The organism is Coriobacteriia bacterium (assembly GCA_003149935.1).
Classification (GTDB): Bacteria; Actinomycetota; Coriobacteriia; order Coriobacteriales; family QAMH01; genus QAMH01.
On the sequence record QAMH01000010.1, the window covers coordinates 115,344 to 173,014 of the forward strand.

A 57,671-nucleotide genomic window follows, 5' to 3' on the forward strand; every position below is an offset into this window, starting at 1 on the left:
AAACCTATCGCGTTGAGCCATCTCATCCCTCACTTGTTCGGCGCACCCTCCCCTGGCGCGATAACTTGACATGGTATCACGGCAGGCCCTCCGCGACTCTCACCGTAACGCTTCGGTGGCATCATTGGAGGCAGGTACACCACCTTCGCGTATAATCTCCGGAGATATTCGCACGGCAAGCCGTCTGCGCGGCATCATGATGTAAGAGGAGCTCATGGTTTACGACAACGTGCTCGAGGCGATGGGACACACGCCTCTCATCCGTCTGCGGCATATTCCCGACGAGAACTGCGCGCAGATTCTCGTGAAGTTCGAAGCACTCAACGTCGGCGGCTCAATCAAGACGCGTACGGCGTACAACATGATTCTCCAGGCCGAGCGGCGCGGCGAAATCGCGCCCGGCAAGACCACCATCATCGAGCCGACGAGCGGCAACCAGGGCATCGGCTTGGCTCTCGTGGGCGCGGTGCGCGGCTACGACGTGCGCATCATCATGCCCGATTCGGTCTCGGTCGAGCGTCGCAAGATCTGTGAGGCCTACGGCGCGCAGATCGAGCTCGTGCACGATGACGGCGACATCGGCAAAGCCATCGAAACCTGCGCAGAGCTCGCCCGCGAGCAGGCGGCGGCAGATCCCAACGCCTTCATGCCCGACCAGTTCTCGAACGTCGACAACGTCGCCATCCAACGCACGCAGACGGCCGTGGAGATTCTCGAGGATGTCAACGAGTCCGGCATCGTCATCGACGGCTTCGCCTGCGGCTTTGGCACCGGCGGCTCCATCTCGGGCATTGGTAGCGCGCTCAAGCAGGCGAATCCCGATACCATCGTCTGGGCAGCCGAGCCTGAAAACGCCGCGATGCTGGCCGGCGGCAACATCGGCACGCATCTGCAAATGGGCATCGGCGACGGCGTCATCCCCGCCATCCTCGACCGCAGCGTCATCGATGCGACCTGCGTAGTGAGCGATGACGAGGCAATCATGATGGCCCAGCGTCTCGCACGCGAGGAGGGGCTGCTCTGCGGCATCTCGAGTGGGACGAATGTCGTCGCGGCGATGTTGCTCGGCTACGAACTCGGCCCGGATGCGACTGTCCTGACCGTACTTACCGACACCGGCGAGCGCTACTTCTCGACCCCGCTGTTTGGGGAGTAGAGAGGCGGCGGGGATTTACCTAGTTCTTGTAGGATATTTCCGCCGAGGCAAGCACCGCGCTGGCCCCTACCAGCGACAACACAGCATACGCATGTAGACCGGCCTGCTATAGTCATTTCGCACTCCCGATACCGACTTGATGGGGCACGTCTATGCGCGTTAATCCACGAAGAGATCTCCTAACACTCCTTGGCACCCTTGCCCTCGCTGCGGCACTACTGGCGATGCCGGGTTGCGCAACGCCAGAGGACACTTCGCACAACGCTGACATCCCCATCGCCAGTGACGGCGTCCCGGCCGTCAAGCTCGACGGCATCCCCGCCGAAAAGTACGTCGATGCAACTGGCTCCGATGACGCGAGCTCATCCACGACAGCCATCACCGACAAGCTTGTGGTGCGCTTCATCGACGTCGGCCAGGGAGATTGCGCTCTCATATCCTGCGGTGGAAAGACCCTGTTGATTGACGGCGGATCCTCGAATGCCTCCTCGAAGCTGTACGCGATCCTCAAGCGGCTTGGCATCACGCATCTCGACTATGTCATCGTGACTCATCCCGATGCAGACCACTGCGGTGGTATCGCCGGTGCGCTTAATTACGCACGCTGCGGAACCTTCTATTGTTCCGTCTCCGAACACGACACGAAAACCTTCAACAGCATCCTCAAGTACCTGGGTGATACACCCATCACGATTCCAAATCTCGGCGATACTTTCGACCTTGGACAAGCTCGCGTGGAATTCGTCGGGCCTGTCAAAAGGACGCTCGACACGAATGACGATTCGCTCGTGTGCAAGATCGTCCTCGGGAACAAGAGCTTCCTATTCACCGGTGACGCAGGCGAGACGAGCGAGTTCTTCATGACGAATGGACCAGCAGATATAGATGTCGATGTGCTGAAGGTCGGGCATCATGGGTCGAATACCTCGTCGAGCAGCTTGTTTCTGAACAAGGTAACTCCCGAATATGCAGTTATCTCCGTGGGTAGTAACAGTTACGGACATCCGGACAACGAGACGCTACGGAGGCTCGGGGGCACGGGTGCCGAGGTGCTGCGCACCGACAAGCTGGGCACAATCACCATGACGACTGACGGCGATAGCATCAGCCTGGAAACGACAAAGGGTATCATCGAGAAATAGGGCGCGAGCGGAGGCATATCATGGGCAAAAGCGGGAAATCCTTTTTCAAGATGCATAAAAAGGCGGGCATTGCGTTAGTTGTCATTCTTCTGCTCATATGCTGCGGGGCATGCTCTACTCCGAATACGCAATCGAATGCTCCTTCCGCCAGCACGAGCAGCATCTCGAAGCAAACCGTCACCTCAAAGCTTTCCTTCACCGTTAATGCCGGCACTTGGGACACCGCAGCGGACGGCAACCTCGTCGTCAAGATTGAGGGTACCGACAGTACAGGCAAGAGCGTAAGCGAGCAGTACAAGGCCGTACCGGGCACGAAGTACGATACCGACCTCAAACCGGGCACGTACGTGATTGCCCTTGCCTCGGCAAATCCCGCAAAGGGCAATCGTCTTTTCACGGCCAGTCCAGTCGATGCGAACTTCAGTGGCGAATCCGATGTCAACGCCGTGCTCAACGTCCAGCTTGACCAGGCAGCCATGGACGCCGCCGAAGCTCAAAGAAAGGCGGCCGAGAAAGCCGCCAAGCAAGAGGCCGAGGAAAAAGCCGCTGCAGAAGCGGCGGCAAAGGCAGCCTCGCAGCCCAACGCAAACTCCGGCGTGACGGCGCAGGGAGGCACTGAACGTGGTCAGAGCGTATACATCGCATCAAGTGGCAAAGGAAAGAAGTACCACTCTAATCCCAACTGCAGCAACATGAAGGGGACGACCGCACTCTCCGTGAGCGAGGCGCAGAGCCGAGGATACTCGCCCTGCAAGAAGTGCTATTAGAGAGATGCCCGGTCGTGCCTTAGGGAATCATTCTCGTAAGGTCGCGGGCGCCATACAAAAAGCGACGGACCTCCATGACGTTGCCGTCAACCACATAAAACACCATGTAATTGCCAACACCAAACCAATAGTACGGTAACGGCCTGTTGCGTGTTGTCTTGTAAACTGGAGCGGACATCGGATTTCCCAAATGCTGCAGAATGGCTTGCTCCGTTTCATCGATAAGACGCCGTGCGGCTTCGGGTGCATGCAGCACATCCTTGATATACGTCACGGCACCATTTAAATCGTCCCAGAAGATCGGAAGATATCGAAGCTCGTAGCCCTCATGCCGTTCTGACATCTTCGAGTCCCCTTCTGATGGAGCCGAACACCTCGTCGTGCGTATAGCGTTGATGAGTGGACGCAGCCTGAAGGTCGGCCGCATCAAGGGCAGTCTCGATTCCACCATTGAGATACTCGAACTGCTCGATGCTCATGACGACCATGGAGCCATAGCCATTCTTGGTCAAGAAGACAGGGCCGTTCTTGGTAACGTCATTTTCAACATCGGAATAGCGATTGCGCAAATCAGAAACAGGGCGAATATTCATGACGCACCTCCATAGTCAAATATTATCATTATTTTATCATGTCATGGGAAGATGCATTATGGAGATGGACTATCCTCTCATCGCCACATACTCCGCCGGAGTGATGGCCGACACCACGTCGTTTGCAAGCAAGCCTTTACCTTTCGTGATGATGTAATCCACCTTGGCGTTTTGAGCCGTAGCCAAAAGCAGGTTGTCTTCGTAATCCGGATTCTTCGAACGCAGCGCACTCGCCTCCAGGTGCTCGGCAAAGCCAAGGTTCAGCACGATGCTCATTCCCTGAATTTGCGAGAGGCATGCCCACGATATCTCGTTCACGGCAAGCGCCGACTCTTCGGTGACCTTCTCCCCCGCCGCCCGCGTCCACCCCTTTAGAGAAACGCCGATAAGGAAAAACACGTCTTTGAGTATGCCTGGAGTGGTGAATGCCAGAAGAATAAGGTGGTGAGATTTCTCGACTCCGCTCACTGCGTTCGCTTCGCTCGAAACGACAGGGGAAGCCGTACGCCTGCGCTCGAAATGACAGAAGAGCACCACACGTCTCCGGTCGGAATGACGGAGCTGCCCGCTCACTCCTCCATCAGCCCTGCAATCTCCTCGGGGCTGTACTGGTACTTGCTGTTGCAGAACGCGCAGACCATCTCCACGTCCTCGCCCTCGTCGACCATGTCCTGCAGCTCGTCGGCACTCACGAGCGAAAGTAGCTTGAGCGTGCGCTCGCGCGTACAATCGCAGCGAAACTCCACCGGGCCGTCCTCGAGAATCTGCAAGTCCATGTCACCGAGCAAGCGCTCGAGTATGCTCTCGGGCGTCTCGCCCTCCGTGAGCATCGTCGTCATCGAGGGCAGAGCCGCGACGCGCTCCTCGAGCAGCGCAGCCGTCTCGTCGGTCGCTCCGTCCATAAGCTGAACGATGAAGCCGCCCGCCTCGCGCACGGAGCTGTCCTCGTTGAGCAGCACGCCCAGCGAAACCGCCGAGGGAATCTGGTCGCTTGACGTGAGGTAATACGCGATGTCATCGGCAATCTCGCCGGATTGGATTTCGACGACACCGCTGTAAGGCTCGCGCATCGCCAGGTCATAAATGATCCGCAGCGTGCCCTTGCCCACGACCTCGCCCACGCGGAGCTTCTCGCCCACCTTGGAGGGAAGCGAGGCCTGTGGATTGCCCACATACCCCTTGACGCTTCCGTCCGATTTGGCCGTCACGGTGATATTGCCCAGCGATCCATCGCCATTGAAGACGATGGAGAGCGCATCCTTGTCGCCCTTCATCATCGTGCCCATCATGACGGCGGCTGTGAGCGTGCGGCCCAAGGCGGCCGTGGCCGTGCGCGACAGCTCGTGCATGCGTCGCGCGTCCTCCACGAGCCCACGCGAGTACACGGCAAAGGCGCGGATGGTCCCGTCGGCGGCGGTGGCACGCACCACGTGGTCGCGCTTCATGTTGATAACGTTCATGTCCAGTTCCAATCTATGAGGTCGAGAGGCTCGCCATCCAGGCGTGCTTCGACGAGTTCGTCATTTGCGTCGTAAACGAGCTTGAGCGAGAAGAAGGGCTGCTCGGGGTCGGCGATGAGCTTGAGGAAGACCTCGTCGCCCTTCCAATGCGGTAGGTCCAGGAGCTCGTCTTTGGGCACCCATTCTAATATGCCCTCGTTACAGCTCCGTACCGTGCCCGTCCAGCCCGTGATTGTGAAAAGATGCATGTATTCCGTCACCCAGCGACCGGACACGAAGGTGACGATGCCGCGGTAGCGCCACGCATGCGGCGTCAGACCGGTCTCTTCGCGCACCTCGCGCATCATGCATTCCTCGGGGCTTTCGTCGGCCTCGAACTTGCCACCGATGCCGATCCACTTGCCCTTGTTTACGTCATGCTCCTTCTTCACGCGATGCAGCATGAGGTAGGCGTTTCCGTCGTCTATGTAACACAGCGTGGTCTGAACGCTCATAACTACTCTCTCCTACTCTGGCCCTGGGAATGAGACAGATGTACCTGTCCCGTTTGTCTCATTTTCCTGCCAGGTCTGGCATTCCTCCTGTCATATCGAGCGAAGCGGAACGAAGTGAGCGAAGTCGAGAGATCTCGGCATGGATTTCTCCACTCCGGCGCTACGCGCCTCCGGTCGAAATGACAAAAGGGGCGTCATCGCGCCTCCGGTCGATATGACAGGTGGGCAGCCGTCAGGCACCTCCGGTCGAAATGACAGGATAATGCAACCCCATCTCGCACAGTATAGAATGAGCAGGTGCACACGACACACGAAAGGCGGACCATCATGGCAGCATCCATCGCCCGCAAGACGGGGAAGGTCATCGGCATCATCGTCGCGATACTCGTCGTCTTCATCCTCGCATTGGTCGCCTTCCTCACCGTCACGGAATACAATCCGCCCGTCATGCAGGAGGTCGAGATTCACGGCACGGCCCGAGAAACGCTCGAGTCCGGACAAAGCGTCAGCGTCGTCACCTGGAATGCGGGCTATGGTGGTCTCTCCGAGCAGGCCGATTTCTTCATGGACGGCGGCAATGGCGTGCGCACCATCTCGCATGATGGCGTCCTGGCAAACCTCGCCGGCATCGAAGACGAACTCGCCGCCCTCGATCCCGACGTCATCTTCCTCCAGGAAGTTGATCAGGACTCCGAGCGCACCTACGGCATCAACGAGCGTGCCCGGCTTGCCACGGCGTTTGCCCCCGAATACGCATCAGCCTATGCCCTCAACTTCGACGTGGCCTACGTTCCCTATCCCCTGCCGCCCATCGGCGCCGTCGAAAGCGGCATCATGACGCTCTCGCGCATGCAGCCGACCAGCGCCGAGCGCGTGCAGCTCCCCTGTCCGTTCTCCTGGCCCGTGCGCCTCGGCAACCTCAAGCGCTGCCTGCTCGTCGAGCGCATCCCCATCACAGACAGTGACGCCGAGCTCGTACTCGTAAACCTGCATCTCGAGGCCTACGACGATGGCGAGGGCAAGGCGGCGCAGACGGCGCAGCTCGCCCAGCTGTTGCAGGAGGAGCGCGCGAAGGGCAACTACGTCATCGCCGGCGGCGACTTCAACCAGAGCTTCTCGAACGTGGACACGAGTATGTACCCGTTGCAAGGCGATGATCTGTGGCAATGCGGCTACATCGACGTGAGTTCGCTGGGTGACGGCTTCACCGCGGCCATGGACAACACGACACCCACCTGCCGCTCGCTCGACCGGCCCTACGACGGGTCAGCCAACTTCCAGTTCTACATGATCGATGGGTTCATCGTCTCGGATAACGTCCGCATCGACGCGCTCACGACCATCGATGCCGGCTTCGAGTTCACCGACCACAATCCCGTGCTGTTGAATGCGACGCTGCTGTAAGGGCGAGATTTCTCCACTACGGCGCTACGCGCCTCCGCTCGAAATGACAGGGGCCCCTATTCCGCTCGAAATGACAGGGGGCGCCTTCACTCGCAAAAAGCAGGACGAATGGCCTGTTCATTTATCCCCGCCTGGCACATCAGCATATCCGCAATCGACAATAAGGACTCGCTGCGCCGAAAACATACGTTTGGGGCACGTTTCGAGGTGACGGCTGGCGAAGAAACGCGTTTGGGGAGCGCGGAATGCCCCAAGTCGAACAAAATCAGCCCGATATTGTCGAAAACATACGTTTGTGGCCGGTGCGAGGTGCCCCAAACGAAAAACATCGCCACTCACGCTTGCAGAATGTGCCCCAGACGCAAAACATCGCCACTCACGCCTGCAGAATGTGCCCCAAACGCAAAACGCTGCCAGGGCCTCTCAGGCACGGGGCCTTGTACCTGGCCTTCTCGCGCACGACCCGGCCTTTCCGCGCGCGACCTGCCCTTTACGCGAGCACGCGAAGGGCCTGGTGCTCGCAGCTGATGTCGAAATGCGTCGCGTGCAAGGGCTCGCCGTCAATCTGGCAAGGCGGCTCCTCGTCAAAGTCGATGATCGCATGATGAGCGCGCAAAAACTCCATGGGCTTCATACCCACGTGCTTGCCGTTTTTGGCTCGCATGAAAATGTATATCGCACGAGCGACGCCTGCAGGCGGATGCGATATGCAGATGTCGAGCGTGCCGTCGTCGAGCGTCGCCTCGGGGCAAATCTTGAAGCCACCGCCGTAATATGGGCCGATCTGCACGGCAAAGGTGATGCTTTGCCCCTCGACCTGCTTGCCATCGAAGTCGGCGCGATAGTGACGGTCGACAAGATTGTGGCGCAGCTGGTCGATACCGCTCGAAACATACACGCCCGCATCCGACCTGCCGGTCTCGGCGCGCCGCTTGACCGTATCGAGCGCGATGGCTGCATCCAACCCAAAGGAAAGCGTCTCGGCGAAATAGATATCGTTGCAGAGTCCCACATCCACGAGCCGTGGGCTGGCATGCAACACCGCCTGCGTGCACTTCCGCACGTCGAGGGGCAGCCCGAGCGCGCGTGCATAATCGTTGCCTGTGCCGGCGGCGATGATGCCAAATGCGGGGCGTTCCTCGGCAGGGATGCTCATGAGCGCGTTCACGACGAGGTGCGCAAGGCCATCACCGCCAATCGCGATGACCGCACGGATGCCGCCCGATTTCTCGACAACGTCGCGCGTTTGCTCGGGCGAGCTGAGAAAGGCCGCATCGACCTCGGCATCCGCAAAGGTCGCGCTTGTCTTCCCGCGGGCAATGGCCGCTTCCATCTCGCCCATGGCACGACGTGCAGCCTGCGTTCCCGTGCCATTGCCGGCAGCCGGGTTTGCGACAACCAATATGGACGCAGACCTCTCGCTCATCGTCGCTCCTCGTCTACTTGATGCTCAAGCCGAGCTCATAGGCCTTCTGCAGGCCGGGGTTTCCCTCGATGGCACCCTTTTCGTACACGTTATTGATGATGACTTCGCCAAGGTTTTCCTGCTTGCAGTAGTTAGCCGCCACACGATAGCTGTTGACCGCAGGTTCGCAGGTAGTCTCGTCCTTGTCCTCGAAGCACAGCAGCAACGCGGTCTGCGTAATGCCAAAGGGCTTGCCAATTCCGCAGAACATGCGGTCCTGGAAGGCACGCAGCTGCGCAGGGAAGTTGTAGAAATACATGGGTGTCGCGTACACGATCACATCCGCCTCGTGCAGCAGCGGGTAGAACTTCTGCATGTCGTCTTTCTGCACGCACTCCCCGTCGTGCGAAAAACAGTACTCGCAGGCCATGCAACCCGAGATCTTCGCATGCCCAACGCTAATGCGCGTGACCTCATTGCCCGCCTCGAGCGCACCGCGTTCGAACCAATCGGCAAGTATGCTCGAGTTCCCGCCTTCGCGCGGGCTCGCATGAACAAGCAGGATATTCTTCGACATGATGGCTCCCCGTCCTTATCATCGCCTCGACAACATACGCTGGCGTAATTATACGTCTAAAACGATAAAGCGAGACAGGAAGCGCGGGGGCTAATCGCCCTTTTCCCGCCACCAAACTGTAATCTGTTTCTTTAATGAAACATTTCATCCACAAGATTGCAGATATAATGCATAGAGTTTCTCATGTATGCCCGAATCATGCATGATTTGTCCCCGGAGGGAAGAGGAGAGTTTAACGTGAAAATGAAGAAGAAGGGGCTTGTCTCCATCGTAGGCGTTCTCGCCTTGGCCATGGCACTTTCGTTTGCCCTGGTTGGATGCGGCGGCTCCGGCAACTCGAGCGCTAGCTCCAGCGCAGACAACGGCGGCAGCCTGCGTTTCGTGACCGGCGGCGAGTCGGGCACCTACTACGCCTTCGGCTCCGTCATCGCCCAGCATGCGACCAACAACACCGATGTTAGCGTCACGGCTGCCTCGAGCGGCGGCTCGCAGGCTAACATCCAGGAGCTCGAGGACGGCACTGCCGAGCTCGGCTTCGCCCAGTCCGACGTCATGGCATACGCCTATGACGGCACCAACCTGTTCGAGGGCAAGCCCGTCACCACCTTCTCCACGCTCGGCGCCCTGTATCAGGAGCAGGTCCAGATCGTGACTTGCGATCCCAGCATCACCTCTGTTGCAGACCTCGCAGGCAAGAACGTCTCCATCGGTGCTGCAGGCTCGGGTGTGTACTTCAATGCCATCGACATCCTGGGCGCCTACGGCCTCAGCGAGAGTGACATCAACCCGACCTATCAGAGCTTCGGCGATTCTGCTGACGCCCTCAAGGACGGCAAGATTGATGCTGCCTTCATCGTCGCCGGCGCTCCCACCACCGCCATCACCGACCTGTCCACCACCAAGACCGCGTACCTGATCTCCCTTGACCAGGCACACATTCAGCAGCTGATCGCCGAGAACAACTTCTACTCCGAGGCCGTCATTCCTGCTGGCACCTACGCTGGTCAGACCAATGATGTCGTCACCGTCGGTGTTGACGCCGTCATCATCGTCGACAACGCTGTCTCCGAGGAGGATGTCTACGCCCTCACGGCTGACATCTTCGACAACGCTCCCGACCTCATCGAGAATCACGCCAAGTATGCCGAGATTAGCCTCGAGAAGGGCGCGTCCGTTGCCAGCGTTCCGTATCATCCCGGTGCCGCGAAGTACTTTGCAGAGAAGAACATCACTGTTCCCACGAAGTAGTTTTGAGGTGATGATCTTCTAGATCATCAAGCGTTTTGAGTTAGGTCGAAGCCATGACGCGAGGGGTGCACCTGCCTTCCATCATGGCTTCGGCGCGTTTTGAGGGGAAACTATGGTCGATAGGGTCAAGAGAAGGATACAGAGGAAGAAAACCGGCGTGCCGCCCACTGCGCAGCAAGACGTCGATGTTCGCGAGACCGTCGTAGATCTCGAACCCCATCCCGACGCCCCAGACCAGACCAAAACCGGCAGTTTCAAGGCCATTGAGGACTCCGACCTCATCGGCGAGGAAATCGAGACCGGCATCGCGACCGAAGAGGGCGCGGACATCATCATGGACAAGGACACGGCCCCCGTCGAGAGCGACGAGGCCGAGCAGATTCTGCGCAAGTTCGACCGCGAGTCAAACACGCGCATCTGGGAAGGTGTCCCCAAGATTATCGTCAGGGCCATCATGGCCATCTTCTCGGTCTATTGCATCGGCATGACCTTGTTCAGCACGGCGCTTCCCGAGGTTAGGCTTACGCTCTTCCTCGGCTGCATCGTCGTCATCGGCTTTCTCGTATACCCCGCCAACAAGAAGAAGGTTCGCACCAACTACATCCCCTGGTATGACATCTTGCTCATGATCATCGGAGCGGCCTGCTTCTTTTACTTCGCGTTCAACGCGTTGCCCATCATCAAACTCGGCACGCGCATCGACGAAGTCATGGTCATCATCGGCATCGTGGGCGTTCTCATCGTCGCCGAGCTTTGCCGCCGCAGTGTCGGCCTTCCCATCATCTTCGTGGTAGGCGCGTTGCTCATCTACGCGTTCTACTTCTTTGTCGTTGATCGCGGCATGGACCTCATGCTCGCCTTGCGCACCGTCGTCTATCGCATGTTCTACACGACAAACGGCATCATCGGCACGCCCATCAACGTTTGCTACACCTACATCGTGCTCTTCATCATCTTCGGTGCCTTCCTCGAGCGCACGGGCATCGCGGGCTTCTTCATCTCGTTCGCCAATCGTCTCGCTGGCTGGTCGAGCGGTGGCGCCGCCAAGGTCGCCGTCATCTCGAGTGCCCTGTGCGGCATGGTGAGCGGCTCGTCCGTCGGCAATACCGTCACGACGGGTTCCGTCACCATCCCCATGATGAAGAAGACCGGCTATCGGCCCGAGTTTGCCGGTGCCGTCGAGGCGGCATCGTCGACAGGCGGTCAGATCATGCCCCCCATCATGGGCGCTGCCGCATTCCTCATGGCCGAGTACATGGGCATTCCCTACATCGAGGTTGCCGCCAAGGCCATCATCCCCGCCCTGCTCTACTTCACGGGCATCTTCCTTGCCGTGCATCTCGAGGCCAAGAAGCTCCAGCTCAAGGGCATTCCGCGCAAGGAGCTTCCCAAGTGGAGCTACCTCGCCAAGAACTGCTACCTCGTCATCCCGCTCGTGCTGCTCGTCTGGCTCGTCGCCTCGGGCGCACGCACCATGGCCGTCTCGGCCGCCATCTCGATTGTCGGCGCCTTCGTCATCGGCTTCATCAACTTCTTCGTGACCGGCGTCAAGGAGCGTTCCGAGGACCAGACCGTTGGCAGCGTCTTCGTCGACTCGCTCAAGGTGGCACTGGCCACAGGCTACGACGCGCTCATCGCCGGCGCTCGCAGCTGCGTCTCCGTGGCCGTCGCCTGCGCAATGGCCGGTCTCATCGCTGGCTGCATCACCGTCACGGGCCTCGCAGGCACGCTCATCAACGCCATCGTCAATTTCGCCGGTGACGCGACCATGGTTGGCCTCGTGCTCACCATGCTGTGCTGCATCATCCTCGGCATGGGCGTCCCCACCACGGCAAACTACTGCATCATGGCCTCCACCTGCGCCCCGATTCTCATCCAACTCGGAATCCCGGCCGTGGCTGCGCACTTCTTCGTCTTCTACTTCGGCATCGTGGCCGACATCACGCCGCCTGTCGCGCTGGCGGCATATGCGGGCAGCGCCATCGCCAAGTCAAATCCGATGAAGACGGCTTTCACGGCAAGCAAGATCGCCATCGCAGCCTTCATCGTTCCCTACATCTTCGCGTTCAATCCCATCATGTTGCTTGATGGGATGAGCAATTGGTGGGAGATCATCATCCCCATCATCACGTCGCTTGTGGGCCTCTTCGGCATTGCCGCCGGCCTCAATGGCAACCTGTTCGAGCGAATACCCATGCTCCTGCGCATCGTCCTTATCGCCGGCGGCCTCGCGCTCATGATTCCCGAGTCGATCACGGATATCATCGGCATCGCGATCATCGTCGTCGTCTTCGTCATCCAATACGGAGTGGCCCGAAAAAATCGGGTTGATAAGCCCAAGGAAACTGATGCATAGGAACGGTATCATTACAGCCCCCGGAAAAACCGGGGGCTTGTTGTAAACGCGCACAAAGACGACGAGGATACATGACAGCAGACGCAAACAACCCGAAACTCGACGAGGACAAGGTCATCCGCAAGCTCTCGCTTGTGGGTATCGTCGGCAACGTCTTTCTATCGGCGTTCAAGTTCTTCGCGGGCATCATTGGCAATTCGAGCGCCATGGTTTCCGACGCCGTCCACTCGCTCTCTGACGTCTTCGCGACCTTCATCGCCTTCCTCGGCGTCAAGTTCGGGCGACGCGCCGCAGACGCATCGCACCCCTACGGGCACGAGCGCATCGAGAGCCTTGCCGCCATTGCGCTCGGCCTCATTCTGCTGGTGACGGGTATTGGCATCGGCTGGGTCGGCCTCGAGAAGATCATCGCGGGCAACTACGAAAGCCTGCCCATCCCCGGCATGATTGCCCTCATCGCCGCCATCGTCTCCATCGCCGTCAAGGAAGGCATGTTCTGGTACACGCGTCACTGGGCGCGCGCCATTCGCTCATCGGCCTTCGAGGCAGACGCCTGGCATCATCGCTCCGATGCGATGAGCTCGGTCGGTGCGCTCATTGGCGTCGGCGGGTCAATGCTCGGCTACCCCGTACTCGATCCCATCGCCAGCGTCGTCATCTGCCTGTTCATCCTCAAGCAGGGCATCTCGATCATCTACGACGCCCTGAAGAAGATGATCGACACCTCATGCGGTCCGCAATTCGAGAAAGAGATCCGCGGGCTCGTCGATAGTGAAGACCAGGTAGAGCGCATCGACGTGCTGCGCACGCGCATGTTCGGTGACAAGGTATACGTCGACATGGAGATTGCAATAGACGGATCGATGCAGCTAACGGATGCCCATGCCATCGCCGAGCGCGTCCACGACGATATCGAGCATGCCTTCCCCGAGGTCAAGCACGTCATGATTCACGTCAATCCCGCGTAGGAAAAGGTTACGACCATGCCGTACATGACAGATTACCTCGCAGAGCAGTTCGCCCCGTTCGAGAGAATGCCCTTCTGCACGCTCGACGCTACCGTGCTCTCGCAAATCGCCATGATCCACGCCAAGGACGTCATGCCACTGCTTCCCGATGACGTGAACCAGAGGGGACTGCACGCATTGCTCAAACCTCGTACGCGCGGTGTCATCTTCTCGCAGATGCTCCAGGCCGAACACTATCCGGTCATGTTCTCCAACCTGCTCGATCCGGCGAAGGCTGCGGGCGCGTTGCTCGGCATAGCGGCCAGTCCGCGCTTTCGCGACATGACGGCACTCAACTACCACGCCGTCTTCGACACGATGCGGCAAACCCAGTTTGGCGCCATGACCTTCGTCTACAAGGACATGTTCACCTGCGTGTCTTTCCGTGGAACCGACACCTCGACCATCGGATGGCGCGAGGACTTCAACATGGCCTTCACGATGCCCGTCCCCGCGCAGGATCTCGCGGTGGAGTACCTCGAGACCGTCGCCAACCAGACGCACCTGCCCGAAAAACTCTATGTCATCGGCCATTCCAAGGGCGGCAATCTTGCCGAATACGCGGCACTTCGCTGCTCGACCGACGTACAGGAGCGCATCGAATGCGTCTACAACCTCGATGGTCCCGGATTCAAGGCGGGCACCTTCACGCAAGCGGATTACGCCCCACTAGCAGGCAAACTCACGAAGGTCGTCCCCGAGGAATCGCTCGTCGGCATCATGCTCGAATCCGAAGCGCCCGTCCACGTGGCGAAAAGCAATGCCAGCGGGCTCGACCAGCACAGCGCGTTTACCTGGCAGGTCAACGACGAGCTGACCGACTTCGTCTACCTGCCCTCCCTGCCCAAGGCAACGCAGGTCACGGCCAAGACGTTGCATGCGTGGCTATCTGACTATGACGACGAACAGCGCGAGCAGATCGTGGACGCGTTCTTCAAGGCCGTCCAGGCCTCGGGTGCGGAAAACCCCGTCGAGATACTCAACGGGGGATCGAAGGGACTTTCGCTTCTGCTCGAGGCATCGCGCAAGGTCGACCGCGCCGACCGCACGGTCCTGCTCACGGCCGTGCGCTCCTTCGTCAAGGCGCTCTCGCAATACGCGGATGGTACGCTCGGCTTTGCCGCGAGCGCGATGAGCAATATCGCCGATAAGCTCGCGCCAGAGAAGTAGCGGCCTCTCAGCGCGCGCCCTTACGCCTCGTCTACTTGACTTGCCCCACGGCCGAAGAGCTCGTTCCAATCACTCGCGGCGAGGATCGTACCGCCGAGGATGACGACGCAGCACACGATCGACGCAATCGTGGGCACCGTACCCTGCAAGACGAACGCGAACAGCACCGCCCATGCCGAATAGCTGATGTTGAGCGCCATGGACTTGGCAGCCCCCAGCGGCGAGCTGATGGACTTGTAGTAGAAGAGGTACGAGGTCGTGCCCGCCAGAGCAGCTAGGGCGACAACGCCCGTGGCCAGCGACGGGATGGCACCTGCCGTGAACGCCCAGGCGCCAAACGCGGGAAGCACGATGATGGCATAGACGAGCGCGCTCGTGGTCTCGCGAATCTGAAGCGCCGTCTCGTTGTCGACGGCGTCATCGCGCATGCCCCAGCCGCACAGCACCGCCTCGCTTCCCCATCCGAGCACGCAGGCAGCAGCGCCCACGAGGCCGAGCACGGGATCGCCCGCCGTCTCGGCATCGGTCAAGGACAGCACGCCCATGGCCACGATGCCGCCGAGTGCGCAGGCAAACGCCACAAGCTGCCGTGCGCTCATGCGCTCCTTCAGGATGATGAAGGCCAGGATCGCGCCCACTGCCGGATAGAAGGCCGAGATGATGGCCGTATAGCCCGCGCCGATGTTGTTGATCGCGATCACGTAGCCCGTCATGCCGATGGGTCCGCCCAGAAGCGCGCCGAGGATGACCACCTTGCCGCTGCGTGTGCGCAACGCCGCCCAGGTGTCCTTGAGACGACCTCGCACGCCCATGTAGAGCGCGAGCCATATCGCGCAGAAGATGTCATGCAGGGCCGAAGACGCAATCGCGGCAAACGCAAACGCCTCGAGCGTGCCGATATACGGCGACATGGTGAGCGCGATGCCGAGGATGACCGTGTCGAGTCCCCAGAGCACACCGCTCGTCAAGCCGTACTTCACCTTGTTGAACGCACCCATTCTATTTCCTCCTCGTGCCCTACCGGAGCGCTAGACGCGCTCCCCCCTCTCGTACCAGGGCAAAACCATGTTCAGATACCTTTTCGCGTACCGGTAGTAGATGTAGAGCCACTCGCCCACGACATCGCCTTCGGCCTCCTTCATGAGCGACCAGACGTACCAGCACCAGCCGGCAAACGCCACATACGCGAAGTTGTGGCGCAACTCCTCGAAGCTGGGCGCGCGGCCGAAGTAATACGCCAACGCCTGCTCTGCCTCCTCGACCGAGAGCTCGCAGCATACAGTGTACGTGCCAAAGTCACTCGCGTAATCCGACATGCCCGCATACTCCCAGTCGATGAGCGACATCTCGTCATCGGCGCCAACCAGGAAGTTCAGGTAGAAGAAGTCGTTGTGGCACAGGCAGCTATACGTCTCGTCGGCCTCGACGAACTCATGCAGGCGCTGCATGCACTCCGCCATCTCGGCAAAGCCCGGAACGTCGATGACGCCCTCACGCGCACGCAGCAGCTCCTCGTAGCGCTTGGACTCGGCATAGAAGTCGAATTGCCGCTCGAGCGTCGCGCCCGACTCGTGCAGGGAGCGTGCCATCTGCATCGCGCGCTTGGTCTGGGCGGCGTCATGCGGGTCGAGCTGGGTGCAGTCGGCCACGAAGTGCGATATCTTCCACCCCGTCTGGGGGTCACCGGTAATGAAGGTGTTATCAAGACCCAGCTCGTGGGCGATGTGAAGGCCAGCGAGCTCGGCGTGCCGGTCGATGAGGTTCTCGGTTCCCACACCGGGATGCCGGTACACGTACTCGGCGTCGCCCACGCGCACATGGCACGAGAGGTTCGTGAGGCCTTGCTTGAGCGGATACACGTCGCAGATGTCCGTCTTCTTGCAGCCAAGTGCCGACACGATGTTGTCGAAGGCGAGCGAATCGACGTTCTCGATGAAATGCGGATCGAATTCGCGCAAATCGTCAAGCGCATCGAATTCGTGAATCATCTCGGCGGGATAGGGCCGCGCGACCATGTACAGCTCGTCGATGTGGTCGATGAACAGGTTCTCCCACAGCTTATCCGTCGTGGCGGGTAAGTCCCATTCATCGCGGATGATCTGGGCCATGCGCTGCGAGAACGGCTCGTCGAAGAACACATGCCCGAGCATGATCTGCGAATCCGCACCGCCAATGGTCACGCCCACGATGCGATTCCTGGCACCCAGATGCACGCACCACTCGTCGGTTGCATCCTGCGCGTACTGCGTCGCGTAATAGGCGCCGTAGACATGCGATTCGAAGGGATTGTCGACGAAGTAGTTATCCGACGAACAGACATAAGTGCGTCCGAGCTTGTCGAGCACCGCCATGAGAGACGAGTGGTTGTTTCGCTTCGCGTAGTGTTCGTTCACGACGATGCGCACGTCGAAGAGCTCTTCCAGGTAGAAGAAGTACTCCTTCTTGTAGCCCACGACGACGGTGATGTCGTCGATACCGGCCTCCTTGAGCTGGCGAATCTGGCGCTCGATGAGCACCTCGTCGCGCACGCGGAGCAGCCCCTTGGGCTTCTCGTAAGAGATGGGCGCGAAGCGCGTCGAGAGCCCCGCAGCCAGAATGACCGCGTTGTCGACACGATACGGCTCGAGTGCCGCGATGCCTTGCTCCGTCACTTGCAAGCCCTCGGAAGCCGTCTTGTCGAGATCGCCACGCTCGATCAGCTGACGTGCCGCGGCATTCACCGTTCCCACAGAAAGCCCCGTGCACTCGGCAATCGAACGCTGGGAACCAAGCGGCTTCCGCGTGAGGCTCTGCAAGACGGAGAACTGGTTACGCGTCAGATCTCCTGCGCTCTTCTCATCTGTTGCCACCATACGTCCTCTCAGATTTCGCATGGGCATTTCGCCCGGATAAGGCAATGGTATCAGAGTTATGTTCAATTTCATACTATATATTGATTTATTGAACACTTCTGGCAGAGGAATGGTTTGGTGTACATCGTATTTCACAAAATGTGAAGCATTGTATATTCGTAACACCATTTATCCATGATAGTGTGCCGAATACGGAATTCGTAACACTGCTACATCCGCATTGCTCTATCGTTAGCATCCACAACTTGGACAGAGAGGAGTCCTTCTGTGAAAGCCAAACGCCTGCTCATCGCCCTGTGCACCTGCATCGCGCTGCTGCTTGCCTTTGCCGGCTGCTCATCTGCAGCGTTTTCAGATTCTGATTCGACCCGCATCGTAACCGATGCTTATGGTCGTAACGTAACCATACCAGCTGATGTCCAGACCTGCGCCACCGTCGGTAGCGCCGCGCGTTTCGTCGCCTATGCCGGAGGCACCGACAAGCTCGTCGCCGTGACGGAGATGGATAAGCCGGCAACCCTGGCCCGTCCCTATACCGTGGCCTGGGAGCAAGTCCTGGCAGAGCTTCCCACGACTTCCAACGGCAATCATCTCATGGAGACAAGCGTAGATGGCGAAGCGCTACTTGAGCTCAAGCCCGATGTCATCATCTCGAGCCGCTCTGCCCAGGAATGCGACGAGCTGCAAAGCCAGCTCAACATCCCCGTCATCGGCATCAGCTATCAGGATCAAATGTTCACGGAGAACGTCTTCGAATCCATCCAAGTCGTCGGCGATGTCCTCGGCACCACCGAGCACGCGCAACAGGTCATCGACAAGATGAACGGCTGGCAGGCCGACCTCGATAGCCGCACCGCGAACATCCCCGATGCGGACAAGCCGAGCTGCTATGCCGGCGCCGTGAACTACAAGGGCGCCAAGAGCTTCGGCGGCACCTATGCCCAGTATCCGCCGTTCGTCGCCGCGCACATCGACAACGTTGCCGATGGGACGGTCGAATCCGGCTCCGTCGAGATCACGCTCGAGCAGCTTGGCGAGTGGAACCCGGATTTCATGTTCCTCAACGCCGGCAACATGGAGCTTATGAAGAAGGACTATGCTGATAACCAGGCGTTCTTCGACAATCTCACGGCCTTCCAGACGGACAATCTCTACACCCAGCCCTCCTACAACATGAACGGTACCAATATCGAGATTGCTATCTGCGATGCCTACTTCGATGCGGCCACCGTCTATCCCGATGCCTTCGCAGACGTCGACCTCGAGAACATGTACCGCGAGATCCTCGACACCATGCTCGGCACGAATTGCTATGACCAGCTGACGGCCGCCGGTCTCAGATTCGGCAAGATCAGCTTCTAGCTTATCCGCACGTAACCGAGACGAGGCGAAGATGAATCCCGAAGACCTGAAGATGGCACATGCCGCGCAGGCACCATCCTCATATCGCGAGCAATATCGCGGATACACAAGGTACAAGCGCCTTGTCATCGTGACGCTCGTCGTCATCCTTCTCGTGCTCGTCTTCGTCTCGATCATGCTCGGAACGGCGAGTCTCTCCCCTCTCGACGTGCTGGCCGCACTCTTCGGACAGGGCGACGAACACGCCCTCATCGTCGTGTGGAACCTGCGCATGCCGAGAATACTCACCGCCATCGTTGGTGGCATAGCCCTTGCCCTCGCAGGCTGCGCGTTTCAGAGCGTGCTGCGCAACCCCCTCGCTTCCGCGAGCACGCTTGGTATCTCCCAGGGAGCGGCTTTTGGCGCCTCCATCGCCATCATCGTCCTGGGTGTCGGATCGTCAAGCGTGGCCTATGAGGGCCTGGGGGCCAGCAACCCCTATCTCACCGTCGTCTGCGCCTTCCTCGGCGCCATGGCCTCGACCATCGCCATCCTCGCGCTCTCGCGCTTTCGCGACATGACGCCCGAGAGCATCGTGCTTGCCGGCGTGGCCCTTTCGGCGCTGTTCACGGGCGCGACAGCCCTCATCCAGTACTTCGCCGAGGATACGCAGGTTGCCGCCGTCGTCTTCTGGACTTTCGGTGACCTCGGACGCGCCTCGTATCGCGAAATCGCCATCATGGCCGTCATCGCCGCGGCCAGCTTCGTCTTTTTCTATTGCAACCGTTGGAATTTCAACGCAATGGAGTCGGGTGAGGGCACGGCCCATGGCCTGGGACTCAACGTACGGCGCACACGTTTACTCGGCATGATAGTCGGTGCCTTTGCCGCATCATCGGTCATCGCGTTTTGCGGCACCATCAACTTCATCGGCCTCGTCGCCCCGCACATTATGCGACGCTTCATCGGCAGCGATTACCGCTATCTGCTCGTCGCCTCGGCGCTTGCCGGCGCAGGCATCCTGTTGCTTTCCGACATCATCGCACGCATGGCACTCGTCGGCGTCGTGTTGCCCATCAGCGCCATCACCTCCTTCGTGGGCGCGCCCCTCTTCCTGTACCTGCTCATGAGGGGAGCGCACCGATGAGCATGGATACGCACATAGCCCGCGGCACCGTCCTCGAAGCCAACGAAATCGCCTTCGCATACCCTGGCTCCGGCCAGACCCTCGAGAAGGTGAGCGCACAGATACTACCCGGGTCGTTTCTCGCCATACTTGGCGTCAACGGCTGTGGCAAGACAACGCTGCTCTCCTGTCTCGACGACATCATTCGCCCACAACGTGGCACCGTCACGCTGGCTGGTGAGGATATCGCCAGCTACACCCGCGAAGAGCGCGCGCGCAAGATCGCACTCGTCGCCCAGCACTCCCATGCGCATGGCGTCACCGTCTACGATGCGCTTTTGCTCGGCAGGAAGCCCCACATCAAGGCCGCGCCTAGCGAAGAGGACTTCACCATCGTCGACCGCGTCATCGACGAGCTAGGCCTCGGGCCGCTCGCCCTGCGCTACCTGGACGAGCTCTCGGGCGGCGAGCACCAGAAGGTCGTCATCGGACGCGCGCTCGTGCAGGAAACCGATGTCCTGCTGCTCGACGAGCCGACAAACAACCTCGACATGGCAAATCAGGTCGAGGTCATGCACCTTGTCAGAAACGCCGCCCACGAGCACGACATCGCATGCGCGGCCGTCATGCACGACATAAACCTCGCCCTGCGCTACTGCGACCGTTTCTGCCTGCTCAAGGATGGCAAGGTGCTCGCAAGTGGAGGTCCCGAGGTGATGACCAAGGAGACGATCGAGGACGTCTACGACGTGCCCGTCGAGCTAGTCGCCCACGGCGACGGCTTCCTCGTCGTGCCACTGGATAAGGGGATGATGTCATGAGCATCGGCAAGATCGGCGTCTACTTCGACGAGCGCGCCGCGAACTGGAACGAACAGGCCGAGCCAGCCGGAACCAAGCACCTCATGATTGCCCAACTCGCTGGCGTCCACGAAGGTTCGCGCGTGCTCGATGTCGGCTGCGGCACGGGCATCATGGAACGCGCCTATCTCGAGCTGGGGGCATCGTCCATCGTGGCCCTCGACCTTTCGGAGAAGATGCTCGACTGCGCCCGCGACACCTTTGCGGCCGTTCCCGAAGAACGCCTGCGCTTCGAATGCCGCGACATCCTCGACTACACGAGCGACGGGCTCTTCGACACGGTGGTCATCTACAACGCCTATCCGCATATCCTCGACAAGGAAGCGCTCGTCGAAGCGACCGCATCCCTGCTCGTGCCCGGTGGAAGATTCCTCGTCGCGCACGGCATGAGCCGCGCCACACTCAACGCACATCACGCCAACGTGCCACATGACGTCACGAGCGACCTGCTTCCCGCCCGCGAGGCGCTGCGTATCTGGCAAGGCGCGTTCGATATCGACATGGTCGCCGACACGCCATTCACGTACTTCTTCGGCGGTTCGAGACAATAATTACTTCACCGGCGCAGGACGGGCATCCGCACGGGCTTGCTCTCACACCCGGCCCGTGATGGGGGCGATGCTGCTGCGGAACTCGCACGCATAGTTCGCGTGCTCAAACAGTCCTCGCAAGATCGCATCGCCCCCATCGCGGGTCTGTTCGAGATGCCCGTTCGGATGTCCGTCCTGCGCTACCTCCTCCAGCGCAACAGCACGACGACGGCAACGGCCGCCAGGGCGACCGAGAGCAGCATGGGAAACACCCACGAATCGCTCATGGGCAGCAGGTTGGTGTTCATACCGTAGAAGCTGAATACCACGGTCGGAATCGATAGCAGAAGCGTGATGGTGGTGAGCACGCCCATGGAGGCATTGACGTTGTTGCTGACGACTCCCGAGAAGGCATCCATCGCCCTGGTGATGACATCGGTGTAAATCGAGCACATCTCGGATGCCTGCCGATACTCGACGATCACGTCATTGAGCAGCTCTTCGTCCTCCTCGAAAAGCTTCACGAACTGCCCGTTCTTGATGGCCTGAAGCGTGGGAGCGGAACTCTTGAGGGACGTCGACATGTAGAGCAGCGACTTCTCGATACCCAGCATGCTCATAAGCCCCTCGTTGTTCTGCTTCTTTCGCATCTTGCGTTCGAGGGCCATGGTCTGCTTCTCGAGCACGCGCAGGGCATCGATGTAGCTTTGCGACACCTCGAGAAGAACATCGAGCAGAAAACGCGTGCGCTTGCCCGTGGCGATGGGTAATTTCCTGTCATTCTTGAGCTTTTCCACGATGGAGCACGGGGCATTGGTCAAAGTGACCACGACACTCGGATTCTCGATGAGGAGAATGGAGATGGGCTGGGTATCGAACTGCTCGAGATTCGGATTCGCCTTGTCATCCAAATCCTCGGCAGCGGGATAGTCGACGACGACAAGCGCCTGGCTGGCATCCTCGTTCTTGTCGATACGCGAAATCTCGTCGCGGTCGAGCATGGCATCGATGAAATCGCCATCTATGCCCAGGTTATCGGCGAGCCATTTAACCTCCTGGCTGCTGGGAACGCACGCATTGACCCAGCAACCGGACTCGACCGCATCAAGGCGCCTGAGCGTGCCATCATCTGTCTTCAGTATCTCGATCATGACACGCTCCCTTCCCTCGATCTTGCCTTACAGGTTCTGGTTCTCAAGACCAAGGTCGTCGATCCACTGACGCACCTCATCACTATTCACATCGGACGGGAAGCGCATGCCGCCCATCCACTCCCCGCCCTTGGCAAGGTCTGCGAGGTTCTGGGCGCTGTCGCCGATATCGGACGAGGCCGAGGTACAAAACGGAATGACGGTCTTGCCGGTGAAGTCATTGGCCTTGACAAAACTGGCAACGGGATAGGCCGCCTGACCCCACCAGATGGGATAGCCGATAATGACCGTCTCGTAGGAATCCCAGTTATCGGGCGTGTCCTGAAGAAGGGCGACATCTTGGAGGGCAGGGTCGGAGTGCTCCTTGGAAACGCGGCTGTTCTCGTCGGTCCAGGCGAGGTCCTCGGTGGAATACGGCTGCTCGGGCATGATGGCAGAGACGTCCATGTCGTTTTCGTTCACGATGACCTCGGCGACCTTGGCCGTGTTGCCCGTGGCCGAGTAATAGACGACGAGCGTCTTGTTTGCCTCATCCGATGACGCGGCACTCGATGATGCCGTGCCGCTCGATGCGCCCTGGCCGCATGCGGTGATGCAAAGCGCCGCGCTCGCCATGAGCAGCGCGCCGAGCGCGAGAACGAGCGCTTTCCTCATTGGCTTCATTGGGACTTCTCCTTCTTGTCAGTGGCGACGGCCTCCTTGACGGCGACCTTGTCGACGATGCCTCCATCAATCGGCTCGTCATCAATCTCGTCAACTACGACGGCTTCATCGGATGCGACAGCATGCGATGCATCGAACGTTTGGGCGCTCGTCGTCGAGACGGGTTTGTCTATCCTGCCGACGAACCAAGTCCCCACGAGAAAAACGGCCAGCGCAACGCCGAGAGGCAACAGCATACTCGCCCACTCGAAGAAGTTGGGGATATAGCCCTGCGCAATCTCGAAGGCATTACCCGTATGATCGTAGAGACCTGTTGAGGCAGGTAGCGGCCAGCTCGGTGAGGGCTCGTTGGAAAGCGGCACATAGAGCGTGGGGCTGGCAAATGCCGGATATAGCAGCATGAGGCGATGGAAGAACATGCCGACGACAACCAGTACGCCGCCGATGAGCATGTTCTTGGTGGGATCGTTCTTGCCTCGAAGCAGCACGAAGACCGCCGCCAGGGGCAAGCCGAGCTCAAGCGCGTAGAACAGCCAAACGCTGCCCAGCGCCGCGAGCGCCCCACCATCTGCCGCGCTTCCGCCGAAGCAGACGATCAGCAGCTCGATAACGGCAAGCGCCAGGTGAATGATGATCGCCACCGCGAGCAGGAAGCTCAGGTCGTGCAATGCCTCGGGTTTGAACTCGTCATGTCTGAGCGCGCAGATGATGACCGCGACGGCAAGGCCGCATACGACGGCGACCACGATGAAATCGATGGGCATGATGAAGCTATGCCACCAGATGCGTGCCTCCATGAGCGCGAAGAGCAGGCCCTCGACAAGCTGCAGCGCAAACGCACTGATGAGACCCAAGACCATCCAGAACTTGAGCAGCTTGCTCTGTCGTGCGACGGCAATGAGGTTGATGATGGCGATAACGATGAACACCGTGAGGGCGATCATGTCCCAGGTAAGCGGAGACGTAGGATTGGGCCCCATGAGCATCGCCATGATGTGCGCCGGATGTCCCAGGTCGATGAGAATCGCCACGCCTGCGCCGATGGCGCCGGCAAGGGCCACGACCTGCGCGGTCTTGACATAGGGCATGAGATCATGCCGGTTGCCGAGGACGATGTAGCAGGCAACAAACTGGCTACCTGCACCAAAGCCGACAAGGAAGGCGAAAACCGCGATCATGAGGCCCCAGGCGAAGGTATTGCTCATGCCCGAGCCAACGAGAAGGCCCATGGTGAGCTGGCAAATCCATGCCGCGCAACCGACCGCGATGAAGACGACGGTCAGAATGATGGGCCATTTCTTTGCGTGTTGAACGTTCTGTGTCATGGCTACTCCCCCTCTCCGCGCTTGGAAGGCAGGTAATACACCTTGGGCTTGGTGCCATGTGACTCGCCGAGCACGAGCCATTCGCGCCCGGACATGTACTGCGAAATCTCGGAATCCGCATCCTCGATGTCACCGAAGATGCGTGCGTTTGCCGGGCAGCCCGTGCAGCACGCAGGAGTGCCGCCTTGGTTGGTGTACTGAACGCAGAACGTGCATTTCTCGACCACGCCTTCGGGCCGTACTGGCGTGTAGACGAGATGCCCGTCCTGGCGATAATCCTCCGGATACCCCCAGCGATATTCGCCGTCAATGCCCTCGACGCCATCGGGCTTGCTCCAGTTGAACTGGCGCACCTCGTAGGGACATGCCGTGATGCAGTAGCGGCAGCCGATGCACTTCTCGTAGTCGACCAGCACGGTACCCGTGTCGTCGGTGTAGGTGGCGCCCGTCGGGCACACCTGCTGGCAGGGAGCGTTTTCGCAGTGCTGGCAGCTGATAGGCAGAAACTCCATACGAGGCATGCCATCCACGATCACCGAGGTACCGTACTCGGGAGCACCCGGTGCAAAGACGCGGTTCCACCAGATGCCGCGGGGTTCTGCGTTGTGATCCTTGCAGATGACCGCGCAAGTCCTGCATCCAATGCAGCGGTCAAGGTCTATGGCCATTGCGTATCTCATTGCATGACCTCCTTACGCGCACCGCCCTTTTGCAACAGACGGACATTGCATGCGCATTCGTTCCACGCCATGTTGGGCGACCACACGCCCGAAAGGTAATACACCTCGTTGGTGGGATTAATCCACGGATAGATGAGCGAGTTGTAGCTGTCGCCATCCATGTACTCGCTCCACCAACCCTGATCGAAAATGGCCTGTCCGGGATACATGCCCGGGTCGAGCACGAGGCCGCCTTGGCACTTGCCACGACTGTTGTAGGCCTCGACCAAATCGCCTGCCTCCAGGCCACGCTCCTTGGCATCATCGGGATTCATGAAGATCTTGGGCATGCTGTTTTGCAGTTCGAGCATGAAGGGGTTGTTCACGTACGTGGAGTGCACGCGATAGGTGCTGTTTCGCGTGATGAAGGCGAGCGGATACTTGGTGCGCGCCTCTGGGTCATCCTTGTATTCCGTGTCCTCGAAGGCGGGCTTATAGCAGGGGAGCTGCTCCCCGAGCTCGAGGAACTCATCCTCGTCACGGTAGAACTGGATGCGCCCGGACCTGACAAACGGTGCCGTCACGTCAATCGCATTGGGAAGCGACTGGCTCGGGAATGGCGTCCCCTCGTGAATCTGGCTCCAGAAGGGAATGCGCTTCTCGCCTGGATTGGCGTGCCAGAGCTTGCCCGGTCCCTCACGCAGTTGCTCGGCCGTGAGCTGGTTGACGTACGGGCCGCCGTTAGCCAGAAGCGTGCGTAGCACCTCGTCAGCCACTTGCTCGGATTGCGACTCGTCGAAGACGGGCCACTGGTCCGCATACGAGGGGTCGATGTGCGTGGCGAGCTCCTTGCAAATCCAGATTTCGGGGCGTGCTTCGCCCGGTGGATCGACCATCTGCTGCTGGAGCTGCACCCAGGGATGCAGTGGCGTCGTGGTGAGCTCGAGCTTCTCGTACCAGCTCGGAGCCGGCAGGGCCACATCGCTCATGTCGACGGTGGTCGTGCGCTGGAAGTCGAGGGTCACGAGGCATTCGAGCTCGCCGCTCTCCTTGGCGCTGCGCAGCCAGTTGGCAACGTTATGCTGGTCCATCGGGTTGCCCCAGCCCACGACGAGGGCCTTGAGGCCATTGGGCGGGAAGGCGTTTGGCTGCATCGTCTCCGTACGGCCGGTAACAGCGTACTGGAATGACATCGAGTGCTTGTTCATGCGCGGCGGGTTGAACCACGACGCGGGGATGAAGCGCGTCTTGTACTGGCCCACATAGGTCGAGATGCCGCCGCCGAGCTGGCCGATGTTGCCCGTGAGCGCCGCGATGAGCGCGAGCGAACGACCCTTGAGATCGCCGTGATACCACTGCGTGCCCGCGCCACCGAAGATGATGTGCATGGGCTTGATGGTCGCGCACTCCTTCGCGATGCGCTCGATGGTCTCGACGGGAATGCTCGTGGTATCACTCGCCCACTGCGCCGTCTTGCCCACGAGGCTCTCGCGCAGCAACCTGAAACCGCTCTTGGCATGCGCGGTGGTGCCGTCTTTGAGGCGCACGTCACCCGTGTACTCGAGCGTGCAGCCCTCCATGCCACCGAGGCGCTCGGGGTTGACCGCGAAGGGCCTGCCATTGGCGTCGACGGCCACGTACGTGGTGCGATAGGCCGGAGATGGCAGGGCCGAGAGCCCCGCCACGTTGGCAGCCTCGATGCGCTTTCCAGTAGTGGTGTCAACGAGCAGGGGCATATCGGTGAAGTTCTTGCAGAAGGCCTCGTCATAGAGGCCATCGTCGATGATGATCTTGGCGACCGCCAGCGCAAAGGCCGCATCCGTATCGGGCTTGAGGCGCACCCATTCGGTCGACTTCTCGGAGGTCGCCGAGTAGTTGGGATCGAAGTTGACCACCTTGCCGCCGTTCTCACGCGAGATGTTGAGAAAGTGCGCATCGGGAAGGCGTGTGACCATGACATTCGAGCCAAAAATCATCGTGTACTTGGAATCTTCCCAGCAGTACGACTCGAGCTCCTCGCTCTGCACGCCAAAGGTCTCGGGCCAGAACATGGGGAGGTCACCGTTCATCTCGTAGCAGCCGATGGCCGACCACCCCATCATGTTGGAAAGACGAATGATCGAACCCTTTTGGATATGACCAGTGCCCTGCACCTGCCAAATCACGCCCACGGACTCCGGCCCGTACTTGTCCATGACGTCACGCAACTTGGTCGCAGCCACGTCGAGTGCCGTGTCCCAGTCGGTCTCCTCCATCTTACCTGTCTCATCGTTCTTGACGAGCGGCTTGGTGAGCCGATGCGGCCCGTATAGCATGGTATTGATGGACAGTCCCTTGAGGCAACCGCGCGGGTTGTACTCCTCGAAGGGGTAATCGGATGCCTGCGAGATCATCTTGATCTGTCCCTCGTGCACGAAGCCCTTGAGACCACAGGCCCCCGTGCAGTTGGGCGAGCAGGTGGTCCTCACCCATTCGCCAGCTGGATCGACGTTTTCGGCCAGCGCCTTGGCCGCGGGAAGTGCTCCCGTGCCCAGGCACGCGGCTGCCGTCGCAGCTGCCGTGCCAGCCACAAATGACCGGCGGCTTACGTTCCTCTCTCTCATGCGTCCCTCCTCACTCGACCGCATGGGTCAATCTGATAGCGCATCGCCAGACTAGACGAGCACCTTCTCGCTTTCGGTAATTTCACGCAGTTTGCAATCCATCTCCTGCTCGCGCTCGGCGACACTGCGTAGGTCGCGCTCCTCGTCAAAGGCGCTACGCACCACGCGGCCGTCGCGCTCGAACTTCTTGAGATCGGATGTTGCCTGGCCCAAATCATCGCGATGACGCTCGGAAGCGCGCTCATCGCCCGGGTCGGTCCAGATGCGCTCGGCGACAGGCGCCCAGCGCTGTGCCATGGGACGTGTCTTGGCAGTGAGCTCGTAGACCGTCTCCTCCTGGACAAGGTCAGTCGAATGCGCACCCGAATCCTCCACGAGCTTCTCGATGCACTCAGGATTCTCCAGCATCGGGCAGGGGCGCAGATGATTGTCGTTGAAGGGCTGACCATGGTAGTAACCCATGAACAACGGCGAGCGCAGGGCGTCAAGCAAGCTCACGTCGTGGATGTTGACATTCGAGTAGTGAATGAACACGCAAGGCTCCACATCGCCGTTGGCGTTGATGTGGAGATAGCGGCGACCACCGGCAATGCAGCCGCCCACAAACTCGCCATCGTTCTGGAAATCGAGGGTTAGCAGTGGCTTCTCGTGCCGCATCGCATGGTTGAAGTCATAGAGCATCTCGCGTTGCTGAGGGCTCGGCATAAGCTCGGCCGGGGAATCCCTACCCACGGGCATGTAGGTGAAAATCCAGGCGAAGAACACGCCCTTGTCGATAAGCCAATCGTAGTACTCCTCGGTGCAGACCGCATCGGCGTTCTGGCTCGTATAGCAAATGGAGACGCCAAAGGGAATGCCGCGTGCCTTGAGCAGGTCCATGGCCTTGTCGATCTTCTGGTAGGTGCCCTCGCCACGACGCGCGTCGGTGGTCTCTTCGCTGCCCTCGGCCGAGATGATCGGAATGAAGTTCTTCACGCGGGCGACTTCCTCGACGAAATCCCGATCAATCAGCGTGGCGTTGGTGAAGCAGAGGAAGGCGGAGTCAGGATGAGCGTCGCAGAGCCTGATGAGGTCTGCCTTGCGTACGAGAGGCTCGCCGCCCGTATAGATGAAGACGTGCGTACCAAGCTCGTTGGCCTGATTGATGATGGAGTCGATGTCTTCGTAGCTCAGGTTGAGTTTGTGGCCGTACTCGGCTGCCCAGCACCCCGTGCAATGCAGGTTGCAGGCGCTCGTTGGATCAAGCAAGACGGCCCAGGGCACGTTGCACTGGTACTTCTCACGCGACTTCTCCTGCTTGTCCCAGGCGATGAGATTCGCCTCGGTCAGGAAGCACTTGAGCATGCCCGTGGCGACCTCGGGGTCAAGCTCGCCGATACGACACAAGAGCTGATACCAGTTGTTGCGCTCCTCGATGGCCTTGGCAAACGCTTTACGCTGTGAGGGAAACAGCGCGTCCGGAAGCATTTTGTCGATTTTCGTCATCATGCTCTCGATACGCGGAACGGGGTCTTCCATGAAGTAGTCGATGGCCTTGTTGGCCGCCGTCCTCTTTGCGAATTCCATTGGTCTCATGACGCTCCTCCTACTGTATTACCTGCAGCACGCTGCATTCCTCGATAACGTTCTCTACGTATTCAGGGCTCAGACCCTGTGATATGGCAAAGGGAGCGAAGGATAGACGCATGACGTATTCCGGCGTCACGATGCGGCCTTCGAGCGATGCGATGGAAAGCAGGCCGTAGGCACCGTTGAGGGCGACGACGAGGCAATCGCCCAGATATTGCTTGTCGATGGCATCGGGCCAATGCGCGACGATCCAGTCACGCTCGCGCATGACCACACCCTCGATGAACGTGCGGAAGCCGAGAAGATCCTGGATGAGCGGAGAGCCCTTCTCTTCCGCGACGAGCCTGTCGAGGTGAACAAAGCCCATCATGCACAGCAGCTGGATGGCGCTCGTATGCGAAGGACAGAGCTTCTGCGCGGTCTCGCGCACCCAGGCAAAATGCTCGTCAAGGTAGAGGACGAGGAACATCTCCTTGTGCGGGTAGTAATGTTGCACGACCGACTTGCTCGTATCGCATGCATCGGCTATGTCCTGATAGGACGTGGCGGCATAGCCCTTCTCGCCAAACAGCTTCAAGGCCGCAGCGTAAAGGCGCAGACGCTCCTCGTCCTTCCTTGGTGCTGCCATGGTTCCTCCCCAATACATGCGGATATGCGGGGAAATCCCTTTATTCCGATACGCGTATATTCTATACGCGTATAATTTACTCCACTGAGACCAGAAGTCAACAGCATACTTTTTAAAATATTGAAAGTTTTTTTGCGTGAACGGAACTATTTTTCTGGTGAACGCTGCTCAGCCGCATCATTCGGGGTGCCAGCGGATGCTGCAGCATGGCGAGCGGCAAGCTGCCTATGCGCCTCGGCGAGAAGCCCGTGTCCGTAATAGCCATAATCTCGATTGCCCACGAGAGCGCAGATAACACCAATGGTCAGAAAAGGAGCTATGCCCCAGCCGAAAACCTCGCAACCGAGGAAAAAGCCGGCGATGGGACAGCGTGACATGCCCACATAAAAGGTGATGACACCCAGCGCGCCTGCGAAGGCGGCATCGATGCCGATGAGCTGACCGACCGAGCAGCCCGTCAAACCGCCAATGGCAAGCGTGGGCATAATCTCGCCACCTTTGAGGCCGAAGGCAAGCGCCATGAAGACAAGGCCCGCCTTGATGGCGAAATCGTACGTGCCGATCGAGCCCGCGAGCGCGTGCTTGAGCAAGTTCATGCCCGAGCCTTCGAAGTCATAGAGGCCAAAGGCATAGACGAGGCAGACGATGACGAGGCTCGAGACGATGACCGTGACATAGGGCTTGTTGAAATGCGCCTTGAGGAGCTTGCGCGTAAAGCGCAGCGCACGACCAAAGACACCGCCAAGAATGCCACAGACTATGCCAACGATGCCGGTGTAGAGCGCGAGCTCGGGGGTCATGTCCAAGACGGTAACGTGGGGGATGATGTCACCAATGCCAAAGGGATATGCGATGGAGGCGGCAATGAAGGCAGAGACGATCATCGCGATGAATCGCGGGAGGCTCAGATTCCTGAAGCGCGTGAGCTCGAGCACCATGAACACGGCGCCCAGCGGTGCGAAGAACAGGGCCGAAAACGTCGCACTCATGCCCATGAGCGCCGCGTATCCGTATAGCTCCCTGTCCTGCTTGTCGACGAAGCAGTTCTTGAGCTTGAACGCCCGCCCGAGCGTCTCGCTCACCGATGCACCCGCCTGAAAGGCACTCGATTCCTTGCCGACAGCACCGCCGCCGAGAATCGTGAGGCAGGTGCCCACGATGATGCCCGGCGCGAGCGTGGGCGAGACCACGTCGTTATTGCGCATCTGCTCGACGAGCGTATCCGTCGAGTAGTCGTAGGGCAGCTTGAAGACCTTGTAGAGGGCAAGCGACAGGACGCCCAATAGCGGCAGGAAGAAGAGCGTCCAGGCAAAGGTCTGGTTGACGTGATAGGCGAAGTTGACGCAGAGGCACAAGACGATGGACGTGAAGGCCGACACGACGCCGACGCAGGCGATGAAGACGATATGCTTCAGAAGCTCCATCTTGTCGATCCTGTGCAGCATGCCGCCCACCTCCTTCGTGCACCTTTCATGATACGCCCGTACGGGTTATTTTTCGCGCAGACTATTCGCACTTTCTCATAAAGTTGGCCGCTTCCTTACATCTGCGTAAGATTGACGCTCATCTCGGTTTCCGAGGCTGGATGCAGCTAGAATACGGGAAGAACACTTCAAGCGATAAGGACGCATCATGCCCACCGTCTGCATCATCGAAGATGACTCGACCCTGCGCGACGAACTCGCGCGCCTGCTCGAGCTCGATGGCTACGAGACGCGCGTCTGCACCGACTTCGCCAACGCCACGCGCGACATCCTCGACGCGAACCCCGACTGCGTCATCTTGGACCTGGGACTGCCCGGTGCCGACGGCCAGTCCATATGCCGCGACGTCCGCGCCCGAAGCGAGGTACCCATCATCGTCCTCACGGCAATGAACGACGAGTTCACCGAGGTCATGTCGCTCAACTTGGGTGCGCATGACTTCATCGCCAAGCCATACCGTCCGGCAGTGCTGCTTGCCCGCATCGCCTCGCTCGTCAAGCGCCATGCGTCTGCATCGGCCGAGGCAAGCACCATCACGCATAATGGCGTCACGCTTGACCTGGGCACATCCGAGGTTCGCTACCAGGGGCAGTCGGCCGAGCTCACGAGAAACGAGCAGCGCATCCTCGCCCTGCTCATGCGCAATGCCGGCACCATCATCTCGCGCCAGGAGATCATGTGCGACCTGTGGGAATCCGATGCGTTCGTCGATGACAACACGCTCACGGTCAACATCAATCGCCTACGCAAGACGCTCGGAAGCATCGGCATTGCCGACGATTTCCTGCAGACACGCCGCTCCCTCGGCTATGTGATCGCGGCGTGAGTGCCCCGATGCAGTATCAAGACACAGCCCGGTTCACGCCAATCAGCTTCGTGCGCGACAAGGCGCTCGCCCTGACGCTCGCGCTTGTCACCATCGCCTTCGTCACCTCCTTGCTCGTCATACTCGGCACGACCACCGATGCGATTCTCCTCATCGACCTCACGCTCGTAGCAGTTCTGTTCCTGGCGTTTGCCCTGGAATACCGACGGCGCGCACGGTTCTGGAAGAGCATCGAAGAGGCGCTGGAATCGCTCGACAAGACGCGCTACTTCGATGAGCTCGTCTGCGAGCCCACGTTCCTGGAAGGGAAAATCGCACTCGACATGGCGCGCTCGATTGCAGAACAGGCAACGCATGAGGGCAACGAGCTCAGGATGCAGAGCCACGACCGCACCCAGTACACCGAGCTCTGGGTACACGAGGTCAAGACGCCGCTGGCTGCCGCACGGCTGCTCCTCGACAAGATGCACGGCGAGGACGCAAGCAAGCTCAAGCTCGAACTCGAACGCGTCGAGCACCTCGTCGAGCAGGCACTCTTCACCGCGCGCTCGGACACGCTCGTAAACGACTACGTCATCCGCGAAATCGTGCTTGGCGATGCGGTGGGCGAGGCATGCAAGGCGAACATGCGCTACCTCACGTCATGTGGCGTTGCCATCGATATCCACATCGATCCGCAGAGCACGGTCGTGGCCGACAAGGCCTGGCTTGCGTTCATCCTCACCCAGCTCATCATCAACGCCGCGAAGTACGATGCCACCACCATCACCTTCGAAGCCTACGAAAACGACAAGGAGGGCCCGCACGCCTGCACGATACTCGAGGTGCGCGACGACGGCTGCGGCATTCCCGCCGCCGACGTTCCCCGCGTCTTCGACCGCGGCTTCACGGGCGAGGTCGGTCGCGCACACGGCTCGGCAACCGGCATGGGACTCTACCTCGTCGCCCGCATGTGCGCGCAGATGGGGCTCGGCATCATGCTCGCGAGCGAAGAGGGCGTGGGCACGCGCGTGCAGCTCAGCTTTCCCCACGACCGCCGCCGCATGCACATGTCGCTGTGACGAAAGCGTGCTATAGCCTAGCCGGTAGCCCGCTCGTCGAATGAAGCCCCGATTGCAGAAGCGACGAAAACGCGAAGCGATCTTGCGAGGACTGTCTGAGCGCGCTGGTCTTGCGCGCGAGTTCCGCAGCAGCTTCGCGTTTTCGTCGCTTCGGGTGCAATCGATTGGCGAAGTCGGCGAGCGGGCTACCGGCTTCTTACTCTTACGAACTTGTAAGTCGCACGTAAGCCGCTTCGATGGCAGCTGTAATCCGCGCGTTGCACCATAGGGGATGTTCGGCAACCGCTATGCGAAAGGTCATCCCATGAAGGCTACGAAAGTCTTATCCACGGTAACGAAGGGCATCGGAGCGGTTACACTCGTGGCAGCAGCGCTTGTCGCGGGCATGCTCGCATACGCCTCGGTCAAAGTTCCGCGCTCGGGAAGGGGAATCCATGTCTGAAGTAACCGCAATTCCGTCTGCCAGCGTGACGGGTTCCTCGTCGGCCTCCTCCCCCATCCTCTGCGTGCGTAACGTCGAGAAGGTCTACGGCGGCAGGCAAAACCTCATGTACGCGCTGGCCGGCGTGAGCTTTGACGTCGCGCGCGGCGAGTTCGTCGCCATCATGGGCCCGTCGGGCTCAGGCAAGACCACGATGCTCAACTGCATCTCCACTATCGACCGCCCTTCCTCCGGGCGCATCCTCATCAACGGAAGCGACATCACCACGATGTCGAAGGGCAAGCTCTCCGCGTTCCGTCGCGACGAGCTCGGCTTCATCTTCCAGGATTCCAACTTACTCGACACGCTGACCGGCATGGAGAACATCGCGCTTGCCCTCACCATCAAAGGCACGCGTCCCGCGACCATCACCGCGCGCGTCCAGGACATCGCGCGCACGCTCAACGTCACCGAGTCGCTCAAGCAGTACCCCAACCAGATGTCCGGTGGGCAAAAGCAGCGCGTCGCCGCGGCACGTGCCATCGTCGCCGACCCCTCCCTCATCCTGGCCGACGAACCCACCGGCGCCCTTGACTCGCGCAACGCGACCATCATGCTCGAGACGCTCGAGATGCTCAACAAGTCCCTCAACGCGACCATACTCATGGTCACGCACGACGCGTACGCGGCATCGTTCTCCGACCGCGTGCTCTTCCTGTCCGACGGCAAGCTCTTCAACGAGATCCGCCAGGGCTCGCTTTCGCGCGAGGAGTACTTCGCCCGCATCATGGAGGTCGTGACCTTCCTCGGCGGGGAGGCATACCATGCTGCTTAAACTCGCCGTACGCAACATGCGGCGATCGCTTCGTGACTACGCGATCTACTTCGTCACGCTCCTCATCGCCGTCACCGTGTTCTACGCGTTCAACTCCGTGGGTGACCAGCAGGTCATGCACGACATCGCGGCGTCCGACAACACAAACGTCGTGGAGTTCACCGGCTACATGATGAACACCTTCTCCGTCGTCGTCGCCTTCGTGTTGGGCTTTCTCGTCATCTACGCCAACCAGCTGCTCATCAACCGGCGCAAGCGCGAATTCGGCATATACCTCGTGCTCGGCATGAAGCCCGGCCAGGTATCACGCATCCTGCTCTACGAGACGATCTTCATCGGTCTGGGCTCGCTCGTCCTCGGCCTTGCCCTCGGCGTGCTCATCTCGCAGCTGCTCTCGTTTGCCACGGCCGCGCTCTTCGGCATCGCCATGCCGCAGTACCAGTTCAGCTTCTCGCCCATCGCCTGCATCGCGACGCTTGCGTGCTTTGCCGCCATCTACATCGTGGTCGCCATCTTCAACGTCATCACCGTGCGTCGCTGCAAGCTCATCGACCTCATCGGCGCCAAGACCAAGCGACAGAAGATCATCATCCGCAATCCGTGGGTGTGCCTCGTGCTCTTCATCGTGTCGCTCATCCTCATCGGGCTCGCATACTGGCAACTTGACGTCAACGGCATGACGCTCCTGTTCGATGCCGAGTTCCAGCGTGCGACCGTGCTCATGCTCGTGGGTTCGCTGCTGTTCTTCTTCTCGCTTTCCGGCTTTGGCATCGCCGTGCTCACGCGCCTGCGCGGCGTGTACTTCAAGCGTCTGCGCCCCTTCACCACGCGTCAGGTCGCCTCGAAGTTCAACACGTCGTTCGTCTCCATCTGGGTGGTGTGCGTGCTGCTCTTCTTCGCCATCACCACCTTTGCCACCGGCCTGGGCCTCATTGACGCGTTTACCGGTGACATTGACGAAGCCAATCCCTACGATGCGAGTATCATCGCGTACGGCGAGGAAACCGTATACGAAAACGGCAAGGGTACGAAGAAGCCCGTCGATGCCGACATCAGCCAGACGAGCGCATACTTGCAGCAGCATGTCGCCAATTGGGACACGCTCGTCGCCGCCAGCTCGCAGCTCGACTTTTACGGGCTTCCCGACATGACCTATGGCGAACTCATGGACGCTGTCAACACGCACCTTTCGGATGCCATGAGCAGCACTTCGATGTTGAACCAAGGCGTATGTGTCGTTAGCCTCACGCAGTTCAACGATTTGCTTGCCCTGAGCGACAAGCAACCCGTGACGTTGTCATCTGGCGAATACCTCGTCACCAACAACATGTCGGCGTCGCAGGACATCGCCAATGCGGTCGTGGCACAGCATATGCCACTTCCCACGCCGGTTGGTGACCTCACGCCGGCTAATCGCGTCGATAAGACCCAGCTCAACGACTTCGACATGCTCAGCAACGCTCTCATGATGGTGGTCCCCGACGATGTCGTCGCCACCTTGGCCCAAGCGGAAACTCCCGATACGGTATACGTGAACGTCATGTACGCGCCCCGTTCGAATGCAGAAGACGTGTTCATCGATATCCTCGATGACGTCGATGCGCCGGGTGTGTCCACCGTCATCACGCGCGAGCAGATGGTGGGCCAGGCAAGTGGCCTGCGCGTCATGATCACCTACCTCGCGGTCTACATCGGCCTCGTGCTGCTCATCACGACTGCAGCCGTGCTCGCCATCCAGCTGCTCTCGCTCACCATCGACTCGCTGGGTCGCTATCGCCTGCTCTCGAAGCTCGGCTGCGACACGCGCATGCTCACCCGTTCGCTGTTCGAGCAGGTCGTGATCTATTTCGTCGCACCGCTGGCCCTGGCTGTCTGCCACTCGGCATGCGCCATCGCTGTCCTCTCCGAATCGCTTTTCGCGGCTCTCGGGCGCGATTTGTTCCCCTCCATTGTCATGGCAGCATGCCTCGTCGTCGCCATATACGGTGGCTACATGCTCATCACCTATCTGACCAGCAGGACAAGCGTCAAGCAGGCCATCTCGTAGCAAAAAATGTGACAGCATGGTGACAAAAGTCGCCGGGGCGGTTTTGTCACGTCGTCAACAGACACGGGTAGAAGAAAAGGAAGCCGGCATCAGTTCTAATGCCGGCTTCCCAGAATGAGGGGGAATGAGACCCCCGGACTGTTAACTTCCTACTCGCGCTTTACATACGTGACAACCTCAATTTCCATGTCAACCTTGGTGGGATCGGGAAGCACGGGCCTCTCCGCGTACTCGACCATCTCGTCGATCTCTGCCGGCGTGGCGCTCTTGGGCTCGGTCTCGAGCAGGTAGGCGACAGGAGCACGACGGGCCATGGCTTCCTTGTACTCCTTGGTGCCAACCCAGATCTCATGCTTGTACGGGTTGACGCCGAGCTTCTTGGAACGGTAGATGACATAGCTGAGAGCCGCAATGTTGGCGATGAGCGCGATGGAGGCGACCACGGTGTTGACCGCCGGGTCGTTCACCGACTGCACCGCGAAGATGGAGTCGTTGGCGAACATCGGCACCATCTGGCAGAACATGCACCACATCGAGAGCGTGAACGCGCGGTTCTGGATCCAACCGCCCTTGTTCCAGATGAGACCCGCGATCGTCGGAGCCAGCAGCAGCGCGATGCCGCAGTACCAGGAGTGGGTGGGCAGGCAGTTGTAGGTGTAGCAGAAGTTCCAGAGGTCATACGCGATGATGAACACCCACGTCATGTCCGGCCACAGCATGTCCTGGCGCTTCTTGGAGATGTAGATGCCGAACCAGCCGGTCATGCACAGGATGTTGAGCAGGCCGGCGCAGCCGTTGAGCACGTTATGCCAGCCGCCGTTGAGCAGGACGCCCTCGTCGGTGACGAAGCTGGAGTCCCAGGCGACAATCGCGCTCTCGAAGTCGCTGGCCACGGCGATCAGGATGTTGATGGCCACGATCACGAACGGGAACGTCTTGAACCAGTGCGAGCGCCCGACCTTGGTCCACGAGTACTTGAGCATCATGAAGCCGATGCATCCGGCCGTTGCGGCGTACACCTTCGCGTAGTGGAACCAGCCGCCCATGGTGGTGTACGTGGGGTTGTTGAGCGCCCATTCGGCACCCATCGCGGCGCCGACTTCAATGGCAATGCAGTAGATGGTCATCGCGCCGCACACGCCGAAGAAGAAGAAAATTCCTCCGGCCTTCCAGCGGCGAGCCACCTCGTTGAGCAGGATGAGTGCAATGAGCACCATGAAAAGTCCTGACCATTGAAAGGCGGCATTAGGACCGTAAACGTCAAACAACATTTCAATCCCTCCTTTACCTTGGTCTCCCTTTTACGACTTCTCTGCAATCATCCCGGCCAGGTGTGCCACTCTCATAGGCACATATGCTTTGAAGTCCACTTACCAAAAAATAGAACCGTTCACGGATTTGTCTTGACATCGTACAAAATACTCCCTCTTGTTGTGAGTTGCAAGCCACCTTAGCGACTTTTTATTCACGGAAAAGATAGCGTTAGCAAACAAAACGGGGCCGACAATCATCGCCGACCCCGCCAGAAGCGGGACAAATGACCTGTCCTCTTGTCCCGCTTTGACGCTTGACTCAATGTGACAGGGGTCAGACCCCTGTCACATTCTGCCAAGGATCGCGGTCAGTGACCGGCGTTCTTGGCAGCTTGCCAGATTACGTGGTCAGTGGCCGCCATCTTTGGCAGGACAGCCGCAAATCAGGTCAGACGCCCGGGATCTTTGTCAGACGTGGCAGGAGCCAAGCCCCTACCACACCATGTCACCGCATCTATTGCGCTGGATGCTCCTTCGCCTCGACCGCGCCCCCATCCTGGGAAGCTGCGCAAGCGCAATTCGTGTCATGCGTCCACCAGATGGTCTTGGGCATGCCGGGAATGTTCTGCGCGCAAAACACGGGGTTCACGCCTTGCTTGCGCTGTGCCGTGTAATCATCGAGCGCCCTGATGGCCCACTTGCCCAATAGCAGAATCGCCACAAGGTTAATGATGGCCATGAATCCCATGAAGATATCGGCGAGGTTCCATGCCAGGCTGAAGTTGTTCACGGCACCAAAGAAGATCGCCGCCAGGCAGAAGAGACGAAACACGACGAGCACGGCCTTGCTGTCCTTGATGAACAGGATATTGCCCTCGGCGTAGAAGTAGTTACCCACAAGGGAGGAGAACGCGAACAGGATGATGCACGCGGTCATGAAGTGGATGCCGATGGGCCCAATTGAATTGGCCATCGCCAGCTGCACGAAGTCGATGCCGTTGAAGCTGTCGGATGCGACGAGCGCCGCGACGGTATCGGGCTGCTGCACGCAGAAGATGAGCATCATGAGCGCCGAGCAGGTGCAGATCACAAGCGTGTCGATATAGACGGAAAGGCTCTGGACGAGGCCCTGCTTCACGGGATGCGAAACGTCGGCGGTGGCCGCCGCGTTAGGTGCCGACCCCATGCCGGCTTCATTCGAGAAGAGGCCACGCTTGATACCCCACATGATCATCGAGCCCGTAAAGCCACCGGCAAGCGACGAGAAATCGAAAGCCTGCCCGAAAACGAGCCCGAGTGCCGCGGGAACATCACCCAAATTGGAAACGCAGGTCCAGATGGAGATGAGGATGTAGGCACCAGCCATAATGGGGACGATCCAGGAAGTGATGACCGAGATACGGTGCACGCCACCGAAGATGACAACGGCAACGGCCACGACGACGAAGAGGCCGATAATCGCGTTGACGACAGTCTCATGACCTTCGATGACGTAGTAGTCGATGGCCGAAGCCATGTTGTAGGTCTGCAGGCCGTTGAATCCGAGGCCAAAGCAGAGGATGAGGGCTACGGCAAAGACGATACCGAGCCAGCGCTTACCGAGAGCAAGCTGAATGTAATATGCGGGGCCACCACGGAACGTGCCGTCGGGATTGCGCACCTTCCAGATCTGGGCAAGCGTCGACTCGACGAATGCCGATGCCGCGCCGATGATGGCCATGAGCCACATCCAGAAAACGGCGCCCGGGCCACCGATCGCAATCGCCGTCGCGATGCCGACAATGTTGCCCGTGCCAACGCGTGAGGCCGTCGAAACCATGAGCGCCTGGAACGACGAGATGCGACGCTGCTTCTTGGGCTTCGTGGTGTCCGCATAGGCCGTGCTGCCGTGCTCGTTGGCGGCGCCCGGAGCCTTGGGCAGCTTGCCCGTATCGACGTTGTTCTCGACGTCGTCGGAGAACTGCGTATCGGCCGTGACGCTTTTGCCCACGAGGTTCGTGAACATGTCCTTGATGTAGCGAATCTGCACGCAGCGCGTGCGGATGGTAAACCATATGCCCGTCGCAACAAGAAGAATTACCAGGATGTAGGTGTACATGAAGTCATCGATCGTGCCCGTAAAAGCCACGAGTAGGCTGTTGAGATCTTCCATGTGGTCTCTCCGTCTCCCCTGTTCACAGTAATGCCCTATTATATTCTTAAAAGAGCAAGCGACAAAACGAAGCGAAAGTGGGACAAAGAGCCATCATGAGAACCTCAGCCTATGCCGACTTGGCCGACATACATGTCATCGGCATTCCGCGCGCCCTCCTGCAGTATCGCTACGGTGTGCTGTGGCAGACCTTCTTCGAAGCGCTCGGCAAGACAGTCGTCATCAGCGACGAGACCGACAAGGCCATCGTCGATAACGGCATCGCGCGCTCGGTGGATGAGACCTGTCTCGCATCCAAAATCTTCATGGGCCACGTGGTCAATCTCATCGGGCGATGTGACGCGGTCTTCGTCCCCTGCTACGCCAGCTGTGACATGCACCGCGGCTTCTGCACCAAGTTCCAGTCCATGACGGACCTCGTCCGCAACACCTTCCGCACCGAGCTGCGCGTCATATCGCTGCTCGTGGAAAACGTCAGCGACATCAAGGCGACGCAAGCCGCCTTCGTCGAGTTAGGGCAGCGTCTGGGCGCATCGCGCAAGGAGTCCAAGCACGCCTTCAAGGAGGCCCTGCGCGCACAGAAAGAAGTCGACGGGCAGCAAGCGCAGCGCCAGGAGGATGTCCTGAAGCTCATGGACGAGTATCGAGGCATTGTTGCCAAAGATCCCGCCAGAGCCGAGCAGGCACCGCTCTCCATCCTCGTCGTCGCGCATCCCTATATCGCGTTCGATCAGTACATGGCCGGCGACATCATTCGATCGCTCACGCAGCTCGAATGCATGCCGCTCTTTGCCTGCGAGACCGATCACGCCAAATCGTACAAGGCGAGCCTCGACTTCTCGTCAACCATGCCGTGGATTATCAGCCGCGAGCTCATCGGCTCCATCCTCATGCTCAAGGACCGAATCGACGGCATCATCTTGATCAGTGCGTTTCCCTGTGGTCCCGATTCCATGACCGATGATGCGATCATGCGCTGCATACAAGGCGTTCCCATCCTCAACCTCATGATCGACGCGCAGACGGGCACGGCCGGTATCCAGACGCGACTCGAGAGTTTCATCGACATCCTGCAGTTCCAACGCAGAGGAGGTTACATTCGTGCCGAGCGCTGAACACGAAGGCGTGCGTTCCAAAATCACCGTCGAAGGTGATTCCAAGCGCCCCTCCCAGCTCATCACCGACAAATCGCGCGAGAAACGTCAGCGCAAGGCGCTCAGAAAGCAGCGCCATAAGATGACAAAGGTCGCGTTTTTCAGGTATGGCTATTACGAACCCGCATTCAGATTCTTCACCGAGCGCGTTCTCGATGCCGAGTTCCTGCCGCTTCCCACCGCAACGCGGCAGACCATCGAACTCGGCGAACGCCTCTCGACCGACTACGTCTGCACACCGTTCAAGCACATTCTCGGTGACTTCATCGAGGCCCTTGACCAGGGCGCCAACGTGCTCGTCCAGTTTGGCGGTCCCTGCCGTCTGGGCTATTACGGCGAGCTCCAGGAATCCATCTTGCGCGATGCCGGTTATGACTTCGTCATGCTCAACTTCTCCGAGCACAACGACCAGGGACCCCTCGGCTGGGCCAAGGACTGCCTCAAGAAGGTCAACCCGGACATCAACATTCCCCATGCCGTCGTGCAGCTCGCAGCGGTGGCGAACATGGCAAAGAAACTCGACGACGCACGCGATTACTACCTCGCCAATGCCGGATTCGAGTGCGAGCGCGGCTCGTTCAAGCGCGTTTGGGATGCCTATATGGATGACCTTAATGCCGCCGCGTGCGATGATGACATCAACGAAGCGTACAAGCGCTGCATGGATGCGATGCGCGGGCTACCCATCGACAAGCCGGCCAACCCCATTCGCATCGGTATCGTCGGCGAGCTTTTCACCGCGTTTGATGAACGCTCCAACCTCGGACTCGACGAAAAGCTGTTGAACATGCGCACGGAGATTCACCGCTACCTCAATCTCACCCATCGCTTCATCCACTACAACGAGCCCAACTTGCGCGTGAGCGCGGGCGAGTACCTGCTCTACGACATGGGCCCCACCTCGACCATGACCATCGTTGCCGCACGACGCTATGCCGAGCGCGGTTTCGACGGCATCGTTCACGCGAAGTCGGCCGGGTGCACGCCCGAGATCGACTGCGAACCCGTGCTCCAGCGTATCAGCTCGGATTACCGCATTCCCACCCTCTATCTCACTTACGATGCCCAGACAAGCGACACGGGCCTGGACACACGCCTCGAGGCGTTTTATGACATGCTCGCCATGAAGAAGGAGTCCCACTCATGAACTGCAACATCGGAATCGATATCGGCTCCATTTCCACGAAGGGCGTCATCATCGATGACAACCACGAAATCATCGCCCGCTCCTACCTCTGGACGGAGGGCGATCCAGCTGGCGCCGCCAAGCGCGTCATCGCCGAGCTGCGCAAGCAAATCGACGAGGATGACGCACGCGTCGTCAGCGCGGGCACCACGGGTAGCGCGCGCCGTCTCGTAGGCTCGATGCTCGGTGCCTCCGTCATCAAGAACGAGATCACGGCTCACGCGGTCGGCACCACGCACCTGCATCCGGATGTGCGCACCATCTTCGAAATCGGCGGTCAGGACTCCAAGATCATCATCGTCTCCGATGGCATTGCCGTTGATTACGCGATGAACACGCTGTGCGCTGCCGGCACGGGATCTTTCCTCTCGAGCCAGGCGCATCGTCTCGGCGTGGAGGTCGAGGAATTTGGCGAGATTGCGCTCACCTCCAAGAAACCCGCCAACATCGCCGCTCGCTGCACGGTGTTTGCCGAAAGCGACCTCGTCCATAAGATCCAGGTGGGCTACTCACGCGAGGACATCATCGCCGGTCTCTGCCATGCGGTTGCCTCGAACTATCTCAACAACGTCGGCAAGGGCAAGAAGATCGAGGGACCCGCCGTCTTTCAGGGTGGCGTGAGCAAGAACGTCGGTGTTGTCCGCGCCTTCGAGGAGCTTCTGGACATGCCCGTGATCGTCGATCCGGACGGGCATCTCATGGGAGCCTATGGTGTCGCCCTGCTCGCCGCCGATGCCGGCCCCGCCACCGCAACGGATGAGGGGCCCTTCGCCGGCGGAACCTTCGACTTCGAGGCCGCGCTCGACTTCGAGTTCGTCACCCGCGAAGTAGAATGTGGACATTGTGCCAATCATTGTGAAATTATTTGCGTGTATCGTGATAACGAGCTTATAGACTCTTGGGGCAATCGCTGCGAACGCGGCGCAATCGCAAAGTAGGTACATGAACAATCGTCGCACATATGCGATGTTCGCCATCGTCACTCTGACGGCGGCGCTTGGCGCGCTCACGCAGACTTCGATGAATTCCATGCTCTCCGGTGTGCAGGAGAGCTTCGGCACGCCGGAGAGCGTCAGCCAGTGGCTCACCACCATCTACATGCTCGTCATCGGCGTCACCGTACCGCTCGTGACCCACCTTGCCCGACGCTACTCAGTGCGCACGCTCATCTTCGTGGCCCTGGCGTTCATGCTTGTCGGCGCCGTCATCGCCGCCTTCTCGCCGAACTTCGGCATATTGCTCTTCGCACGCGTGCTTCAGGCGGTCAGTGCGGGCATCATGCTGCCCGTCATGCAGACCATCGCGATGACGCGCTTTCCGCCCGGCCAAAACGCGACGGCCATGGGCATTGCCGGCATCGCACTTGGCTTCGCACCCAATATCGGCCCACTCTTCGGCGGCCTGCTCGTGGACTCGTGGGGATGGCGCAGCTTTTTCTGGATTCTCTCGGGCATCATCGTCGTGTTGGCACTCGCGACACTCGCCTTCGTGCGCAAACGCGAGCACCAGATGCACGATGCGCACCTTGATTACCTCTCCGCGCTTCTCTCGACCGTTGGCTTTGGTTGCGTGCTCCTTTCCTTTTCCACCGCCGCGTACCGTCCGATAACGGATCCCGCCATCTGGACGGGTCTCGTGGTGGGCATCGTCTGCGTGTCGTGGTTCGTCCTGCGCCAGCGTCGCATCAAGCACCCGCTCATTCACATGTCCATCTTCAAATCGCATACCTATGTGGTGAGTTTCATCGCGCAGAATCTTCTCAACGCATCGTTCATGGGCATCACGCTCATCCTGCCGCTCTTCATCGTGAACGTGGCGCAGATGACGCCCGTCGATGCGGGCCTCGTCTTCCTTCCCACCACCATACTCGCAGCGGTCTTCAACCCGCTCGCCGGCATACTGAGCGACAAGATCGGTCCGCGTCCCGTCATCGTGGTCTCCGCCTTTCTGCTCGTTGCCGGCAGCGGCGCCATGGCCTTCATCACCGCCGATACGCCGTTTTGGCTCATCACGGCGTTGCAGGTCGTGCGCGGCATTGGCGTGAGCTCGATTATCGGACCCCTCAACTCCTGGGGCATGCACAAGCTGCCCGTCGAAAACATGATCGATGGTTCGGCTTTCTTCACGACCGTACGCCAGGCATGCGCCTCGTTTGGCACGGCGCTCATGATGCTGCTCATCTCGGTGGTAGGTGGCGCGCTCGGCTACAACCTGGCGCTCGGGCTGTCTGCCCTCTTTGCCGTAGGCGTGCTCATCTGCTCCGTCTTCTTCGTACGCGACCTCAAGTCATAAAATGAGACACATTGGACAGGTACATCTGTCTCAGGAGAACACGACATGCGCCTCGGTTCGTCGGCCGTGACGCGTTTTGGGACTTGTGGCACATCGGATGTACCACAAGTCGTCAAACTTGCCTGATAATGTGCCAGAAGAGGTCCGACTCATCATCTCGTGCGCCAAAAGTGACGATTCCTGCCACACGGAAAAGACACATCGGACAGGGCATCTGTCTCGTTCGCCCCTATGCCCTGCTGGCCATGTCCTCCTCGATTTCGAGCTTCCACGAACCCGTGATGCCCGCATCCGAGCGGAGCTGACAGCAGGCAGTCGCCATCGATGCATAGACGGCCTGGGTGCCTATTTCGTCGGCATGATACGTGGCCGCACGGTCCGCGGAAATTCCGATGCGGGCTGCTTCGGCGGCGGCATCGATGTTCGCGCCCATGAAGACGAATTCCCAGCCCTTCTTGCGCTTCTTCTCGATGAGCTTCTTCACCTGCGGATACGTGAACTCGCGGCTTGCGTTTTCGTAGCCATCGGTCGTGATGACGAAGAGGACGTTCTTTGCTCGATGGTGCTTGGGCAGTGTTTTCTGCACCTTGCTCACGTGCTGAATGGCACCACCCACCGCGTCGAGCAGGGCCGTGCACCCGCGCACGTAGTACTCCTTGTCCGTGATGGGCGCGACGTCCTCAATACGCTTGCGGTCACAAATCACTTCGATGCGATCGTCAAAAAGGACCGTCGAGACAATGGCATCGCCCTCCTGCTCCTTGTTCTTGCGTAACACGGAATTGAATCCGCCAATGGTGTCTCTCTCCAGTCCGCCCATCGAGCCGCTACGGTCGAGGATGAACACGAGTTCGGTATAGTCCTTCATCTTCATGGCTGCCTCCTTCGTTGGCATTTGACGAAGAAGACTCTACGCCGCGGAACGAGCGCATAGGTAAACCACGAGGGGACATCGCGCGGGGCGAATGGGCTTATCCCAGAAGCTGCTGGTCGAACTCGTAAAGCACCATGTTCACCTGGTTGATGTCGTAGATGTTGTTCAGGAGGCAGTATTCGACGATGACATCAAATTTGGAGCTGTGGGACAGCGTGAAGCCGGCGCGGGAGAGCAGGGCAAGAGCGTCTTCGTAGGGAAGTCGCAACGCGAAAGCCAACGCGCAAGCCGTCTTCTTGGTGGGGCGATAATTGTCATCTCTGCGGATTTTCGCGAAAAGCTGGCGGCTCATGTTCGCACGTTTGTATACCGTGGCATCACGCAGGCCCCGTTCGTCTATGAGGCGCAGCACCGTTTGAGCAAACGACTCGTCAAGGCGGGAGAGGCGCTCGGCTAATCCTGGGGGCATTGCATTGCCAAGATCGCCAGGTGTGACGGCATCGAATGCACCAGTGATTTCGAGGGAACCCGTGAAGGTGTCGTCAGTCGTCTCAGCCGTGGCGCTGGCCATCGCTGCCTGCGGCATGCTCGCAAGTTGCGCTGTAGGGGATTGGTCGTCGACATACACATCGGCGATATAGCGCCTTATCTTGCCGAGCAACTCGGCTTTGCGTTTTCTGCGTCGGAACATGGCCCTCCTAAAATGAGACAACGTCTCTGAGCAACTGTCTCATTTTGCCATATGTGGCGCTGCTATAATCACCCTCGATCGTACCGTCGAGCCATAGGGGGTGCTCACCTTGGAAGCAGACCTTGTATCGCTGTTCTGCATAGTCGTGGTCGCGCTTCTCGCCCCGATTCTCTCGGCTCTCGTCCCCAATCGGATGGTCCCTGAAACCGTCCTTCTTCTCATTGCGGGCATGCTAATCGGCCCCCACGTGTTTGCCATTGCGCAGCCTGATGCAGCGATCACGCTTGTCTCCGACCTCGGTCTCGGCTTCCTGTTCCTCCTCGCGGGCTATGAGATAAACCCGCAGGAACTGACGGGCAAGCAAGGTCGTCATGGATTGTTTACCTGGCTTGTCACTTTGGCTATCGCGATGGTGATCTGCATCGCCACTCCCGATTTCCAATCAAACCAAATCGGATGGCTTGCCGCCGCCATTGCCCTTACCACCACGGCGTTTGGCACGCTCGTGCCCATCCTACACGAGCGTGGCCTCGTGGGTACACGCATTGGCAAATCCATCTTCGCATACGGAACCTGGGGCGAGATTGGCCCGATCATCGTCATCGCCCTCATCCTGTCAACGCGCAAGACCTGGGTGACCTTGGCGATTCTTGCCGCATTTGCGTTGATCGCTGTCGCTGCCGCGTTGATTCCCAAACGCATCTGGGAAAACGGCATGCACCTCCCCGGATTCTTCGAGAGAAATCGGGATACGAACGCCCAGATCACCGTTCGTTCCGTCATGGTGCTGCTCGTCGGCCTCCTCATGGTGTCGGCCCTGTTCGATCTTGACATCGTGCTCGGTGCCTTCGCCGCGGGTTTCGTGCTGCGCTTTCTGCTTCCCGGTGGCGACCGGGGACTCGAGCATAAGCTCAATGGCATCGGCTACGGATTCTTCATTCCCCTGTTCTTCGTCGTGAGCGGCATGGCCATTAATCCCATGGCCGTGGCCGAGTACCCCCTCCTGCTCGTGCTGTTCATCGTCGCGCTGCTGGCCGTGCGCGCGCTGCCCATATACGTCGCCCTGCGCATTTCACCCGAAACGCGCGACATGGACGGCCATAGTCGTGCGACGGTTGCGTTCTACTGCACGACGGCCCTTCCCCTCATCGTCGCCATCACGAACATCGCGACCAATGCGGGTGCAATGTCCGCGGATATTGCCTCGCTTCTCGTCGCCGCAGGAGGCCTTACCGTCTTCCTCATGCCACTGCTTGCCTCGTTTGCGCTCAAGCACATCAAGGGCCCAGCGCCCGATGAGCAGGGAGAAGATGCCCCACCTCGAAAGGACGGTATATGAGCGACACGTCTAGCAGGCAGGAGGAACACCGCCTCAAGCAATGGCTCTTCCTCGCACTCGAGTACCCAGCCAAAGCCTCGACGGGCGGTAAGGTGGCCTGTGGCGTCATCTACGCCTGCATCGTCGCAAACGCCATCCTGGTATGCGTCCCCGATGACCAGATTCCCGAAGCGGCCGAGGACATCATCTTCGCGTTCAGCATGGTTTCGACCCTCATCTTCGCCTGCGAATACGTGGCCCGAATCTGGATAGCCGACAAGGTGTACTCCAGGATGACGCCGTCCAAAGCCCGCGCACGCTACGTGGTCTCGCCGATGGGCCTGGTCGACCTGCTCTCGTTTCTTCCCTCATGCATCATGCTCTTCGCTCCGATGACGCCCGCAGTGCGCGACGCCATCAGCATCATCCGTTTAATTCGCCTAATCAAAATCTCGCGCTACATGCGTGGCCTACACACCATTGGCGTCGTCATCAGGAACCGTCGCCAGGAAATCGTCGCATCCATTATGGTCCTGGGACTACTCACAATCGCAGCCAGCGTGCTCATGTACGAGGCGGAGCACGCCGCTCAGCCCGAAGCCTTCGACAGCATCTTGACCGGCATATACTGGGCCATGACGACGATCACGACCACCGGCTACGGAGACCTCGTTCCCATTACCGCCCTGGGGAGGGTCATCGGCTTTGTCGTCATGGTTCTCTCGATCGCCATCGTCGCCATACCGGCAGGCATCTTCTCGGCGGGCTTCGTCGAGGAGTTTCGCGCGCAGCGAAACGGACGCGCGCCCGTCACGACCGATGCCGACCAAGATGACGAAGGCTAGTAGCCCTTCTCGTAAAGCTCCAAGAGGGTACGGCAGGCCTTAAGACGACCGGAGAAGACCTTCTCGTAATGGTGGTCGTCGTACCAATCGAAGGTGTAGCACACTTCTTCCCCCGCAACCCGGTCCTCGAGCTCGGAAAGCTCGGCCTTGAGCCTCTCGTGCACGGCACCTGGCTCGACGCCGCGCATGAGTTCGTCGCGCACATCCTCCATGTACTCAAGCTCGGCACCATCCCACGCGTCGAAGTCCGATGGCCCCTGGGCATCCCACTTCGCCCGTTTTTCGTCGATTCTCTTCTCGACCGCCTCGAGAAACCCCATTGCCGCTCCTGTCAAAATCGAAACGGGACAAATGACCTGCCCTTTATCCCATTAGCCCTTGTAGTACATGATGGCAATTTGCGTGCGGTTGCTCAGCTCGAGCTTGCCGAGAATCGAACTGATGTGGTTGCGCACCGTGCCCTCGGACAAGAAGAGGCTCGCCGCGATATCGCGATTGTCCATGCCCTCGGCAACGAGCTTGGCCACGGCATATTCGCGCTCCGTGAGACTACCGAACGGCCCCATTGCCTCCAATCGCGCATCCCGCGCAGCCGCTTCGGTACCGACGGCTTCCTTGCCCGTCAGCCGCGCATCATGATCGGCAAGCAACTTGAGGTTACGCTCGCGCAAATCGTCGAAGGCGAACTGCATGCCCGCGTATCCCGCACGCACGCGCGCATCCTTTACGCCGAGTAACACGGCGGCAGCACAAACAAGCAGGCTTGCCGCACACCCGACAGACGACACCAATCCAAGACAGAACGCGGCCACGAGCGGCGCGACCCAAATGACGCGCAAAAGCCACCTGCGCTCATGCAGCATGATGTACGCGCAAACCGGCAGAAAGAAAAACGCAGGAGAAAGAACGAGCGCGCAAACGAGGAAAGTGACCTGAGCCACATTGCGATAAGGAGTCGTGGCAATGCTGCATATACTCACGAGCGCAACGGAAAGCAGGAGCCCGACAATGACAAGATTCGCATCGGCAACGAGAAGCGATATGGCCACGCAGGCGGCCATTAGGATGATTTCGTCGACGTATTCTTCCATGAGGGCAATTATACCGCTCCCCTCGTCATGCCACCCCACACAGCTCCCGTACATGCCCCTGAGCGGGACATTTGCAAACCTATGACAAATGTCATGTTTACTCCGCACGCCGCAAAAGATTAAATGAAGGCATTCGGACCCCTCGGACATGTCGGGAGAAGAACATGCAAGACATCGTTTCAGTAGTCGATCTGGTCAAGCGCTATGGCAGCATGATCGCTCTCGACCACTTCACCATGAAAATCAAGCGCGGCGAGATATTCGGGCTGCTCGGTCCAAACGGCAGCGGCAAGACCACCGCCATCAACTGCATACTCCAGTTGCTTACCTACGACCGCGGGGAGATCTGTCTGTTCGGACAACCCATGACGCAGTCGAGCTACGACCTGAAGCGAAAAATCGGCATCGTCCCGCAAAACGTCGCCGTATTCGAGGAACTCAGCGTGCGCGAGAACATCGACTACTTCTGTGGGCTATACGTGAGTGACAGCGCAACGCGCAAGAAGCTCGTGCGCGAGGCCATCGAATTCGTCGGTCTCGAGGACTACGAGAAATCCCATCCCAAGAAGCTCTCCGGCGGTCTGCTCAGGCGCCTAAACATCGCCTGCGGCATCGCCCACAAGCCCGAGCTCGTCTTCTTCGACGAGCCCACGGTCGCGGTCGACCCGCAGAGCCGTGCGTCGATTCTCGATGGCATCAAGCAGATGAACGCAAATGGCTCGACCATCGTCTACACGAGTCACTACATGGAGGAAGTCGAGAAAATCTGCACGCGCATCATGATCATGGACAAGGGTCGTACGCTCGCGTGCGGCACCAACGAGGAGCTCAAGCAAATCGTCGCCGCGGGCGAGAAGATCGTCATCGAGGCCGAGGTGCCCGAAGGCGCGCTGGTGCGCATCCAGTCCCTCCCCCACGTGCTGGGCGCTCAATACGATGCCAGCCAGCTCTCCATCACCTGCGAGAATGGCGAGCATAATGTCGCAGACGTGCTCGACGAGCTCGCGAAGGCCCATGTGCGCGCCGGGCGCATCTGGGCCGAGCCGCCGACGCTCAACGACGTGTTCCTGGAAATCACCGGCCGCGAGCTTCGCGACTAGCGCAGGCGATGCCCTATGTGGAACACGTTCAAATACACGATTCTCGAGCTGGTGCGCATGCCCGGCGTGCTCGTCTGGGCGCTGGCCTTCCCCCTCATCTTGTCGACCGTCTTCATGATGATGTTCGGACCTCTCGACGACCAAGCCGAAATCGACCCCATACCCCTCGTCGTGGTCAACCCCGCCGATGACGTCGACGGCCAATCGTTCCAGGCCTTTCTCGATGCCCTGAGCGATGACGAGGACGGGGAGCCCCTCTTCGCCATCACCTATGCCCCGAACGCCGAGGAGGCCCTGGCCCTTGTCGAGGAGAACATGACGGGAGAAAGCCCTTGCGTCGGCTACGTGCAGCTCTCGGAGGGCACCCCAGATGTCCACGTGACGAGCGTCAGCGACTTGACCGGCATGGAGCAACTGAAAACCTCCGTCCTCATCATGGCGATGGATAACTACGTCGCCAATGCCGCGATGATTCGCGACCTGATGAGCGGTAATCCCAGTCTGCTTGCCCAGCCAGACATGGCGGAAACCCTCGCTTCCATGACCGAGCCCATCGAGGCGACGGTCCGGACGACGGTCACGGCAAACCAGCCGAAAGAATCCGTGCGTTTCTACTTCGCATTGCTCGGCATGGCCGCGCTCTTCGGCGGCACCCTTGGGATGATCGCGTTTCAGCGCCTCAAGCCCAATACTTCGTCCCTTGGCGCGCGCAGGGCACTCGGCGCGACGAGTCACGGGCGCACCGTGACTGCAACCGTGGGCGCGAGCTGGACCATCACCTTTGCCTGCCTGTGCGTCACGTATCTCTACATGCGATACGTCGCCGGAGTCGACTTTGGAGGACGCGATGGCGCCTGCCTACTCACGACGGCGATTGCGGCGCTCACGGCCACGGCGTTGGGGTGCGCCATCTCCGCCATTCCCAAGGTTCCCGAAAGCGGCAAGAGCGGCATCCTCACCGGTATCGTCTGCTTCGCATCGCTTTTCGCCGGTCTCTACGGTGAGCCCACGATGGAACTCGCCGACATGATCTCGGCCAACTTGCCCGCTCTCGACTACGTCAACCCCGCCGTCCAGATATCCCAGGCATTCTATAGCATCATGTACTACGACTCGCTCGCGCCCATGGCAGGTCACCTGGTTATCCTGCTCGTCATGGCACTCGTCCTGTTCGCGCTGTCGGCGCAATCTTTGAGGAGGCAGCGCTATGCAAGTCTTTAAGTGCGCCATGCGCATCATACGCGGCAACATCATCTTTCCCATCATCTACATCATCGGGCTCAGCTTCATGGGCATTTTCATGGCGGCATCGTTCGATTTCGACATGAACGAGAACGGTTTGGAACGATATAGCTGCAACTTCTCCGTCATTGACCGCGATGGCAACGAATTGTCCGATGCCATCGCAAGCCAGCTCGCGCAACACGGAACGCAGGTCGTCGTTGAAGACGCGCCGCTGGCCATCCAGGATGCCGTAGCCAAGGGCGCCACCGACTATTTGCTCATCATTCCCGAAGGCTACGAGGCAAACTTCGCCGAGGCATCGCATGCCGGTGAAGACATCCCCGCCATGGAGACGGTGTTCAGCTACTATTCCATGGAAGGCGAGCTCGTTGACCAAAGCGTCAACGGATTTCTGGGCATGGTGCGCTCACTTGCCATGGCCAGCCCCGAAATGCCCATGGCAGACGTCATCGATCATGCTGCGGACTACTCGTCCGAACAGGCCCAGGTTGCGGTAATCGAGCAATCGACCGCCATCTCGAAATCCGACCGCTTCGTCTTCTACCTGCAGTGGAGTACCTACACGCTCTTTGCCGGCATCACCGTGTGCGTGGGACTTCTCGTGACCACGCTCGGCCGCGTCGACGTGCGTCGTCGCAACCTCTCGTCTCCGCTGAGCTTCGCCTCCTACAACCTGCAATTGGGCGCGGCCTGCATGGCCGTCACCTTGCTTGCATGGGTATGGACGTTCTGCCTGGGCCTCGTCGCGTTTCCCGACGCGGCTGCCCAGATTGAGCCCGGCGGCCTCGCGCTGTGTGCCCTGAGCATGCTCGCCTATTGCGTGGTGCCCCTTGCGCTTGGCTTCCTGCTTGGACAGGTCGGGGCAAACGGCATCGTCTGCAATGCGACGGGTAACATCGTCGGCATGGTGATCTCGTTCTTCGGAGGTGCGTGGATTTCCCTTGATCTCATGACGCCCGAAATCGTGACGCTGGCGCACCTGTTGCCGGGATACTGGTACTCGTCAGCATGCTCGGCTGCCGCACATGCCCCTGCCATCATGGACTCCGCCACCTTGGGGCTCGTCCTCGGTCACGTCGGCGTGCTGCTGCTCTTCGCTCTGGCGTTGCTATGCGTTTCGCTCGTCGCCGGACGCAAGCGTCTGCAGACGTCGGAGGCTGGCGGAAACCGCGCTGCCGAAGCTTCCGCCTTCGTGTGATCGAGGAAACGCTCGCGCCTTCGCCTTACGCGTGCGCGTCTGGCGTCTCTATCCAAGCAGTGACGCGAGCTTGTCTGCTGAATAATCGTTGAGCATAAAGCCCTGCTCGACGATTGCCTGCGGGCAGACTCCCTGCATGTGCTGGGCGGTCTTCCCCAGGCCGCTTCCTCCGGACGTAGCGAAGGGGACGATGGCCTTGCCCGCCATGTCATAGGATTCCAGGAACGTGTCGATGATGCGCGGCTCCACGTACCACCAGATGGGAAAGCCCACGTAGATGGTTTCGTATGCATCCATGTCATCGACTTGCCCGACGATACCGGGACGCGAACCCTCATCGTCCATCTCCCTGCTTGACCGGCTCTGCCGGTCATTCCAGTTCAAGTCCGCCGAGGAGTAGGGAACCTCCGGAACGATCTCGAAGGTGTCCGCACCTAGATAATCAGCCAGCGCCAGGGCAGCCCGTTTGGTCGTGCCCGTCGCGCTGAAATATGCCACGAGAATGCTTTCCATTGTCGTTTCCTTTCACTGGGAGAAGAGCGTGCGCTCCACCGCCAAACGGAAACCTTATAGCACCTCAAGTCAACTCCAAGTCAAGGGTCAAATCATCCCCAAGCCATCACAGACGAGAAAACGCATCTACTTCGTGATCGCCACCATTTGCAGGGCAGTTCCAAACGGCATACCGCCGCCTGATTTCACGGCATGCCTGGCCAGGTCGGGATCCATGACGATGCTGCCAGCCATCATGTCGGCGCCTGCATCGAGCAGGGGCTGCCCCATGACAACCGAAGGACCGACCATCGTCACGAAGGCCTCCTTTGCGAGTTCAAGCAGACGAGGGGCGGTCTTGTTCTCCAGCGTCACTCCGGTGATGAAGGCGAAATCTGCTTGAGGCAGCACATATTCGCAAGCAGGGTCTGGCATATCGATGTCATCGCGGCAATTGCGTTCCAAAACTGTCAGCTCGGCATATTCCGCAATTCTATCCACATGCGGAAAATGACCAATCACCACCACGCGAGCATCTGCCTGGGCTTCGATACGTGGACGCATCATCTCGAAGGCGTCCTTCTTGCGTATGGACCCATCAGGCAGCTCGACAGGCTCATCGTGCATAGCTCCGAGTTCGTCAACGCACGTCCTTTGGGCATACCATGCGTTAAGCGCCGCGATTCCAAGCGTGGCCTCCTCGAAACGCCAGGACTTGGAAAGGCCGGCAAGCTCTCTGAGCGGCAGGCCACGAAAATTCCGCGAATTCCTCGATCTTCTCGCACCACCGCGGCAGGTGTAGGAGACGCCCAAACCGCTCTCCGCCTCCACGTAGCTCCATTTTGCCCCCAAGCAGTAATCGGTGACGAGCACATCTCCAGGTACTCCTGCAATCAATTCGTCGTACAGGGTCCAAGGCATAACGGGCACCTCCATGCACATGATTGTCTTCTGGCTTTCTTGCTTAGACTATATTAATAAAACTATAATATCCTATAAAGGATAATATTTCGACAATAGAGGTCATCAGTGCTATTCATTCTTACCGGCAACGTTCAAATCGGGAAGAGCCGATGGCTCGAGCGCCTCGCGGATGACCTTTCCCGCCTTGGCATCGCGTGCTATGGCGTAATCGCCCCGGGCATCTGGGTCGAATCGAGCACGAATGCCGCCAACGACCAGGGCTACGAAAAGCTCGGAATAAGCAACCTTCTCCTGCCCGACAACGTCACGGTCCCCTTCGCCCAGCGTGCGGATATCGCGCGCGCAAACGGCATGTATGCCGACTTGAGCCAGGCTGGCAGAGCCGGCTTGGGTTGGCATATAGACGATGCCGCCATCGCACGCGTGAACGAGCACCTTCTCTCGATCAAGAAACGAGCGGAAGGCGACAGGAGGCGCAAGCTCCTGGTCATCGACGAGCTGGGACGCCTCGAGCTCGACCATGAGTCGGGCCTTATCGAGGCAATGAGATTGCTGCGCAATGGACCTTGCGTGGGTATGAAAGACGCGCTCGTGGTGGTTCGAGAGACCTTTGCCAAACGCGCTGAATCCCTTTTTGCCGAAACATGGGGCGGCGTCCTACGCATTGCGCCCACCCGGCAAGACGCGGAATTGGTCAAACGTCAGCTAGCGGAATAGAACCATCCAGAGAATAGTTCTTCGATTAATTTATTCTTTATGATATATAATCCTTCATCGTAATTATTGTTTTCTAAGGATAGTTAATGAGGGACATCACATCTGAGAACACGCGCGTTCTTGCCGTGGGCAAGTCGCAATCGAACAGACGAGCAGATGCCATCATCGTCGGTCTCGGCATCGCCGTCATCGTGATAGTCGCCATATCCCTCATGTTGGGCCGTTACCCCATCGACCCCCTCGAAGCCGTGGGTATGCTCGCAAGCTCCGTCTTCCCCGTTGACCAAACATGGACGGAGCAACAGGCGACGCTCTTCTTCAACGTGCGCCTTCCCCGCATCCTTCTCGCCCTCATGGTGGGATGCTGCCTGTCCGTGGCAGGCGCGGCATACCAGGGGACGTTCCAGAACCCGCTCGTCTCCCCCGACATCCTGGGCGCGAGCCAGGGAGCCGCGTTCGGCGCGGCCGTCGCCATCCTCGCTGGCTTCACCGCGGGTATGGTCTCGGTATCAGCCTTCGCCTTCGCCTTGCTCACGGTTCTCCTCGTGCTGCTCATAAGCGCACGCGCAAAGGGAAACCACATGATGGTGGTCGTACTCGCTGGCGTGATGGTGAGTTCCCTGTTCCAGGCGGGCGTATCATACGCGAAGCTCATCGCGGACCCGACCGACGAGCTGGCTGACATCACGTACTGGCTCATGGGCAGCTTGACTGGTGCGAAGATGACGCAGGTCACGATGATATTTCCCATACTCCTCGTGGGTTGTATCGTGCTCTTTGCCCTGCGCTGGCGCATAAACATCCTCACCATGGGTGACGACGAGGCGTCTACCATGGGAGTCAACGCCCGGCTCATCCGCATAATCGTCATCATCGCGGCGACGTTCGTCACTGCCGCCTGCGTGTGCGTGACGGGCATGATCGGCTGGATCGGTCTTGTCATTCCGCACTTGTGTCGCATGCTGATAGGTGCGGATTACCGCAAGCTCATCCCCGCCTCGATGCTCATGGGTGCCGGATTCCTCCTCGTCGTAGACGGCATCGCCCGACTTGCCACGACGGCGGAAATCCCCATAGGAATCCTCACGGCTTTCGTCGGCGCCCCCTTCTTCCTCTATCTCATCACGAGAAAGAAGAAGCTATGAGCATCTTGGTCGAAAACCTGGATTTCTCCTACGACAACCACCAGATTCTCCACGGTCTTTCCTTCGAGATTCCCGATGGCATGCTCGTAAACGTGCTGGGACCCAACGGCGTGGGAAAGTCCACGCTCTTTCGATGCATCCTGGGCCTCAACCAGAACTATTCCGGCACCGTCATGGTCAACGGCAAGGACATCAAGTCACTCTCGATACGGGAGCGAGCGCGTGAAATATCCTACATTCCGCAAACGCACGCGCCTGTCTACGACTATGAGGTGGTCGACGCCGTGCTCATGGCCACGGGTAGCGACCTGAAGATGCTCAGCAATCCTGGCCCCGAGCAGCAGAAACGGGCCTACGACGCGCTCGACCGCATAGGAATCGCCGATTTCGCCCACCGTATGTACACGCAGATATCGGGCGGAGAGCAACAACTCGTTCTCATAGCGAGAGCGCTTGCCCAAAACGCCCGTACGATCGTCATGGACGAACCCACGAGTGCCCTAGACTACGGCAACACCGTGCGCGTGCTCTCCTGCGTACGCCAGCTCGCCCAAGAAGGGCTCTCCATCATACAGTCCACGCATAACCCCGACCACGCGTTTCTATATTCCGACAGGACGCTCGTCTTGAAGGACGGCCGCATCGATGCGTACGGCCCTCCCCACGACGTGATTACCTCCGAGCTCATTAGCGGCCTCTACAGCGTCGATGTCGAGGTCAACTCTCTCTATGGCGATAGGGTGCGCATCTGCGTGCCTCGAAGCGAAGTGGAGACACAACAGGAAAGGATGAACCATGAGACACGGTAAGGGAAAGGCGCTGAAAAGAATCGGAGGCGTAGCACTCGCCCTCGCATGCACCATCGCATTGAGCCTGGGGGCTATCGGCCTCGTCGGCTGCTCGGGCAGTGGAGGCTCGGGGGGCTCGTCTGAGGAAACGTGGACGTTTACCGACTCGCTTGGCCGTCAAGTCGAGCTGCCAAAGAACCTGGAAAGAATCTGTCCGTCGGGACATACGGCCCAACAGGTGCTGCTCACGATGGCTCCTGACAAGATGGTCGGCCTCTCCCAGCCGCTCAACGATGACCAACTCAAGATCTTCGGCGAGAAGTTCAAGGACTACCCGGTCTTCGGTGCCGTGCTCGGTGCAAAGGACGACTTCAACCGCGAGGCAGTCGCCGCAGCCAAACCGCAGGTCATCATCGATACGGGCGAGGTGAAGAAGGACACGAAAG

The 57,671-nt window shown here is 59.4% G+C and carries 54 protein-coding genes and 1 pseudogene (2 of these 55 cut by a window edge); 29 read left to right on the forward strand and 26 right to left on the reverse strand.

All coding sequences use genetic code 11. From position 1 onward, the window contains the following. A protein-coding gene (locus DBY20_09100) for a sodium-dependent transporter (protein PWL77511.1) crosses the window boundary here: on the reverse strand, positions 1-21 show its 5' portion. Its footprint begins 1,371 nt before the window's first position; only the first 21 of its 1,392 coding nucleotides appear in the window; it begins with the start codon at positions 19-21; its stop codon lies off the left edge, out of view. Positions 22-214: 193 nt separating this feature from the next. Between DBY20_09100 and DBY20_09105 the strand changes: the two genes are divergently transcribed. The 3 genes from DBY20_09105 to DBY20_09115 all read left to right on the forward strand — a co-directional run bounded on the left by DBY20_09105 (position 215) and on the right by DBY20_09115 (position 3,065). Further along, a complete protein-coding gene (locus DBY20_09105) occupies positions 215-1,156 on the forward strand; it encodes a cysteine synthase A (GenBank protein ID PWL77512.1) in 942 nt (313 codons plus the stop codon). 152 nt (positions 1,157-1,308) lie between these two features. Further along, the gene (locus tag DBY20_09110) at positions 1,309-2,298 is read left to right on the forward strand and encodes a hypothetical protein (protein ID PWL77513.1); all 990 of its coding nucleotides are present in this window, start codon (positions 1,309-1,311) and stop codon (positions 2,296-2,298) included. Positions 2,299-2,318: 20 nt separating this feature from the next. Beyond that, a complete protein-coding gene (locus tag DBY20_09115) occupies positions 2,319-3,065 on the forward strand; it encodes a hypothetical protein (protein PWL77514.1) in 747 nt (248 codons plus the stop codon). A gap of 19 nt (positions 3,066-3,084) precedes the next feature. On the opposite strand, the gene DBY20_09120 is transcribed toward DBY20_09115, so the two are convergent. The 5 genes from DBY20_09120 to DBY20_09140 all read right to left on the reverse strand — a co-directional run bounded on the left by DBY20_09120 (position 3,085) and on the right by DBY20_09140 (position 5,612). Continuing rightward, positions 3,085-3,408 (reverse strand): plasmid stabilization protein, encoded by a 324-nt coding sequence (locus tag DBY20_09120; protein PWL77515.1) that lies wholly within the window; start codon positions 3,406-3,408, stop codon positions 3,085-3,087. Continuing rightward, positions 3,392-3,658, reverse strand: coding sequence for a prevent-host-death protein (locus tag DBY20_09125; GenBank protein PWL77516.1), 267 nt, complete (start codon positions 3,656-3,658; stop codon positions 3,392-3,394). The genes DBY20_09120 and DBY20_09125 overlap by 17 nt, the downstream gene beginning before the upstream one ends. Before the next feature lie 69 nt (positions 3,659-3,727). Next, positions 3,728-4,231, reverse strand: coding sequence for a hypothetical protein (locus tag DBY20_09130; protein PWL77517.1), 504 nt, complete (start codon positions 4,229-4,231; stop codon positions 3,728-3,730). Beyond that, entirely contained in the window at positions 4,228-5,103 is an 876-nt protein-coding gene (locus tag DBY20_09135; GenBank protein PWL77617.1) for an Hsp33 family molecular chaperone HslO, read from the reverse strand. Before DBY20_09135 ends, DBY20_09130 begins: the two co-directional genes overlap by 4 nt. A gap of 11 nt (positions 5,104-5,114) precedes the next feature. Beyond that, on the reverse strand, positions 5,115-5,612 hold the full coding sequence (locus DBY20_09140; GenBank protein ID PWL77518.1) for a DNA mismatch repair protein MutT: 498 nt from the start codon (positions 5,610-5,612) through the stop codon (positions 5,115-5,117). Positions 5,613-5,951: 339 nt separating this feature from the next. Between DBY20_09140 and DBY20_09145 the strand changes: the two genes are divergently transcribed. After that, positions 5,952-7,016: an endonuclease gene (locus tag DBY20_09145; GenBank protein PWL77618.1), complete on the forward strand. Its 1,065-nt coding sequence runs from the start codon at positions 5,952-5,954 to the stop codon at positions 7,014-7,016. Positions 7,017-7,506: 490 nt separating this feature from the next. On the opposite strand, the gene DBY20_09150 is transcribed toward DBY20_09145, so the two are convergent. Together DBY20_09150 and DBY20_09155 are read right to left on the reverse strand one after the other, a co-directional pair. Beyond that, positions 7,507-8,442, reverse strand: a complete 936-nt coding sequence (locus tag DBY20_09150; GenBank protein ID PWL77519.1) for a diacylglycerol kinase — start codon at positions 8,440-8,442, stop codon at positions 7,507-7,509. A 13-nt stretch (positions 8,443-8,455) separates the two neighbouring features. Beyond that, positions 8,456-8,998 carry a flavodoxin family protein gene (locus tag DBY20_09155; GenBank protein PWL77520.1) on the reverse strand — a complete coding sequence of 181 codons (543 nt, stop codon included), beginning with the start codon at positions 8,996-8,998 and terminating at the stop codon, positions 8,456-8,458. 243 nt (positions 8,999-9,241) lie between these two features. Between DBY20_09155 and DBY20_09160 the strand changes: the two genes are divergently transcribed. The 4 genes from DBY20_09160 (at position 9,242) to DBY20_09175 (ending at position 14,779) form a co-directional block, all read left to right on the forward strand. Beyond that, positions 9,242-10,246, forward strand: a complete 1,005-nt coding sequence (locus DBY20_09160; protein PWL77521.1) for a C4-dicarboxylate ABC transporter substrate-binding protein — start codon at positions 9,242-9,244, stop codon at positions 10,244-10,246. A 334-nt stretch (positions 10,247-10,580) separates the two neighbouring features. After that, positions 10,581-12,602 (forward strand): C4-dicarboxylate ABC transporter, encoded by a 2,022-nt coding sequence (locus DBY20_09165; protein ID PWL77619.1) that lies wholly within the window; start codon positions 10,581-10,583, stop codon positions 12,600-12,602. Between the two features lie 71 nt (positions 12,603-12,673). Continuing rightward, on the forward strand, positions 12,674-13,570 hold the full coding sequence (locus DBY20_09170; GenBank protein ID PWL77522.1) for a cation transporter: 897 nt from the start codon (positions 12,674-12,676) through the stop codon (positions 13,568-13,570). Positions 13,571-13,585: 15 nt separating this feature from the next. Continuing rightward, positions 13,586-14,779 (forward strand): hypothetical protein, encoded by a 1,194-nt coding sequence (locus DBY20_09175; protein PWL77523.1) that lies wholly within the window; start codon positions 13,586-13,588, stop codon positions 14,777-14,779. Positions 14,780-14,799: 20 nt separating this feature from the next. Here the strand turns inward: DBY20_09175 and DBY20_09180 are convergent, their stop codons facing one another. After that, positions 14,800-15,759: an EamA family transporter gene (locus tag DBY20_09180; protein PWL77620.1), complete on the reverse strand. Its 960-nt coding sequence runs from the start codon at positions 15,757-15,759 to the stop codon at positions 14,800-14,802. Between the two features lie 48 nt (positions 15,760-15,807). Continuing rightward, positions 15,808-17,631, reverse strand: coding sequence for a MarR family transcriptional regulator (locus DBY20_09185; protein ID PWL77524.1), 1,824 nt, complete (start codon positions 17,629-17,631; stop codon positions 15,808-15,810). Positions 17,632-17,898: 267 nt separating this feature from the next. On the opposite strand from DBY20_09185, the gene DBY20_09190 reads away from it, so the two are divergent. The 4 genes from DBY20_09190 to DBY20_09205 are packed head-to-tail and all read left to right on the forward strand — an operon-like array spanning position 17,899 to position 21,509. Next, complete coding sequence (locus tag DBY20_09190; protein PWL77525.1) at positions 17,899-18,993, forward strand: iron ABC transporter substrate-binding protein; 1,095 nt, start codon at positions 17,899-17,901, stop codon at positions 18,991-18,993. 52 nt (positions 18,994-19,045) lie between these two features. Beyond that, positions 19,046-20,119: an iron ABC transporter permease gene (locus tag DBY20_09195; GenBank protein PWL77621.1), complete on the forward strand. Its 1,074-nt coding sequence runs from the start codon at positions 19,046-19,048 to the stop codon at positions 20,117-20,119. 2 nt (positions 20,120-20,121) lie between these two features. Next, entirely contained in the window at positions 20,122-20,919 is a 798-nt protein-coding gene (locus DBY20_09200) for an iron ABC transporter ATP-binding protein (protein ID PWL77622.1), read from the forward strand. After that, on the forward strand, positions 20,916-21,509 hold the full coding sequence (locus tag DBY20_09205; GenBank protein PWL77526.1) for a class I SAM-dependent methyltransferase: 594 nt from the start codon (positions 20,916-20,918) through the stop codon (positions 21,507-21,509). Before DBY20_09200 ends, DBY20_09205 begins: the two co-directional genes overlap by 4 nt. A 179-nt stretch (positions 21,510-21,688) precedes the next feature. Here the strand turns inward: DBY20_09205 and DBY20_09210 are convergent, their stop codons facing one another. From DBY20_09210 to DBY20_09245, 8 genes are all read right to left on the reverse strand, one after another. Continuing rightward, positions 21,689-22,639 carry a magnesium transporter gene (locus DBY20_09210; GenBank protein ID PWL77527.1) on the reverse strand — a complete coding sequence of 317 codons (951 nt, stop codon included), beginning with the start codon at positions 22,637-22,639 and terminating at the stop codon, positions 21,689-21,691. Positions 22,640-22,666: 27 nt separating this feature from the next. Next, on the reverse strand, positions 22,667-23,302 hold the full coding sequence (locus DBY20_09215; GenBank protein ID PWL77528.1) for a flavodoxin: 636 nt from the start codon (positions 23,300-23,302) through the stop codon (positions 22,667-22,669). Beyond that, positions 23,299-24,708 carry a hypothetical protein gene (locus DBY20_09220; GenBank protein PWL77529.1) on the reverse strand — a complete coding sequence of 470 codons (1,410 nt, stop codon included), beginning with the start codon at positions 24,706-24,708 and terminating at the stop codon, positions 23,299-23,301. Before DBY20_09220 ends, DBY20_09215 begins: the two co-directional genes overlap by 4 nt. Then, positions 24,630-25,307, reverse strand: a complete 678-nt coding sequence (locus DBY20_09225; protein ID PWL77530.1) for a 4Fe-4S ferredoxin — start codon at positions 25,305-25,307, stop codon at positions 24,630-24,632. Before DBY20_09225 ends, DBY20_09220 begins: the two co-directional genes overlap by 79 nt. Beyond that, entirely contained in the window at positions 25,304-27,889 is a 2,586-nt protein-coding gene (locus tag DBY20_09230) for a molybdopterin oxidoreductase (protein ID PWL77531.1), read from the reverse strand. The genes DBY20_09225 and DBY20_09230 overlap by 4 nt, the downstream gene beginning before the upstream one ends. Positions 27,890-27,940: 51 nt before the next feature. Continuing rightward, positions 27,941-29,464, reverse strand: coding sequence for a radical SAM protein (locus tag DBY20_09235; protein PWL77532.1), 1,524 nt, complete (start codon positions 29,462-29,464; stop codon positions 27,941-27,943). Between the two features lie 10 nt (positions 29,465-29,474). Further along, positions 29,475-30,104: a hypothetical protein gene (locus DBY20_09240; GenBank protein ID PWL77533.1), complete on the reverse strand. Its 630-nt coding sequence runs from the start codon at positions 30,102-30,104 to the stop codon at positions 29,475-29,477. 128 nt (positions 30,105-30,232) lie between these two features. Then, complete coding sequence (locus tag DBY20_09245; GenBank protein PWL77534.1) at positions 30,233-31,531, reverse strand: chloride channel protein; 1,299 nt, start codon at positions 31,529-31,531, stop codon at positions 30,233-30,235. A gap of 187 nt (positions 31,532-31,718) precedes the next feature. Here DBY20_09245 and DBY20_09250 point away from each other — a divergent pair, with 187 nt between their 5' ends. The 4 genes from DBY20_09250 (at position 31,719) to DBY20_09265 (ending at position 36,760) form a co-directional block, all read left to right on the forward strand. Next, complete coding sequence (locus tag DBY20_09250) at positions 31,719-32,396, forward strand: DNA-binding response regulator (GenBank protein PWL77535.1); 678 nt, start codon at positions 31,719-31,721, stop codon at positions 32,394-32,396. 8 nt (positions 32,397-32,404) lie between these two features. Beyond that, positions 32,405-33,457, forward strand: a complete 1,053-nt coding sequence (locus DBY20_09255; protein PWL77536.1) for a sensor histidine kinase — start codon at positions 32,405-32,407, stop codon at positions 33,455-33,457. A gap of 434 nt (positions 33,458-33,891) precedes the next feature. Beyond that, a complete protein-coding gene (locus DBY20_09260; GenBank protein PWL77537.1) occupies positions 33,892-34,713 on the forward strand; it encodes an ABC transporter in 822 nt (273 codons plus the stop codon). Continuing rightward, positions 34,703-36,760, forward strand: coding sequence for an ABC transporter permease (locus tag DBY20_09265; GenBank protein PWL77538.1), 2,058 nt, complete (start codon positions 34,703-34,705; stop codon positions 36,758-36,760). Before DBY20_09260 ends, DBY20_09265 begins: the two co-directional genes overlap by 11 nt. 281 nt (positions 36,761-37,041) lie before the next feature. Here DBY20_09265 and DBY20_09270 read toward each other — a convergent pair. Together DBY20_09270 and DBY20_09275 are read right to left on the reverse strand one after the other, a co-directional pair. Next, positions 37,042-38,031, reverse strand: a pseudogene (locus DBY20_09270) (hypothetical protein). 496 nt (positions 38,032-38,527) lie between these two features. Then, positions 38,528-40,018, reverse strand: a complete 1,491-nt coding sequence (locus tag DBY20_09275; GenBank protein PWL77623.1) for an amino acid carrier protein — start codon at positions 40,016-40,018, stop codon at positions 38,528-38,530. A 242-nt stretch (positions 40,019-40,260) separates the two neighbouring features. Between DBY20_09275 and DBY20_09280 the strand changes: the two genes are divergently transcribed. The 4 genes from DBY20_09280 to DBY20_09295 all read left to right on the forward strand — a co-directional run bounded on the left by DBY20_09280 (position 40,261) and on the right by DBY20_09295 (position 44,797). Beyond that, positions 40,261-41,280: a hypothetical protein gene (locus DBY20_09280; GenBank protein PWL77539.1), complete on the forward strand. Its 1,020-nt coding sequence runs from the start codon at positions 40,261-40,263 to the stop codon at positions 41,278-41,280. A gap of 61 nt (positions 41,281-41,341) precedes the next feature. Next, positions 41,342-42,466, forward strand: a complete 1,125-nt coding sequence (locus DBY20_09285; protein PWL77624.1) for a hypothetical protein — start codon at positions 41,342-41,344, stop codon at positions 42,464-42,466. Then, the gene (locus DBY20_09290) at positions 42,463-43,443 is read left to right on the forward strand and encodes a 2-hydroxyglutaryl-CoA dehydratase (protein PWL77540.1); all 981 of its coding nucleotides are present in this window, start codon (positions 42,463-42,465) and stop codon (positions 43,441-43,443) included. Before DBY20_09285 ends, DBY20_09290 begins: the two co-directional genes overlap by 4 nt. Positions 43,444-43,447: 4 nt before the next feature. Beyond that, positions 43,448-44,797 carry an MFS transporter gene (locus tag DBY20_09295; GenBank protein ID PWL77541.1) on the forward strand — a complete coding sequence of 450 codons (1,350 nt, stop codon included), beginning with the start codon at positions 43,448-43,450 and terminating at the stop codon, positions 44,795-44,797. Between the two features lie 229 nt (positions 44,798-45,026). Here DBY20_09295 and DBY20_09300 read toward each other — a convergent pair whose 3' ends face one another. Together DBY20_09300 and DBY20_09305 are read right to left on the reverse strand one after the other, a co-directional pair. After that, a complete protein-coding gene (locus DBY20_09300) occupies positions 45,027-45,671 on the reverse strand; it encodes a hypothetical protein (protein PWL77542.1) in 645 nt (214 codons plus the stop codon). A 97-nt stretch (positions 45,672-45,768) separates the two neighbouring features. Further along, positions 45,769-46,362, reverse strand: a complete 594-nt coding sequence (locus tag DBY20_09305) for a hypothetical protein (GenBank protein PWL77543.1) — start codon at positions 46,360-46,362, stop codon at positions 45,769-45,771. A gap of 100 nt (positions 46,363-46,462) precedes the next feature. Between DBY20_09305 and DBY20_09310 the strand changes: the two genes are divergently transcribed. Continuing rightward, positions 46,463-47,701 (forward strand): sodium:proton exchanger, encoded by a 1,239-nt coding sequence (locus DBY20_09310; protein ID PWL77544.1) that lies wholly within the window; start codon positions 46,463-46,465, stop codon positions 47,699-47,701. Continuing rightward, entirely contained in the window at positions 47,698-48,525 is an 828-nt protein-coding gene (locus DBY20_09315) for an ion transporter (protein ID PWL77545.1), read from the forward strand. Before DBY20_09310 ends, DBY20_09315 begins: the two co-directional genes overlap by 4 nt. Here the strand turns inward: DBY20_09315 and DBY20_09320 are convergent. Continuing rightward, positions 48,522-48,845, reverse strand: a complete 324-nt coding sequence (locus tag DBY20_09320; protein ID PWL77546.1) for a hypothetical protein — start codon at positions 48,843-48,845, stop codon at positions 48,522-48,524. The two genes, DBY20_09315 and DBY20_09320, sit on opposite strands and share 4 nt — an antisense overlap. A gap of 51 nt (positions 48,846-48,896) precedes the next feature. Continuing rightward, positions 48,897-49,388: a hypothetical protein gene (locus DBY20_09325; GenBank protein ID PWL77625.1), complete on the reverse strand. Its 492-nt coding sequence runs from the start codon at positions 49,386-49,388 to the stop codon at positions 48,897-48,899. A gap of 392 nt (positions 49,389-49,780) precedes the next feature. Here DBY20_09325 and DBY20_09330 point away from each other — a divergent pair, with 392 nt between their 5' ends. The 3 genes from DBY20_09330 to DBY20_09340 are packed head-to-tail and all read left to right on the forward strand — an operon-like array spanning position 49,781 to position 53,159. Continuing rightward, positions 49,781-50,716, forward strand: coding sequence for an ABC transporter ATP-binding protein (locus DBY20_09330; protein PWL77547.1), 936 nt, complete (start codon positions 49,781-49,783; stop codon positions 50,714-50,716). Between the two features lie 15 nt (positions 50,717-50,731). Next, a complete protein-coding gene (locus tag DBY20_09335; protein PWL77548.1) occupies positions 50,732-51,937 on the forward strand; it encodes an ABC transporter permease in 1,206 nt (401 codons plus the stop codon). Continuing rightward, positions 51,924-53,159, forward strand: coding sequence for an ABC transporter permease (locus tag DBY20_09340; GenBank protein PWL77549.1), 1,236 nt, complete (start codon positions 51,924-51,926; stop codon positions 53,157-53,159). The genes DBY20_09335 and DBY20_09340 overlap by 14 nt, the downstream gene beginning before the upstream one ends. A gap of 48 nt (positions 53,160-53,207) precedes the next feature. On the opposite strand, the gene DBY20_09345 is transcribed toward DBY20_09340, so the two are convergent. Further along, the gene (locus tag DBY20_09345) at positions 53,208-53,672 is read right to left on the reverse strand and encodes a flavodoxin (protein ID PWL77550.1); all 465 of its coding nucleotides are present in this window, start codon (positions 53,670-53,672) and stop codon (positions 53,208-53,210) included. Positions 53,673-53,798: 126 nt separating this feature from the next. Continuing rightward, positions 53,799-54,572: a hypothetical protein gene (locus DBY20_09350; protein PWL77626.1), complete on the reverse strand. Its 774-nt coding sequence runs from the start codon at positions 54,570-54,572 to the stop codon at positions 53,799-53,801. Between the two features lie 108 nt (positions 54,573-54,680). Here DBY20_09350 and DBY20_09355 point away from each other — a divergent pair, with 108 nt between their 5' ends. From DBY20_09355 to DBY20_09370, 4 genes are all read left to right on the forward strand, one after another. Continuing rightward, positions 54,681-55,292 (forward strand): hypothetical protein, encoded by a 612-nt coding sequence (locus DBY20_09355; GenBank protein PWL77551.1) that lies wholly within the window; start codon positions 54,681-54,683, stop codon positions 55,290-55,292. Positions 55,293-55,378: 86 nt separating this feature from the next. After that, on the forward strand, positions 55,379-56,437 hold the full coding sequence (locus DBY20_09360) for an ABC transporter permease (GenBank protein PWL77552.1): 1,059 nt from the start codon (positions 55,379-55,381) through the stop codon (positions 56,435-56,437). Then, positions 56,434-57,246: an ABC transporter gene (locus DBY20_09365; GenBank protein ID PWL77553.1), complete on the forward strand. Its 813-nt coding sequence runs from the start codon at positions 56,434-56,436 to the stop codon at positions 57,244-57,246. The genes DBY20_09360 and DBY20_09365 overlap by 4 nt, the downstream gene beginning before the upstream one ends. Further along, positions 57,233-57,671 carry the start of an ABC transporter substrate-binding protein gene (locus DBY20_09370; protein PWL77554.1) on the forward strand. It continues 677 nt past the right edge of the window, so the window shows 439 of its 1,116 coding nt (coding positions 1-439); the start codon lies at positions 57,233-57,235; its stop codon lies beyond the right edge, outside the window. The genes DBY20_09365 and DBY20_09370 overlap by 14 nt, the downstream gene beginning before the upstream one ends.

Coding starts and splice junctions, on each gene's coding strand:
- DBY20_09105 (PWL77512.1), top strand. CDS start 215: ATGGTTTACGACAACGTGCTCGAGGCGATGGGACACACGCCTCTCATC.
- DBY20_09110 (PWL77513.1), top strand. CDS start 1,309: ATGCGCGTTAATCCACGAAGAGATCTCCTAACACTCCTTGGCACCCTT.
- DBY20_09115 (PWL77514.1), top strand. CDS start 2,319: ATGGGCAAAAGCGGGAAATCCTTTTTCAAGATGCATAAAAAGGCGGGC.
- DBY20_09120 (PWL77515.1), bottom strand. CDS start 3,408: ATGTCAGAACGGCATGAGGGCTACGAGCTTCGATATCTTCCGATCTTC.
- DBY20_09125 (PWL77516.1), bottom strand. CDS start 3,658: ATGAATATTCGCCCTGTTTCTGATTTGCGCAATCGCTATTCCGATGTT.
- DBY20_09135 (PWL77617.1), bottom strand. CDS start 5,103: ATGAAGCGCGACCACGTGGTGCGTGCCACCGCCGCCGACGGGACCATC.
- DBY20_09140 (PWL77518.1), bottom strand. CDS start 5,612: ATGAGCGTTCAGACCACGCTGTGTTACATAGACGACGGAAACGCCTAC.
- DBY20_09150 (PWL77519.1), bottom strand. CDS start 8,442: ATGAGCGAGAGGTCTGCGTCCATATTGGTTGTCGCAAACCCGGCTGCC.
- DBY20_09155 (PWL77520.1), bottom strand. CDS start 8,998: ATGTCGAAGAATATCCTGCTTGTTCATGCGAGCCCGCGCGAAGGCGGG.
- DBY20_09160 (PWL77521.1), top strand. CDS start 9,242: ATGAAGAAGAAGGGGCTTGTCTCCATCGTAGGCGTTCTCGCCTTGGCC.
- DBY20_09165 (PWL77619.1), top strand. CDS start 10,581: ATGGACAAGGACACGGCCCCCGTCGAGAGCGACGAGGCCGAGCAGATT.
- DBY20_09170 (PWL77522.1), top strand. CDS start 12,674: ATGACAGCAGACGCAAACAACCCGAAACTCGACGAGGACAAGGTCATC.
- DBY20_09175 (PWL77523.1), top strand. CDS start 13,586: ATGCCGTACATGACAGATTACCTCGCAGAGCAGTTCGCCCCGTTCGAG.
- DBY20_09185 (PWL77524.1), bottom strand. CDS start 17,631: ATGGTGGCAACAGATGAGAAGAGCGCAGGAGATCTGACGCGTAACCAG.
- DBY20_09195 (PWL77621.1), top strand. CDS start 19,046: ATGGCACATGCCGCGCAGGCACCATCCTCATATCGCGAGCAATATCGC.
- DBY20_09200 (PWL77622.1), top strand. CDS start 20,122: ATGGATACGCACATAGCCCGCGGCACCGTCCTCGAAGCCAACGAAATC.
- DBY20_09205 (PWL77526.1), top strand. CDS start 20,916: ATGAGCATCGGCAAGATCGGCGTCTACTTCGACGAGCGCGCCGCGAAC.
- DBY20_09210 (PWL77527.1), bottom strand. CDS start 22,639: ATGATCGAGATACTGAAGACAGATGATGGCACGCTCAGGCGCCTTGAT.
- DBY20_09215 (PWL77528.1), bottom strand. CDS start 23,302: ATGAAGCCAATGAGGAAAGCGCTCGTTCTCGCGCTCGGCGCGCTGCTC.
- DBY20_09220 (PWL77529.1), bottom strand. CDS start 24,708: ATGGCTCGTGCTCGGCGAGTCACATGGCACCAAGCCCAAGGTGTATTA.
- DBY20_09225 (PWL77530.1), bottom strand. CDS start 25,307: ATGAGATACGCAATGGCCATAGACCTTGACCGCTGCATTGGATGCAGG.
- DBY20_09230 (PWL77531.1), bottom strand. CDS start 27,889: ATGAGAGAGAGGAACGTAAGCCGCCGGTCATTTGTGGCTGGCACGGCA.
- DBY20_09235 (PWL77532.1), bottom strand. CDS start 29,464: ATGAGACCAATGGAATTCGCAAAGAGGACGGCGGCCAACAAGGCCATC.
- DBY20_09240 (PWL77533.1), bottom strand. CDS start 30,104: ATGTATTGGGGAGGAACCATGGCAGCACCAAGGAAGGACGAGGAGCGT.
- DBY20_09245 (PWL77534.1), bottom strand. CDS start 31,531: ATGCTGCACAGGATCGACAAGATGGAGCTTCTGAAGCATATCGTCTTC.
- DBY20_09250 (PWL77535.1), top strand. CDS start 31,719: ATGCCCACCGTCTGCATCATCGAAGATGACTCGACCCTGCGCGACGAA.
- DBY20_09255 (PWL77536.1), top strand. CDS start 32,405: ATGCAGTATCAAGACACAGCCCGGTTCACGCCAATCAGCTTCGTGCGC.
- DBY20_09260 (PWL77537.1), top strand. CDS start 33,892: ATGTCTGAAGTAACCGCAATTCCGTCTGCCAGCGTGACGGGTTCCTCG.
- DBY20_09265 (PWL77538.1), top strand. CDS start 34,703: ATGCTGCTTAAACTCGCCGTACGCAACATGCGGCGATCGCTTCGTGAC.
- DBY20_09275 (PWL77623.1), bottom strand. CDS start 40,018: ATGTTCACGAACCTCGTGGGCAAAAGCGTCACGGCCGATACGCAGTTC.
- DBY20_09280 (PWL77539.1), top strand. CDS start 40,261: ATGAGAACCTCAGCCTATGCCGACTTGGCCGACATACATGTCATCGGC.
- DBY20_09290 (PWL77540.1), top strand. CDS start 42,463: ATGAACTGCAACATCGGAATCGATATCGGCTCCATTTCCACGAAGGGC.
- DBY20_09295 (PWL77541.1), top strand. CDS start 43,448: ATGAACAATCGTCGCACATATGCGATGTTCGCCATCGTCACTCTGACG.
- DBY20_09300 (PWL77542.1), bottom strand. CDS start 45,671: ATGAAGATGAAGGACTATACCGAACTCGTGTTCATCCTCGACCGTAGC.
- DBY20_09305 (PWL77543.1), bottom strand. CDS start 46,362: ATGTTCCGACGCAGAAAACGCAAAGCCGAGTTGCTCGGCAAGATAAGG.
- DBY20_09315 (PWL77545.1), top strand. CDS start 47,698: ATGAGCGACACGTCTAGCAGGCAGGAGGAACACCGCCTCAAGCAATGG.
- DBY20_09320 (PWL77546.1), bottom strand. CDS start 48,845: ATGGGGTTTCTCGAGGCGGTCGAGAAGAGAATCGACGAAAAACGGGCG.
- DBY20_09325 (PWL77625.1), bottom strand. CDS start 49,388: ATGCTGCATGAGCGCAGGTGGCTTTTGCGCGTCATTTGGGTCGCGCCG.
- DBY20_09330 (PWL77547.1), top strand. CDS start 49,781: ATGCAAGACATCGTTTCAGTAGTCGATCTGGTCAAGCGCTATGGCAGC.
- DBY20_09335 (PWL77548.1), top strand. CDS start 50,732: ATGTGGAACACGTTCAAATACACGATTCTCGAGCTGGTGCGCATGCCC.
- DBY20_09340 (PWL77549.1), top strand. CDS start 51,924: ATGCAAGTCTTTAAGTGCGCCATGCGCATCATACGCGGCAACATCATC.
- DBY20_09345 (PWL77550.1), bottom strand. CDS start 53,672: ATGGAAAGCATTCTCGTGGCATATTTCAGCGCGACGGGCACGACCAAA.
- DBY20_09350 (PWL77626.1), bottom strand. CDS start 54,572: ATGCCTTGGACCCTGTACGACGAATTGATTGCAGGAGTACCTGGAGAT.
- DBY20_09360 (PWL77552.1), top strand. CDS start 55,379: ATGAGGGACATCACATCTGAGAACACGCGCGTTCTTGCCGTGGGCAAG.
- DBY20_09365 (PWL77553.1), top strand. CDS start 56,434: ATGAGCATCTTGGTCGAAAACCTGGATTTCTCCTACGACAACCACCAG.